This window comes from Vibrio sp. YMD68, from assembly GCF_029958905.1.
Taxonomy (GTDB): Bacteria; Pseudomonadota; Gammaproteobacteria; order Enterobacterales; family Vibrionaceae; genus Vibrio.
In genome coordinates this window covers 1,611,656-1,669,326 of sequence record NZ_CP124614.1, presented here as the reverse complement: position 1 = coordinate 1,669,326, position 57,671 = coordinate 1,611,656, and the positions used below count along the sequence as shown (strand labels likewise).

Genomic DNA, 57,671 nt, shown 5'->3' with positions numbered 1-57,671 from the left:
GAACACTTAAATAATGACAGCGCCAACAAAATAGACGTTGTTATTATGGACATTTCTATGCCTATTATGGACGGGTTGACGGCCACAAAAGAAATACGCACATTTAACAAGGCAATCCCCATCATAGCGTTAACCGCGCATGCAATGGAGAAAGACAAACAAGATTGCCTAGAAGCGGGGATGAATATGTTTGTCTCTAAACCAATAAGACGCCAAGAAATACTTCAAGCGCTCTATGAAGTTGCTCAAGATACAGATTGACAGAGCTTTCATACATAACGTTCTAAACTAATAATCACTTATTATCGTCAGATAAATAAATGATTATTAGGTACTTTATGGTAAATAGATTTATGTTGAATTGATAGATGGAGAAGAAGAGATGCAAGGAGCGAATAGACATTGACCAAGTAACACTAGGCTTCAATTTACCATAATATACATAATACGCACTGAATTATGTGCTTGTTTGGGCTGTTTCTCGCGCATTCTAAGCCTCTGGAGTTTGTTGAGGCTTAGATTTTACGTGCATACTTCCATCGCTTGTTCCATTTTTCGAATGGTCCGTAATGCAACGAAAGAAATCACAAATCTTTAGTGGAAACATGAATACGTATGTATTTTTCAGGCTCGCTCAATCGGAATTTCTTCTGCTTCTTAAGTATTTTCTTACTTTCTCTGCACATCTTGCTACTACCTGTGCCATGGACTCTTCGAACGGTCGTATAGTTTTGCTTTAACTTCATTTCTAACATCAGGTCGCAAAAATCATTGTCTTCAAATTCGAGTTTTCGAAGTTGTTTACTCAGATGCTTTTTTATCTTCTTTGCCGTTGCGTTATAATCCGTATCGTCTTGACTCCATGCAGAGCCAGATAAGAGCACCGCTAACAATATTAGTCGTACAATCATAAGTACCTCCTAAGAAGTAGCTTAACAACTGTAGCTTATAACGCCTTAAGTGAGGTTGAAATTATCGAGGCACGACCTGTCTATGTGTAATAACGTTGTTTAATAACATTGTTTAACAATGGACTAAGCTCTTCTATTGCTCGACTTATTTTTAAAACCTTGATGTGGAAAAACATTCCGTATTCTTTGCTGAACCTTTTTAGGTACGGCTTCTGAAAACACCAATTTAGGCCCGGTACGCTGTTGGTATACTTTAAAAGTACCATCGAAAGGCACAATGCTGGCTATATCTTCAACACTGGTGCGAAATTTGGCAGGAAAATGCCCTTTTACTTTCGAAATCTTCCCTGCAATAAACGTTACTTTCAGTACTGGCCGGTCAACAGCAACAAGCCAAAAGACAATGATTGCACCGATGAGAATGACATATAACATGGCTTAACCTCATATCTAGTAATTAATTGGAAAGCAGCTTACTCAGATCTTGCTTAAGATCATTCACTGTCTGGCTAGCCTTTTCACTTCTCGATGCTTCAGTAAGAAGATATTCAATCGCGTCAGACAAAGTACAACCTAGCTCATTAGCGCGATAAGAGAGTTTTTCCCAAACTCTATAATCGAGGTCGATGGATTTCTTTTTAGTGTGTATCTGCTCTGCATTGAAGTGGCGTTTGCGTTTTGCTCGTATCGCCTGCTTCATTTTGTTATCTAAATTTAAAGCCATGTGTTCTTCAATCCAGTCAAGGACTAATGTGGGCTCGTGTTCCAAACTTTGCAGAGCTTTAACCGCAGAGTCAGCTTCACTTGAATCAATATGGCGGGTTATTTCATCACCTTCTTTCCATTTTTTGATCAAATATTGCCACTTCCAACCACATTCTAAATTTTCAAGCTGTTGATACTTCATTTCTCTATCCATTGACTGTCTATGGTGACAGCGTAACTCCACTCCTGTTATATAACAATTATCTTAGTTAAAAAAATAGAGAAAGATCATTTTATCTATGCCCAAATGCCCTTTTACGTTACAATTTTCAGTCCTTAATATGTCTATGATGATAATGAATGAATCAAGAAATCTGGCGCGCGGTCACGCCTCAATACGACGCTTTTAATCAATCAATTGAAGCTATTACTTCAATCCCACCTAAAGCGTTTATGGCAACTCAAACCCGCCTTTCTGGAGCAATTGATCAATTTGTTGGACTTTCTGGCGTTTCAAGAGTCATGATGATTAATGCGCCTGACAACGCTCTATATCGAAACCTGATCTCTGAGAAAATTAAATCATGTGTCGGCGCTCCCACTTCGGTGATCTACAGCGAAACTTTAGACTCAACCAAGGTCTTTGGCCAATATAAAGCGCAAGACGGCGAGCTTAAACAGCATGTCCCTGGCCTATTAGATCAAGCAAACAATGGGTATCTGATTCTCAGCGCGACGTTCTTATTGGCGAACCCAGCTAGCTGGTTAAAATTGAAGTCCGTTGTTTTAGGACAAAGTACGTCGCCGATTAATCTGGATTCCAAGCATGAATTAGATCAGTCCATCGAAAACTATTACAACCTCAAAATTGTTATCGTCGGAGACCGAGAGCAACTCGCTGAAATAGACTATTTAGATGCCGACATCCACACAGGTTTGTGCCTATTTAGTGAGTTAGAACTTGAACTTCCGTTGTCTGATTCGACCATTGAACTTTATCTAGGTTACCTAAACTGGATCACGACAACCTACTCACTTCCTTTTATTGAACCCTCATCCATTAAACGCTTACTGCTAGCTGGTGCTCGTTACACGGAAGATCAAGGTTACGTTCCTGTCTGTTTGATGTGGCACCTGGCTCTTTTACAGGAAGCAACGCTCGTCTCAAATAATCAAAGTATTCGTTTTGAAGATTTAGATAAGGCGATTGATAACAAGAAGTACCGAGAATCCTATCTTCCAGAGCGAGCTTTATCTGATATTTTGAATGGTCAAGTCATCATTGAAACAAAGGGCGAACAAGTTGGTCAAGTTAACGCATTAACCGTTGTTGATGTTGCGGGACACCCAATTTCTTATGGCGAGCCTGCGAGAATATCGTGTGTGCTCCACTTCGGTGACGGTGATGTCTCTGACGTAGAACGAAAAGTCGACCTAGCCGGTAACCTACACGCAAAAGGCATGATGATCATGCAAGCGTTTGTCAGCAGTGCTTTAAATTTTGATGAGCCTCTCCCTTACTCTGCTTCGCTGGTATTCGAACAGTCTTATTGTGAAGTGGATGGCGACAGCGCCTCACTTGCTGAGTTGTGCTGTTTTGTCAGTGCACTGTCTGGCTACCCTATTACACAGGAAATCTCGGTAACTGGAGCGGTTGACCAATTTGGCCGAGTGCAAGCGGTTGGCGGCCTGAACGAAAAGATTGAAGGTTTCTACCACGTATGCAAACACCAAGGGTTCACAGGCAATCAAGGGGTTATTTTACCGCGTTCAAACCTGAAACACTTGGCTCTAGACAAAGCGGTGATTGAGAGCATCAAAACAGGCGAATTTCATATTTGGCCCGTATCAAACGTTGATGAAGCCGTCCCTATTTTAATTAACAAACCTTTTAGAGGTGATGACGACAGCAGTGTCGTTAGTAAAATCGCTGAACGCATTGAAAACTATGAAAGACTTGAACATCCGCCTGGGATTATTGAGCGGTTGAAAAACTGGTTCTCATAACACTGATCGGAGTTGTTTAGCGTACACCTGTTCACTAAGATGCACCTATCAGAAATTGGAGTGATTGATATAATGCAAAATAAACGTGATTCTTACGACCGTGATGATCTTCTAGCCTCTAGCCGAGGAGAACTATTTGGTCCTGGATACCCGCAGCTTCCTGCGCCAAATATGTTAATGATGGACCGTGTTACAAAGATGTCTGAAACAGAAGGCGACAACGGAAAAGGACTAGTATTAGCTGAACTTGATATTACTCCAGACCTTTGGTTCTTTGATTGCCATTTCCCTGGTGACCCTGTAATGCCTGGTTGTCTAGGCCTGGATGCCATGTGGCAACTTGTTGGTTTCTACCTTGGCTGGGTTGGCGGTAAAGGGAAAGGCCGTGCACTGGGTGTTGGTGAAGTTAAGTTTACTGGACAAGTTCTTCCTACAGCGAAAAAAGTTACTTATGAAATTCACCTAAAACGTGTCGTTAACCGACGTTTGGTCATGGGTGTTGCTGATGGCCGTGTTCTTGTAGATGGTAAAGAAATTTACGTAGCAAAAGACCTTAAAGTCGGTCTTTTCCAAGATACTTCCGCTTTTTAAGCAAGAATGTATTTATAAGCGACTCTTAGAGTCGCTTTATTTTCAACTGAACATTTAGTTATAGTGCGTTAAAAACTGCATATATAGCCCCTTTCGGGGCTAATGTTCCTTTATACATTGTATGTAGAAGGAAGTTATTTATAGAGACCCGCTTGTTTGTCATCTCTGGCATCACGCCAACCGCCTAACCAATATGATTTCGCATCCATTTGTTGATACGGGCAATTTTCGGAAGAACGTCCGTTTAGCCCAGCTTTGTAACCTTGAGATTGTGCTCTTTCTAGGCGGTCACGCTTTTGTCTCTTCATAGTGTCGTCCTCTTACATATACATGGTTTCTTAACGTACTACTATTAAATCTAAATGGAGTTTATGTGACTCCAATATTAAGATTCGATCAAAATCTGAGTTTTCTCAAGTTAAAAAAAAGCACAGCACCAAAAATGTGATGCTGTGCTCTAGATTACAATTTAACCTATTTTCTGCGGAACCCGAACAGGCCAATAAGTGCAAACATGGCCCAACCTATGCTTCCACCTTGGCGTTCAACAACCGGCTCTTCAATACCGCGCGTTACAATGTCACTGACCTTGGCGCCTTGCTTTGGTATCAGCTTAACCGCTACCGTCTTCTCGGTTTGGCTACCACCACCACAGTACGAGTTGTGGGTCGTATTATCGTAGCCCCCAACACACTTTATTGCTGTTGCTGAAATAACACCGGCATCATTGATATCTGTCGCATCGATAATACGGTATTGGTTCGCATGACCATTAGGGTTATTGTCGTTGGTTAAGTTATCAAGGTATTGGGCTTTATTACCCAAAATAGCACGTCGTTCTGCATTCGTTCCGTCAAAACTATATGGGTAGATGAATCCGCGCAAGCGACGAGGTTTACCGTCGTTCTCACGAGTATCTTCTGCATCTATCTGCCCTACAATTTCGTTGTAGTTATTGACTGCGCCCGCTTTACCACCAGCACCAGAAAAGAAAATCCCACCAGACAAGAACGTTGCGGATGGTGATGATTGCCTTGCATCGCTCACAAACAACAAATTACCTGCTGCGCCGTTTTGAGGAAAGAAACCACTTCGCTTTGCTTCACCAACCACAAGCAAGTTGTCATTAATGCCCGTCGCGACAGAATTACTATGAATCGTATCACCATTGATGCGAGATTCAGCGCCAGAGATGCGTCTTGTCGTCCAATCGCCAGCAGCAGTAAAAGAGGTATTCGCGACAAAGATAGACGCATCGACATAGTTATCATCGGTATACGTATTATAACCCACGGCATAAACGTCGGTACCCGATACCACGATATCTCTCATACTGCCCTGTGCTAAACGTTCACCATCTCTTGCTGGCACTCCAGACTGCCAATTTAACTCTACCGGTACTGCTCCGTTTGTCCAAATCGCTGCTTTTGACGTATGGTGGGAACCTTGGTCATTCGTTGCTGTTCTCGCAATACTACCAACTGAGTAGGTATTACTCGAATCTACCGCCCACGCTCTACCTTGCTTCCAATCATTCGCCGAAGCGCTACCCAATGGGGAAATCGGTGAGACAATCTGATTACGAGTTCCACCAACGATACTCTGATTTCCTACCGGTGCGGATGAATCAGTCAAGCTATTAATCACGTTATTATACTGATTATTGAAAGAGCCATTTTCTACAAAAGCGAGTGCATTCGATGTCGTGTTACCGTCAAGCTCCGCCTTCCATACATCCCATTGCTCTTTAGCCCATTTTTCACATGTAGAATACAAAAGTTCGCGATAGCAGTAAGACTCAAAGTCATCTTGATCCTGGATGTAGACAAAACTTCTGTCCATGGCAAACGGCAGCTCTTCTCGATAGCCAATGCCATCAACACTGGTTCTTGTCTCACCGGCCAGCTTATAGGTACTACTTGAACAAGCTGTACCGAAGCAGCCTAATGGATCACTATTATCTCCAGGTTGAATTGCTACACCATGCACTTCTGTATATTCACTAGCACCAATCCCTTCAGGGCTGACTTCTACAACAGTATATAACGCAGCGTGTGCGCTTGTTGCCGCTAATACAGTGGCTGCAATCGTCGATAATTTAAAAACTGTACTACTCATAAAAATTTAACTTTCCTGTTGCATAGCTTCCAGCTCTTCCCAGCGCTCGAAAGCAGATTCCAACTCTTGCTCAGTCGCAGAGAGCTTATCTAATGTGATTTGAGTTTCCTCTATAGACTTAGCGAAAAACTCTGGATCGTTCACTACTGTCTGTAGAGCTTCAATTTCTTGCTCTAATTCTTCTAATCGCAGCGGCAATGATTCCAACTCTCGTTGCAGCTTATAAGATAACTTCTTAGGTTTAGCCTTTGGCGCTGTCGTTTTGGGAGTTTCCTCAACTACTTTCTTCACTTCTGCTGGTTTTTGCGCCAACCGAGCTTTGTTCACCTGAGCGCGCTGTTGTTGCGCGTCATGATACCCACCAACAAACTCCTCAATGACACCATTCCCTTCGAATATCCAACTCGTGGTCACTGTGTTATCAACAAACTGACGATCGTGACTGACGAGAAGCAATGTACCCTGATAGTTGGCAAGCAAATCCTCCAAAAGTTCCAATGTTTCGATATCTAAATCATTGGTCGGTTCATCGAGAATCAGCAAATTGTTTTGCTTTAAGAAGATTCGAGCCAGCAACAAACGGTTCTTTTCACCGCCAGACAACGCTTTAACGGGAGTGCGGGCACGTTTAGGCGCAAACAAGAAATCTTGTAAATAACTCAGCGCATGGCGTTCTCTGCCACCGACCATCACTTCTTGCTTACCATCGGCAAGGTTATCGATAACCGACTTCTCCGGATCCAGAATTTCTCTGTATTGGTCAAAGTAGGCGACTTCAAGCTTTGTTCCACAGTGCAAACGGCCAGAATCAGGCTGAAGATCATTTAACAACAATTTAAGCAGCGTACTCTTACCACAGCCATTAGGGCCAATCAGGGCAATACGATCGCCGCGCATGATATTGAAGTTAAAGTTAGACACAATCGTCTTACCTTCAATGGAATAGTTGAGGTTTTCCGCTTCAAATACGATTTTTCCAGATCGTGCTGCACCATCGATTTGAAGGTTAACTTTGCCCTGGACTTCTCTTCTGTCACTTCGTTCTTCACGAAGCTTCTTAAGTGCACGTACACGCCCTTCATTACGGGTTCTACGCGCTTTAATCCCCTGCCTAATCCATACTTCTTCTTGAGCGAGTTTTTTGTCGAATTCTGCGTTTTGCATTTCTTCAACACGTAAGAGTTCTTCTTTCTCTACCAAGTAGTTTTCATAATCACCTGGGAATGAATTCAACTTGCCTCTATCGAGATCAACGATACGAGTCGCCATCGCTTTGATAAACGCACGGTCATGGGAAATGAAGATAATGGAACCGCGAAAATCTTTCAGATAGTTTTCTAGCCACTCGATCGTTGCAACATCCAAGTGGTTAGTAGGCTCATCAAGTAAAAGCACGTCAGGATCACAAACCAATGCCCGTGCGAGCGCAGCTTTACGTTGCCAACCACCCGATAAATCGGTCAATTTAGTCGACGCGTCTAGCTTTAGTGACGCCAGCACATTAGTAATTCGGTCTTCAAAACGCCACGCATTCGTATGATCAAGCTTATCTTGAACACGGGCCAGCTTATTGATGTTTGACTCACTTGGGTCCACAGCAATCAGATCGAGAAGATCGTGGTAGATCTTTAACGACTCGCCAACTTCGGCAAGACCGCCAGACACATAGTCAAAAACAGTCCCTTGCTCATTTCGTGGTGGATCTTGCTCTAGACGAGAAACAACAACATCTTGGGTAATCGTTAGCTTTCCATCGTCCATTATTACACTGCCCGATAGGACTTTCATCAGCGTCGACTTACCGGCACCGTTTCGCCCTACCAAACAAACTCTTTCATTCTCTTGTAACGCAAAATCAGAGTGATCCAGTAACGGGTGATCACCAAATGCGAGTAAACCATTATGAATGGTAAGTAATGCCATTTTTATCCAACCAAATTTGTAATTCTTGTGAGTTAAAAGGCCAATTTAATTCGGACTGTTCGAATTTAACCACTGGAATAGTGACCCTGTAACGTGAAAATAGAGTGTCATCAAAAGCAATATCTACAATCTCTAACTCTTGAGTTATCTCTATTGCTTTAAGCAGCTCAAGGGCCATCTCACAAAGATGGCAGCCTTCGGTACTGTATAATGTGATCACATCATTGCCTTATGTTACTGGCTATCGTGAGTAAGCAACCAGCAGTTGTGGATGTGCTTATTTCTAGAGAAGTCTAATGGCAATGTCGTAGACGAGATGTTTTTCGCCTTCAAACCCAGTTCTTTAAGCGCTTCTAAATCCATTTTAAAATGACGTTTGTTATTTGAAAATACAATCATCCCTTCTTCTCTGAGTAAACGCTTTAACTCAGTCATTAACTGAATATGATCTCGTTGAATGTCAAACGATTGCTCCATACGCTTTGAGTTAGAAAACGTCGGTGGGTCAATAAAAATCAGATCGTATTGTTTGTCTGTGTTGCTTAGCCATTTAAGACAATCCGCTTGCTCGAACTGATGCTCTCGCCCTACTTTACCATTGAGGGTCATGTTGTCTTTCGCCCAGTCTAGGTAGGTGTTGGACATATCGACTGTCGTCGTTGATTTCGCACCACCACACGCGGCGTGAACCGTCGCTGAGCCGGTGTAAGCAAACAAGTTTAAGAAATCTTTACCACTGGCCATTTCTCCAATCTTACGACGGGTGATTTTGTGATCAAGGAAAAGCCCTGTATCAAGGTAGTCATGCAGGTTAACAATTAACTTAACGCCGTACTCATGCACTTCTAAACGCTCAGACTGCTGCCCTAGCTTTTGATATTGAGAACGACCTTTCTGTTTCTCGCGAACTTTTAGCACGACTTTATTCGCTTCTGTACCCGTCACATCAATGGATGCTCGTATGATATCGGTTAAACGACGTTTCGCAGTCTCTTCTGGCACATCTTTCGGTGCAGCGTACTCTTGAATAACAAGGTTATCCAAATAAACGTCGATGGCCACGTTATACTCAGGTAAGTCAGCATCGTAGATACGGTAGCACTCTAATTGTTCTTTGCGCGCCCACTTACCAATTTTTGCCATGTTCTTTTTCAAACGATTAGAGAAGTCTGGAGCCACTACAGCGCCAGGAGAAGATTCGCCAGCAGAATCAGCGCGTCGACTTGAAATAGAGTAATTTTTTTGGTGACACGGTAACGCACCGTTATTCAATTTATACTGTTTATCCGCTCGCATGCGTAAACAGCTGAGTAATTCGTCAGAGCTTGAGAATATCGACGCGGTATTGCCACCGAACTCAGACTTTAACTGTGCACCAAACGCTGTATAGAGCGCGATTAAACCCGGGTGTGTGCCAAGTCGCTCGCCATAAGGAGGGTTCGATACAATCACGCCATGTTCAAATTCTTTAGGACATTTGAGCTGAGCCGCATCACTCACTTCAAACTGAATCAGGCTTTCGACACCCGCGCGACGGGCGTTATCTCGTGCGGTTTTTAGCACTCTTTCATCATTATCGAAGCCAAAAAACTTACAGTCAACTTTATTGACACCGCGACGAGATTGTACCGATGCTTCTGCTTTTACTTCCGTCCAAAGCTCAGATTCGAAGTCTTCAAGAGATTCAAAGCCCCACTTCTGACGTTTGATGCCAGGCGCAACATTCGCTGCCATCATAGCCGCCTCAATCACTAAGGTACCAGAGCCACACATTGGGTCTAAGAAAGGTTTTGTCGCATCCCAGCCACTTCTTAAGATGATCGCTGCTGCTAAAGTCTCACGTAACGGTGCTCTGCCCGCTTCTGGACGATAACCACGTTGGTGCAAGCCTCCGCCAACCATATCGATACCAAGAATCGCTTTATCGCGATGAAGTCGGACGTGAATACGAAGATCCGCATGATCTTTACTGATCGACGGTCTAGGTAAGCTTCTCTTGGTAAAGCAGTCAACGATAGCATCTTTTACTTTCATTGCACCGTATTGGCTATTGCGTATTTCGTTATTCGTACCGTTGAAATCCACCACAAACTTCTTAGAACTGTGGAAGTGGTTCACCCAATTCACTGCGGTGGTAGATAAATAGAGGTCCATATCATCGTTACAAGTAAATTCAGAAAGAACACGTACAAATCTAGAAGCCAAACGACTCCATAAACAGCAACGATAAATTTGCTCAGTTGATGCCTTAAACTTCACCCCTGCTTGGACTGGTTTTGGGTTCTGAATGCCAAGTTTGATCAGTTCTTCAACCAATAAGTTTTCAAGGCCGTTTGAGGTAACCGCTAGATATTGATGCATAGTGCTCTTTAAGTAATAAAAAATGACCCGCTATTATACCTGACTATCTATTTATTAAGTAAGTTGATCGGTTATTTTTCTTACTCTTCACCCATTTAAGTGCTCACTTGTTCGCCAAAGTTAAGCGGTTATTGCATTTCATCTCTTCGCCAATCTACTTGCCCCTTAAATCAACACAATGAAAGGCCTAACGCCGAAGTGAATACTTATTCGCATTGATTTTGGTATATACCAGACTACATTTTGTGGTGAAACTTTATTACATAATGAGGTAAAACGGGAATTATTGGTTGGTTTTCGCGTGTTTTTGCCCTATTTGGACAACGAGATAGAAGCAAATTAATTTAGATTAGTGGAGGGATTTCACGTTATTTGAGGCACAGTACAGCGGACAATAAAGGCGACCCATAGATTTAGAGCAAAAAAAATCGGCCATAGGCCGATAAAAACGTAAAGGAACTAAAACAGGTTTAGCTAACGAGCGCAATGGGCTGGTTTTGGAACAGGTCGTTAGCCAGTAACATTCTATCGTGCATGACCTTAATCGCCTGACCAAATACCAGTTGTTTAGTCGAAGAAAGCTCAAAAGGTTCAATATCAATTAACGCAACCAAACTGGCAGACTCTCCTACTTCCAACGTAATAAAGCAGCGGTCACTGAATTGATTGGTTAAGCGCACTAGGTCGCCTTCTTTTGGAAAGCATTCACCACGCTGACTATCAAAGAACCAACTTTTAGGCTGTACAGGCTTATGGAAACGCTTTGCGGCCACGCAATACAGTGCGAGTTCAGCCTGGCGCGGTTCACTTAATGGGAGTAAAGAGATTTGCTCTTTGAACGTTTGAAATGCTGAAGCATCGTCAACGGAGAATTCATTGATTCCAACGGCGCAGTCGACTAATAATTTTCTAGGTAGATTGGTTTTGAATACGATATCATCACCAAGGTCCAGCATCAGTGTGCTTTCCTTATCATCGTAGTACCAAGTCCATTTGTCGCTGGGTTTAAGCATTGTATCACTCTCAAATTTTTGAATTATCAAGCCATTAGGTAGAATGCTTACTTACCTTTTGCTGCTGAATAAGGTAATTCTACGAGTGCCAATGTAAAAAAAAAGAGGAAATGATTTCTCATTCCCTCTTCGATCGCTTTCAAAGAACACTCACTTAAAGCATGACAGTGTCACAAAGTGTTAGACATGGTTGTGCGATTCTAGCTCAGTTTTCTGTTATAGATTCTTAACAATATTCTGAACCAATTTAGGCCCATGATAAATAAAGCCAGAATAAACTTGAACAAGCTGAGCGCCTGCCATCAGTTTTTCTTTCGCTGATACATAAGAATCAACGCCACCAACACCAATGATTGGTAATTTGTCGCCCAGTTCCTCGTAAAGTCGACGAACCACTTCCGTGCTGCGTGCTTGAACAGGACGACCGCTTAAACCGCCTGCTTCATTGGCAAACTTCATTCCTTCAACAATAGAACGATCTAATGTTGTGTTCGTTGCGATCACACCATCGATCTTATTTTTGATCAATGATTGGCAAATTTGTGCAATCTCATGATCACTAAGATCCGGTGCGATCTTTAATGCTAACGGCACATATTTGTTGTGTTTCGCTTCAAGCTCACCTTGTTTTACTTTAAGTTCCGTGAGCAGTTCATCTAGGGCATCACCATATTGAAGGCTGCGCAGTCCCGGTGTGTTTGGAGAAGAAATGTTCACCGCAATATAGCCTGCGTATTGGTAGACCTTTTCCATACAAATGAGGTAATCTTCAGCGCCCTTTTCAATCGGTGTATCTTTGTTTTTACCAATGTTAATACCCAATACACAGCTGTAATTGGCTTTCTTAACATTTTCAATGAGGTTATCAACACCAAGGTTGTTAAAGCCCATGCGATTAATAATGCCTTCGGCTTCAACTAAGCGGAACAGTCGAGGCTTATCGTTGCCAGATTGTGGACGAGGAGTAACAGTACCTACTTCAACGAATCCAAAACCCATCGCATCGAAAGCTTCGATACATTCACCATTTTTATCAAGCCCGGCGGCTAAACCGACAGGGTTTCTAAAAGTCAGCCCCATACATTCAACAGGTCGCGCAGGTAATTGCTGACGGTAGAAAAGATCGAACGGTGTTCCCGTGAAACGTTTGAAATTTTGAATTGCAAGATCATGTGCCTTTTCGGCATCAAGTTGGAAAAAGCCAGTTCTGGCTAGACGGTAGAGCATTGTGCCTCCGAAAGAATAAAAAGCCCCGTATGAACGGGGCGTTATTATTTACTCATTTGCTGCACAATTCAAATTTAATAGCATTAATTCTCTCAAAGCGACTGAAAATTTAGCAAATTCATGAACAGAGCCGACTTTAAACTCATTCAGTATGTTTTCCCATCGATGCAATGAGACCTCATTACTCACAATCCAGTCGTCTAAAGCTTTAATGACGTCCAATTTGTCGGGATCACAACTGCAACTGAGTACCTGACCCGTTAACTGTCGTTGTTGCCAATCTAAGTCTTCTCTAAATGCTGCACGAGCAAGAGCTTGCCAGTTATTATCAACAGCTTGACCATTAATCTGTTTCAAGAACCAGTGAAGAGATAAACGATCGCCAAGGTTGTAGTATAACTTGGCCGTTTGTTCGACTGTTTTTCTCTTTTCTCGAGCCACTGTGGATATATCCAGTGCTGAGTAAAGACTTGATAATCTTGAAACGTAACTTGCTAGTTCGCTCGAAATACCTTTATCTATCCACTCTTTCGCCATCTGTTCATGTTCTTGCACTTCCTCACTCACCAACATGGAATCAAGTTGATTCGTAATGGCATGAACATCATCTTGGTAAAGCGCGATCATATCTTTCACTGAATTTTTACCTGGGCGGTTTCTTAAGATCCAGCGAGATAGTCTTCGTAATGTGCGGCGCACATAATAGATGACATCATATTGAGCGGAGGCTTCAGCTTGATTATCCAGCGCACGAGTTTGCTGCAGAACATCCCCTAACCCATAGATCTCTCTTGCTGCCGCATAAGCATTAGCAATATCGACCGTACTAGAGCCCGTTTCTTCTTGCAAACGAGTCACGAAATTACAACCCATCTCGTTCACCATTTGGTTTGCAAGAACGGTCGCAATGATTTCAGCTCGAAGTGGATGGCTATCCATATGTTCAGAATAGTTACGGCGTAACTCGTCTGGAAAATAAGACACTAGGTTCTGCGCATGAAACTCATCTTTTGCGATGTCCTCATGAACTAACTCTTCTTTAAGTGTCATTTTTCCGTAGGCAATGAGAACCGATAATTCAGGACGTGTTAACGCCATTCCTTTCTTTTCTCTTTCCAGCAGAGTTTCATCATCTGGAATGTATTCCAGTGCTCTATCCAGGTGCCCCGATTTTTCCATCGCATGAATAAAGCGTATTTGCTCTTTAACTAAAGACACGCCTTGCTGTTCAGTAATGGAGATTGATTCCGCTTGGCAATACGCGTCATCAAGAACAATGTCACCTACTTCGTCTTCCATTGATTCTAAGATCTTGTTTCTTTGCTTCACGGTAAGATCACCATGAGTCACCAAACCGTTGAGGAAGATCTTAATATTAACTTCGTTATCTGAGCAATCAACGCCACCAACATTATCAACAAAATCGGTATTCACACGTCCGCCCGCTAGCGCGAATTCAATCCGCCCTAACTGAGTCATACCAAGGTTGCCGCCTTCTCCCACCACTTTCGCTTTGAGGTCTCTACCATCGATACGCAACGTGTCGTTAGCACGATCCCCAACATCAGTATGAGTCTCGGTCGATGCTTTCACATAAGTACCAATACCACCATTCCAAAGTAGATCCACTTCCATCGATAAGATCTTTTTGATCAAATCATTGGGCGCCATAGACGCCTTTTTGGTCCCTAGCATTTTTTGAATTTCTGGCGTTAGCTCAATGGATTTTGCACGACGTGAGAAGATGCCTCCACCTTTAGAAATTAACTTTTCGTTATAGTCGTCCCAACCTGAACGTGGCAATTTGAAGAGACGATCACGCTCTTTCCAAGAACTCGCTGAATCTGGATTAGGATCGATAAAAATGTGCATATGGTTAAAGGCGGCTTTTAGGCGTATGTGCTGAGATAGCAGCATACCGTTGCCAAATACATCTCCTGCCATATCCCCCACACCGATGGCTGTAAAGTCCGTGGTTTGACAGTTAATCCCCATCTCTCTGAAATGGCGCTTAACCGATTCCCAACCGCCTTTCGCCGTGATGCCCATCGCTTTATGGTCATAACCATTCGAGCCACCCGACGCAAACGCATCACCTAGCCAGAAGTTATATTCTTCCGATACGGAGTTTGCCAGATCCGAGAACGTTGCTGTTCCTTTATCTGCGGCAACGACTAAATACGGATCATCTTCATCATGGCGAACGACATTTTTAGGCGGAATCACCTCACCATCGATAACATTGTCTGATACATCGAGTAATGCACGAATGAAACGTTTGTAACAGCGTTGGCCTTCTGCAAAAATCTCATCGCGTTCAGTGAAATTGTGCTGGCGTTTACAAACAAATCCCCCTTTTGCTCCGACAGGAACAATAACGGTATTTTTCACTTGTTGCGCTTTAACTAAACCAAGAATTTCGGTACGGAAATCTTCTTGTCTGTCAGACCAACGTAAGCCGCCCCGAGCAACCTTTCCACCACGTAAATGAACACCTTCAATATCTGGCGCATAAACAAAGATTTCAAATGCAGGTACCGGTTGAGGAATTTCAGGGATGTCACTGGGTTTCATTTTCAGAGACAGCCAAGGCTTAACCTGTTTATTTTCATCCAACTGGTAGTAGTTGGTTCTTAGTGTTGCTGTGATCATTTCCATGTAACGGCGAATAATTCGATCATCATCTAGGCTATCGACATGATCCAATTGCGCCGTTAACTTAGTAACAAGATCATTTTGCCCTTTTTGGCTTCCCTTAGATTTTGGATCAAAACGCTTCTTGAAGAGATCAACAAGACCTTTCGCGATTTGAGGATAATGACTGAGCGTTTCTTCGATATATTGTTGACTGAATGGGAACCCAACCTGACGCATGTAACGGGCATAGGCTCTTAAAATAGAAATTTCTCTACCCGATAATGACGCACCCAATACCAGTCTATTAAATCCATCACTTTCCAGTTCACCTGCCCAAATTTCGGCAAACGCTTGTTGGAAACGCTCACTGGCTTCACGAAGATCAACCGATTTGTCACTCTTATGAAGCATTGAGAAATCTAGGATCCAATAATTTTGACCATTGACCTTTCGAACTTCATAAGGCGATTCACCAATGACACGCAACCCTAGATTTTCCAGCATAGGCATCACATCAGAAAGATGAATGGGTTCATCTCTATGGTAGAGTTTCAACCGAACGGCTTTGGAATCTGCTGACTCTTCTTGTGGGCGATAAAACAGCATACCGAGTTTGTTGTCATCGCTCAGTGCTTCAAGCCTTTCAATATCCGCAACGGCGGATCCTGGCATCATGTCTTCTTTATACGAACGCGGGAATGCGCGCATATACTCTTTCGACAAAGGAAGTCCATTGCTTTCGCCAAAGTTGGCGACGATCGCATCAGAGAGTCTATCGTCCCACGTTGATGAAGCTTCCATCAAGTTATGTTCTATCGTTTTAACATCTACATCCATATTATTATTATCTACACGTACAATGTAATGGGTTCTTGCCAACGGGCTTTCTGAGAAGTAAGTCGTGAACTCGACTTCTTGCTCACAGCCAAAGTACTGTTTAAGAATACGTTGTGTCTGACGTCTCAGTTCGGTGTTATATCGTTCTTTGGTGACATAAACCATGCAGCTAAAGAAACGGCCAAATGGGTCTTTACGGACAAATAGACGCAACATATCTCTATCTTGCATTTGTACAACGCCCATTCCAACTTCAAGTAATTCATTTTCTTTGGCTTGCAGCAGCTCATCACGGGGATAGTTTTCTAATATATTGTGCAGCGCTTTGTAAGAGTATGAACCGTCACGGTAACCACTCGCATCTAGGATGCGCTCTACTTTTTCTCGGATTAAAGGAATGCTTTCGACGCTTTGATTGTAAACGGCAGAAGTATATAGACCCGTGAATCGATGCTCACCAATCACTTTGCCATTCTTGTCGAATTTTTTAATGCCGATGTAATCAGTATAGGCCGGTCGGTGAATACGAGACTGGGCATTGCCTTTCGTCACAATGAGTAAGAACGCTTTCATCGCTTCTAGTCTGGCTGAGTCAGTAAAGTCAGACAGTTTTACGGCTCGAACACGCTTCGCCTCAGAAAAAAGACCTAACCCAATATCTTTGGTTGGCGTCAGGACTTTATCGCCATCAACGTTAACCAGGTCATATTCTTTATAACCCATGAAAGTAAAGTTATGATCCCCTAACCAGCGCAGGAATTTAACCGTATCTTCATAACGATCATCCTTTAATGCGATGCTCTCTTTTTGGCTGATCACTTGATTGGTCACTTCTTCAAGCTTTTCAACCATCAACAACCAATCTCGAACAACATGTCCGGCGTCCGTCACTATGGTCAATAACTCATTTTTAAGCGACGTCATGGTTTGCTTACTGCTCAGTCTATCTACCTCGATATGGAACAGGGATTGGAACACACCATCGCCGCTATTAATTCCTATCGTTTTCCCTTTCTTATCACGTTCTATTTGGGTCGGCCCATGGAGCATAAAGTGGGAAGAGAGATCCAAACGGCTTAATGCCATTTTTACAGAATCCACTAAGAATGGGCTATCTGGAACCACCATTTCGACAATGGTATGTGTCGATTGCCAACCTTGGCGACTGACAGATGGATTAAACACACGAACCGAGATATCTTCTGGTTTCTTTTCATTAATGTGGTGCCATAAACTCACGACAGCACCGTACAAATCGGATTCGTTCCTTTCGACCAGATCTTCTTGAGCAATATTGCTAAAAAGATGCTGGGCAAGTTGAGTCACTAAGGGTTGATGGGCAAGCTCTAGTTTGTCTTGAATTAGCTTATATACCTTTTCAAGAAGAACCGGCATTAAAGTATCACGCACGGTCATAATCACGCTCCACAATTAGAATTGTCATTTTTATAGGGAATGCTGTAAGCATAGTGCTTAAAGCAGGTAATGCATGATTTTATTGTAAAAGTTTTATTAGCAAATAGTTAATGGATTTGTTCGTGTAGCAGCAGGAATGTTTGATAATGTGATAGGCGTTCTGTTTAAACCGCTAACAAATCAGTTGTTCATAGCATTTCTAACTTTAAAAACTTGTTGTTTTGGTCGGTTGTTAGTCTAAACCGCCCTTTCACGCCAATTTGACTGAGAAAGCCGCGAAACTTTACAGCCGGTAATTGAAGTCTTAAACCGGTATCAGTGACCACATGTACGACACTAGCCGCACCGGAATAGTGATCCAAAAATGCTTGGTATGTTATGTTTAAGGAAAAGGTATAGTGTTTCATCGGTAATGGTTCTAAATACTTAATCGTTAACCTTAGGTGTTAAAGTAGGTATTAAAATAAGTTGAAGTGGCGATGTCCACCACTTCAACTTAAAAATCAGCCTAAAGATATTAGCAGTCTAATGCTTTGGTGACTTTTTCATACAGATCTTTGGCTAAGTTGTCTAAAGACTGTAAAGAAAGTAGCTGTTCTTTTATCAGAGCTTGTCTTTGTTGATCGTACTTTTTAAATTTAAGCAGTGGATCAATGAGACGCGAGGCCACTTGTGGATTACTGCTGTTTAACTCTGCAATGATCTCTCCTGCAAATTGGTAACCTAATCCAGATTTATCGTGGAACTGTACCGGGTTATTATTTAAGAATGCGCCGATTAAACTGCGTGTTCGGTTAGGGTTCTTAATGCTAAATGCCGCATGTTCCATGGTTTCCTTGATCACTTCAAGCGCATTGGAAGAAGGGTTGGTCCCTTGCAATGCAAACCATTTATCCATCACTAAGCCGTCATGGCTCCATTTCTCACTGTAATCTGACATCAATCTCTCGCGGCAAGCTAGCTGCGCATTATTGGCACAAGTCATGGCGGCAATGGTATCGGTCATATTATCGGAATCTTGGTACTGAGCGATAACAAGTTGCTCACCAATATCCGTGTGGGATAAATAGCTTAAACATGTGTTACGAAGCGCGCGTTGCCCAATGGCACTATGAGCAATGGTGTAAGTCTTTTGAGCCATCGCATGATACATCGCACTGAACTCATCTTTTAACTCGTCAGCCAAAATTGCTTTAATGTGCTTCAACACAAGAGCAATCGCATCAACGTTGACTTGCTCATACCAACCCGATATTTCGTTGTGACTTGGCAAAACGAGCATTTCAGCAATGAAAGCAGGGTCTAACGTTTTACTCAGCAATACACCACGGAATGCATCAATAACGGGCATATCAATGGCCACTTTTTGATTTTGTTCTACGTGAACCACATTACTCTTGATGTATTTTGCCAACAACATCTGCCCGGCATCCCAACGTGCAAACTCATTACGTGCGTGACTCATCAGGAAAATAAGTTCTTGGTCTGTGTACTCATAGTTAAGAATAACAGGGGCAGAAAACTCGCGAAGCAATGATGGTATCGGCTGAGAATCTACATGATCAAACACAAAAGTTTGCTTGGTTTCTGTCACATTAAGTACGTTTGGCACACTAGCACCATTCGACTGCAAAGGTATGACGTCACCATTTTGATCGTACAGTTCAATATCAAACGGAATGTGCAGCGCTTGTTTCTCTGTTTGATCCGTTGTCGCTGGGGTGTTTTGTTCGACCGTTAACGCATATGTCTTAGCCTGTTGGTCAAAATGACTGGTCACACTGAGTGTTGGTGTTCCCGACTGGCTATACCACAGACGGAATTGTTTGAGGTCAACGCCGGAAGCGTCTTCCATCGCTGACACAAAGTCTTCACACGTTGCAGCCGTACCGTCATGGCGTTCGAAATACAAAGCCATACCTTGTTGGAACGCCTTCTCACCGAGTAATGTATGCATCATTCGAATAACTTCACTGCCTTTTTCATACACGGTTAGCGTATAAAAGTTATTCATTTCAATCACTTTGTCGGGGCGAATAGGATGAGACATTGGGCTTGCGTCTTCCGCAAATTGCGGGCCACGGATAATACGGACGTTATTGATACGATTAACGGAGCGAGTCCCTAAATCAGACGAGAATTCTTGATCGCGGAAAACCGTTAAGCCTTCTTTCAAGCTGAGTTGAAACCAATCTCTACAAGTAACGCGGTTGCCTGTCCAGTTGTGAAAATACTCATGGCCAATCACCGCTTCAATGCCAAGATAGTCTGTGTCCGTTGCAGTTTGATCGTTCGCCAAGACGTACTTAGAGTTAAAGACGTTAAGCCCTTTATTCTCCATTGCACCCATATTGAAAAAATCGACGGCAACAATCATATAGATGTCTAGGTCGTACTCAAGGTTGAATCGCTCTTCGTCCCATTTCATTGAGTTAATAAGCGAAACCATCGCATGAGTGGCTCTGTTCAGATTCCCCTTATCCACAAAGATTTCTAATTCTACGTTTCGACCCGATTGTGTCGTGTAATTATCGCGTAGAACATCAAAATCTCCGGCCACCAAAGCAAAGAGATAGGCGGGTTTAGGATGCGGGTCTTGCCATTTAACCCAGTGACGGCCATTCGCGCTATTACCTTGATCGCTATTACCTTGAGGAACGTCACCTTGAGTACAGTCACCTTGATCAATACGGTTACCATTGCTCAATAGGAACGGATATTGTGCTTTATCAGCGATCACTGTGGTCGTAAATTTCGCGAGAACGTCCGGTCTATCTAGATAATAGGTAATGCGACGGAACCCTTCTGCTTCACACTGAGTGCAAAATGCGCCTCCCGACTTGTACAGACCTTCAAGAGCCGTATTCTCTTCAGGGTTCAATTGAGTCACTATCATCAGTTCGCAATCGCTAGTAATAGAGTGAATCGTTAACCCTGTGTCATTTTGCTCAAAGTCGTTCCAAGTTTTACCGTCTATCTTGATTTCTTTCAGCGTTAACCCTTCACCATCTAGATAAAGACTGGTGCTGTCTGACAGTTTTTTCAACGATGACGTTGCGGTCACAACGGTTTGAGTGTCGAATAAATCGAAAGTAAGGTCTAGATCGCTGATCGTGAAAGAAGGTGACTGGTAATCTTTACGGTATTTGGCTTGAGGAGTATGCGCCATTGTCTTTGTCCTTATGACTGAAAACATCTGCTCTATTTCTACGATGTGTCGCCACGAGTTACAACCCCTATTGAAAAAAAACGAGGTATTTAATTTAAATACCTCGTTTAAGTGCCGATTTATACCGCACATTTGTTAGATAACGCTACTGAATTTAACTTTAGTGACATACTTATCTAGACTATTGGATCTCATTCAGTAGAAACCGTTAGCGTATTCTCTTATTCCTATCAACGTATCCTATTGAGCACGGCATACATACCACCTTCTTCTGCTTCAAGCGTTAACCTGTCGTTCTTAAGTGTGTAGCGCGTTTCATGTTCACCCTTTTCATACAGAAGAACCAATTGATCACCCTCTGTGTAGTAGACACCTTGATGCACTGTTTCCATGCCTTCAAGGTTGCTTGCTTTAAACATGAACACGAAATCAGGCTGCAACACCAGGTCCATCTTGCTTACATTACTCGCCAGTAAATCATCCCCTGCAAGTTGTTCACTCGACCACATTCCCGCAAGCGCGTTAGACAAACCTTTTGTAAACATGACGCCATTCATGCTTAGCAGGTTGTGGTTACCCGAGTACTTGTAAACTTGAGGGTCGGAGGTATTGAGACCGAGAATAATCGTATCGTCATTGGCCGCATAAAGACCTTCCCAATGGTCGACGCTGTAATCTTTCTTTTGAATATCGATCTGGAATGAGTAATTTGAATCAAGCGAAAGTTTTATTGCCATGAAGTTATCGTTGCCGTTTTCTGGGTCTGAGTTGATTAAGTACCAGTCCCCTAATAAAAAGGGCTGGTCAAACTGTGTGAGATCAGAACCTTGATTGTTATCTTGGCTAAATACAGAAAAACTCACACACATTGCTAAACCGATTATCCATCTCATAATACGCCCCCTTACTTTTATTAAAGCTTAGGCACACATCACAAAAATCGCCATTATTTTGATTCACATCACATAAAAATATCAACATGTACTGAGTGAAAAGTAATTTAAGCAAAAAAAACGAGCACTTAATGTACTCGTTTTTTGTATTTTTAACGCTAAGCAATAGACTGATTAACGCAACATGTCGACCATAATAGCGACCGATTCATCAAGGTAAGCATCTGGCAGCTCATAATCTTTAGGTATATCGTCTAAGGTAGCAAAGAGCTCTTCACCACTTGCTTTTTGGCGCAGATTAACGCGGGCTAAACGAAGATCGTCATTTTTATCACTTTCTTCTTGCCTTACTTTTTCATTCAAAGAAATCGTATTGTCGTCTTTCTCAGCCAAATATCTTTCAATATCCTCAGCAATAAATTGAAATTCCATGTCTTTCGCGATGCGTACATCATGCTTGGCGGTTAACTTACCAATCAATGCGGCGTTATCCTGCAAAGAATCAAATTTCACTGGATCAATCTGATCCCAAGGTAATGCATTATCTTCAACACTCTCACCTGTTTCTGCAGGATCAATTGGCGTCGGATAAGAAATGTCGGGAATCACACCTTTATTCTGAGTACTTCCACCGTTAATTCGGTAAAATTTTTGAATGGTGTATTGGACATAACCCAGCTCCTTCTCAAATAAATCATAAATATGATTCAAAGAACGATGTTGCTGCACTGTGCCTTTACCAAATGAGTTTTCACCCAAAATGATCGCGCGACCATAATCTTGAAGTGCCGCAGCAAAAATTTCTGATGCAGAAGCGCTGTATCGGTTCACTAAGACGGTTAGTGGCCCTTGATAGCTTATCTTTCCATCGGTATCACTGTTGACATTCACGCGGCCATAACTATCACGAACCTGAACGACCGGGCCACTCTCAATAAATAAACCCGATAGTGCAGTCGCTTCTGTTAACGCGCCCCCGCCATTGTTACGTAAATCAACGATGATACCATCGACACCGTCAGCCACTAGCTCAGAGATAAGTTTATCGGTATCTTTAGAAAGGCCGACGTAGAAGCTTGGGACTTCTAGTACACCAATTTTCTTACCGTCCTTTTCGATTACCTCAGATTTAACCGCTCTATCTTCAAGGCGAATCGTATCTCGAACAATTGTTACAACGTGACTTTTTGCATCCTTACCTTCGGGTAAAATTTGCAGGTTAACCTTAGTACCCTTAGGTCCTTTGATCAGTTGTACGACGTCATCAAGTCGCCATCCAATAACATCGACGATGTCTTTGCCATCTTGACCCACCCCAACAATTCGATCACCTTCACCCAACTGCTTGCTATTAGAAGCTGGTCCACCCGCGACTAAAGAGCGAATAACGGTATAGTCATCGGTCATTTGAAGAACCGCGCCTATCCCTTCTAATGAAAGGTTCATTTCAGATTGGAATTGTTCAGCGTTACGTGGAGAAAGGTAACTGGTATGAGGATCAACTTCTCTGGCAAATGCATTCATGTATAGCTGAAAGGCATCTTCGTTGTTGGTTTGACTCAAACGTTTAATCGCGTTGTTATAACGTTTACCCAACACTTCTTTAATTTCAGGCCACTCTTTATCCGTCATTTTAAGATTAAGGGCATCGTATTTAACACGTTTTCGCCACAGCTCTTTCACTTCGGCTTCATCTACCGGCCAAGCAGCATCTGAACGATCAAGCTCGATAAATTCATCGACATCGAACTTCATTTCCGTATCAAGAAGGGTGAGCGCGTATTGAAACAGTTCATAACGTTTCTTCAACGAAATATTATAGACATCAAACGCTATCTGATTGTTGCCCGCTTTTAACTGCTCATCAAGACCCGCAGACCAGTGATTAAAAGAGTTTATATCTGACTGCGTGAAAATATTTCGATTGTAATCGAGCATTTCAATGTAACGAGCGAATATCGCTTGGGAGAACTGATCGTCTAAAATGAAGTGATTATAATGAGAACGAGTAAAGCGTGAAGTGACGCGCTTGCTAGCGGTTTCATGCTGAACTTCAGGAGCGAGAACAGGTAAGTCCTCTTTGCTTAATTTGGCTTCAAGAGCCTGAGCTGATGACACTGCTAGCCAAAGGCCAGCAGCAATCAGAGTCAATTTTGAACGGCATTTCATGCGTAGGAGTATCTCCTTTATGCGCGCAAGTGCTCCGCTTTCACAACCATTTGCAGGCCGTTTGCTAGTTGAACTCGCACGTCTTCCTTATTAATTTCAACAATGGTCGCTGCCATGTTTCCTTTACCCATATTTACGTTCACATTGTTACCAACGATCATATCATCAGCGACCAAAGCGCGCGTTTCTACAGGCTTACTTTCTGTTTTTTGTGCTTTAGGTGCAGGACGACGAGCTTGAGGCTTCTTCGCTTTTGGCTTAGCCGCTTTACCTTCTTCACGCGCTTTCTGCGCTTGTTCTTTACGACGTGCTTGAACTCGAGCTTTGCTTTCTGCTAATGCCGTTTTCGCGTGCTCTACATGTTCTTCTTCTAACTCACCACATGCGTTGCCATCTAGGTCAACACGCGTAGCGCCTGTTTTTGCTCCGTGTAAATAGCGCCAAGAAGACGTGTACTGTCTTAATGCTGCACGAAGCTGAGTCTTGCTTACTTTTTCATCTTCATTCAAGCGTTCTGCAAGATCTTGAAAAATACCAATTTTCAAAGGTTTTGCTTCACCTTCTAAAGTAAAGCACTTAGGGAAACATTCAGCAATATATGCGATAACTTCTTTGCTGTTTTTTAACTTTTCAGTATTTTCCATGAGGGTTCCTGGTTATTGCGGTCTTTCCGCAAGCAATAAGGTAAATATGGGTGGTATTATAGTGACCTAAAAAGGAAAAACCACACCAGATAGATAATTTATGCTTTGTTAGCGTGCGAATTGAGCAGGTTTTCCACTTCTTGCATTAAAAAAGTTAATCCTTGTTCATCGATTTCACTAAAGCGGCCAATACTTGGGCTATCAATATCAAGTATTCCGACTATTTTCCCATTTATCGAAAATGGAATGACCAGTTCTGAGTTACTGGCGGCGTCGCAAGCAATGTGACCTTCAAATTGGTGCACATCGTAAATACGTTGGACACTGTTTGTTGCCACCGAAGTGCCACACACACCCTTACCGATTGGAATTCTTACACAAGCTGGGTTACCTTGAAATGGCCCCAACACCAATTCATCACCTTTTAATAGGTAGAATCCAACCCAATTTATGTCAGCCAATTCCATGTTCAATAAAGCACTAAGATTCGCTAAATTTGCGACGAGATCGGTTTCTGACTCTAAAAGTGATACTGCTTGTTTGGTTAGTCGGTGGTAATGTTCTATTTTCATTAATGGTTCCAATTGGAAATCTGAGCATGAACTCAACAAAATACGCTAGGTTTTCAATACAGCTAGGTTTTCAATACAGCTTGGTTTTAAATAGTGCGAGTTTTTCAATACTGAAATAGGGATATTTCGACTCTATGACAACATCAAACGATACTATTAGCCGCTCTTGGCTGTTAATTCAAGTAAAAAAACATAAGTCCTTGCTCATCTTTGCAAATTCGATTGCTATCGTCGCAGCGCTAATTAGCGTCCCTATCCCTTTGTTAATGCCACTGATGGTTGATGAAGTGCTGCTTGATCAACCGGGTTCTGGCTTAGCCATAATGAATCAGTTTTTACCGACAGAGTTTCAAACGCCCACTGGTTACATCGTTCTGACTCTACTGGCGGTAATCGTGATGCGTACCCTAAGTCAGGCATTAAATATTTTGCAAAGCCGTCAGTTTACGTTGGCCTCAAAAACCATCACATATAACATCCGGACTCGGATGATCGATAAACTGGGCCGGATAAGTATCCAACAATATGAAACCAAAGGAAGCGGTGGGATAAATTCCCATTTGGTGACAGATATAGAGACCATCGATAAATTTATTGGTGGCACCCTAAGTAAGTTTATTGTCAGCCTGCTCACCGTTCTGGGAACCGCGCTTGTTTTACTCTGGTTAGAATGGCGTTTGGGTCTGTTTATTCTGTTAGTTAACCCTATTGTTATCTATTTTTCTCGTAAACTGGGTAACCGAGTTAAACATTTAAAGAAATATGAGAACCAATCGTTTGAACGGTTTCAAAATCGGCTGATTGAAACGCTCGATGGTATTTATCAATTACGCGCGGCCAACAAAGAGAAGTTGTTCTTAGAGGAGCTGAAGAAAGACGCCAATCAAATTCGTATCGACGCAGACAAGTACGCTTGGCAGTCTGAAGCGGCAGGTCGTTTCTCGTTCTTGTTGTTCTTACTTGGGTTTGAGCTGTTTAGAGCCATGGCAATGTTAATGGTGCTGTTTAGTGACCTCACTATTGGACAGATATTTGCCGTCTTTTCTTATCTCTGGTTTATGCTTGGGCCAGTGCAAGAGCTGCTGAGTATTCAGTTTTCCTGGTACAGTGCTAAAGCAGCGTTGATTAGAATCAATGCATTACTTTCATTGGAAGAAGAAGACAGGCCGCAAAGTAAAATCGATCCGTTCACGACTGACCGTGAGGTAGACGTCGAAATAAGCAACATCAATTTCTCGTATAACGATGAAAACCAAGTACTTAATAACTTGTCTCTTTCCATACCAGCAGGAAAGAAGGTGGCGTTGGTGGGTGCAAGTGGCGGTGGTAAGTCAACATTGATTCAATTGCTGATTGGAGCATATCAGCAATCATCGGGAATCATTCGGTTCAACGGCGCCTCTTCTACCGATATCAGTTATGAGATCATCCGCGAACATATTGCTGTTGTTTTACAACAACCTATACTCTTTAATGACACGTTGAGGCATAATCTGACTCTTGGCAGTGATGTTGATGATTTATCTTTGTGGCGGGCGCTCGACGTTGCTCAGCTACAAGATGTCATAGAGACACTTGATCAAGGGCTCGATACACAAGTGGGCCGTAACGGTATTCGTCTTTCAGGGGGACAACGCCAACGGCTCGCTATTGCGCGCATGGTATTGAGTAACCCTAAGTTTGTTATTTTAGACGAAGCAACATCGGCTCTTGATACGGCAACCGAGGCGGCCTTACATAAAGCGCTCAATACATTTTTGGCTGGTCGCACGACACTGATCGTCGCTCACAGGCTCTCTGCCGTGAAGCAAGCCGACTTAATTTACGTACTTGAGGATGGTCAAGTCAGTCAAACCGGCACTCACGGTGAGCTTTTATCACAACAAGGGTTGTATCAAACACTGTATGGTACAGCGCAAACCCACGCCACTTTGTGACGGCGTCACTAGTTGTTGGGCATTACGAACAAGAGAAATAGCAATCAAGGAAATGATGATTAAGGAAATAGGCACAAAGTGGCATCGCTGACTGGACACCCTTCAGAACAAACGGACATTCGCCTCTGTCCAGGCTGTGAGCTGCCTGTCGACATTATCCCTGTTAAACAAGGAAGCTCCGCTTATTGCCCAAGATGCGGTACCCGACTCTATCGGGGCGGAACCCCTTCGCTATCGGGCAATTTCGCCTTAGCGGTCACTTGTCTATTGTTGTTCATCCCTTCCCACTTTTTCGACTATATCAGCATTAGACTCGTTGGCGTCATGATTCCAGCGACCCTGCCTTCTGGTATTTTCCTTTTATTTGATGAAGGCTTTCCTCTGTTAGGGCTGTTAATTTTCTTTTGCAGTTCATTAGCGCCCCTTGCCGTCTGCCTATCCGTCGTTATGGCGCATGCAGCGACAACATTTCGACTGTTTGGATTACTGAAGTTTTCGCTTTCCGTGATTCAAGGATTAAAGCATTGGGTTATGATCGATGTGTTTCTCTTTAGCGTCGCAGTGTCATGTTTTAAGCTTCAAGACTATTCGGATATTCATGTGGGCCCTGGCCTTTTTGCTTTAATCTTACTGCAGCTTTTTACTGTGCTACTTTTGAGTAGAGTCAGTGTTAGACGCTACTGGGAGATATGGAAACAAGAAAAAACGTATGATTTTGCCGAGAAGACCATGCATTGCCACCATTGCCATTTGTCACAAGATGAATCAGAACAATGCATCCGATGTCATAAGCCGATTTATCACCGCAAGCCCAAATCCATTCAAAAAACTTGGGCGTATTTGATCGCGGCCACCATCGCCCTGTTTCCTGCTAATTTGGTCCCTATTTCCATTGTTATCACCAATGGATTGCTCAAAGAAGACACTATCATGTCAGGCGTTATTTCTTTGGTTGAGAGCGATATGTGGGGCATTGCTGCTATCATTTTTATCGCCAGTATCGTGGTTCCGATCGCAAAGATATTAGGTATCGCGTATTTATTATTGGCCATTCATTTCAAACGACGCATCTTTCACCGACAACGTATGGTGATTTATTTTGCCGTAAAATGGATTGGCAAATGGTCGGTTCTCGATTTGTTCGTTATCTCCATCATGTTAACCTTGGTGGACAGAGGACAAATACTTAATTTCACCCCAGGATTCGGTGCTGTTGCTTTTGGTTTGGTTGTTGTCATGACGATGCTCGCAGCAGAAAGCTTAGACCCCAGATTAATATGGGACAATTTCCCAGAGTCAAAACGAAAAGAGTCAAATAATGAGTAATGGTTCAACACAACCCTCGTTTTCACCCAATGTTAAACGTAACAAAGGAATCTCTCCCCTTTGGCTACTGCCAATTCTAACGTTTGCTTTGGCGGGCTGGCTTGTCTTTAAATCCGTTCAGGACGCAGGGCAACGCATTCAAATCTATTTTTCTGATGCGCAAGGGTTGGTTTCCGGGCGAACAACGATCCGCTATCAAGGGCTTGAAGTCGGTATGGTGAGGGACATCAATCTCACAGAGGATTTAGAAAGCATTTATGTGGATGCCGATATCTACCCAGAAGCGACTAAGTTGTTGTCGAAAGAGACACGTTTTTGGCTCGTTAAACCTACAGCTAGCCTAACCGGTGTGTCTGGTTTGGATGCGCTGGTATCGGGGAACTACATCTCTATATATCCAAGTGAAGCCTCAAATGAAGAGGAGACAACGTTCACCGCTCTTGATCGCCCCCCCTCAGACCTAATGACTCACACTGGACTCAATATCCGACTCAAAGCCAGAGACTTAGGTGGAATTTCAATTGGCTCTCAAATTGTGTATAAAAAAATACCCATTGGTGAAGTCTACAATTATCAACTCGATGAAGCCTCTAAAAACGTCATCATCAAAGCGTCTATCCAAGATAATTACAGGCACATCATTACCAATGAAAGCCGTTTCTGGAATGTAAGTGGTGTAGGTGCCAATATCGGCTTTCAAGGGGTCGATGTGAGACTGGAAAGCTTCAGTGCCCTACTCTCAGGTTCCATCGCTGTAGACTCACCGGATGGAGGGGAACCCATCACTGAAACGACGGAGTTTAAGCTTTATCGAGATCTGAAAACCGCGGGCCGCGGCATACCCATTAAAATTGAATTACCCGATAACAGCGACATCAGTGCTTCTGGTGCGCCTATTATGTATCGCGGTCTCGAAGTTGGGCAAATTACTAGCCTGCAACTGAGTGATGGGAGAGAAAAAATCATCGCATCAGCCGCTATTCAACCTGCTTTTAGTGATATGTTGACCACGAATACCGCATTCCTATTAGAAGAAGCTAAGGTTTCTTTAAGTGGTGTACAGAACATTGCCAACTTAGTGAAAGGGAACTACCTCTCTGTTGTGCCTGAAGAAGGCAACCGAGCACGTAGCTTTACGGCAGTACGTAAAAACGAGTTTAATAAGCTTCAATCCCGTTCTGTCGCAATCAACCTTATTGCCGACCAATCTTTTGGGCTCGATGTGGGTGCCGGTATACTCTATAGAGGCATTGAAGTCGGTTCAATAACCCATGTTCAACTGGTGAACGACCGTGTCCACCTTGGTGCATTAATCGACAACAATTATGCTCACCTGATTCGCGCTAATAACCGTTTTTATGTCACAGGTAGTGCGACGGCAGAGCTAACCGAATCGGGGCTTAATATTTCAGTCCCCCCTGCCAAGCAACTATTAACCGGATCCATTAGCTTTGTCAGTGAAGGAAAGAGCAGAGCGAACAAAAATTACACCTTGTACGCAAGCCAATCACTCGCAGAACTTGCCAAATATAATTTGTCCGGCTCTAAAAGTATTACTCTGTTTGCAGAAGAGCTACCGCCTATTTCAAAAGGCAGTCCACTCCTCTATCGAAATCTACAAGTTGGTAAAATCGACGATTTCACGCTCATAGAGAGCGGCATTAAAATTCAAGCCACTATTGAAAACCAATACGAGCACTTGCTAACTCAGGAAACCGTATTTTGGAATCGTTCCGGTGTTGAAATCGACGCTTCCCTCAGTGGTATTAACGTTAAGGCGGCCCCTTTAAAAACATTGATTCAAGGTGGCATCGCTTTTGATAACTTACCAGGTATAGAAAACAAGGTGAGTGACCACTGGAAACTCTACTCAGACTTTAACCAAGCACGAAAATTTGGTCATGTGATCACGTTAAAGACTGACGATTCTAATATCGTCAGCCAAGGGACAAGCCTAAAATATAATGGGATAAAAGTCGGTGAAGTCACTCAAGTCACTCCAGACTTTAACAACAAACAGATCGAGTTAAAGGCGCGAATATTACCTGAATACTCACAGTATATTGCCAGAAATGGCAGTTATTTTTGGGTAGCTAAACCTAAAATCAGCTTGTCTGGTGTTGAAAACATTGAAAGCATTTTAACGCCAACTATCCTAGTTCAGCCGGGGCAAGGGGACAAAACCAACCATTTTGAGCTCCAACCAACGCCAAAAGATCAGCCCGGGGCTATTTTTATTCTTCAAAGTGAAAAGCGTGGTTCAGTTTCCGTTGGAACGCCAGTGCTCTATCGCGAGATGCCAGTTGGGCAAGTAATTGACGTCCAACTTGGCGAGTTTGCTGACCGTATCATTTCGACAATACGAATTGATAGCCAATACGCTTACCTTGTTCGATCAAACAGTGTGTTCTGGAACACGTCAGGTATGGATGTTTCTATCGGTCTCTCCGGTGCCAATATTAAATCTGGCACCCTAGACAGCATATTGAATGGAGGCATCACGTTTGCAACGCCTGAAGGGAAGCAACTAGAACCTATCGCATCAAAAGAGCAGTCTTTCTTCTTATACCCTAGCCCAGAAGATAAATGGCCTCGTTGGAGAACGCCAATCCCTAAGCCCTAAGTTTTAAGTTTTAAGCTCTTGGCTCTTGGCAATAGATAATAGGCAATAGCCGTCAATCATTCACTCTTTAAAAAAGCAGCGACATCGCTGCTTTTTCTATTTTTAAAAGGCGTAATTTAGTTATAATTCCGGCAACATTTTTATCCGAGCAATCTCTGTGCATTCTAATATTCAACTACCTGATGAGTTTCTACGCGAAATTGAGTCTATTCTTCCTTCATCACTTAACATGCAGGACTTTATTGACGCATGCAAACGTCCCTTACGTAAAAGTATTCGAGTCAATACACTGAAGGTAACCGTTTCAGAATTTAAGGAGCGAGCCGCCATCAAAGGTTGGGGCTTGGAGCCAGTGCCTTGGTGTGAAGAAGGTTTTTGGATCACAGCCGACGAGTCTAACGTGCCTCTGGGTAACTCGGCTGAGCATATGGCTGGTCTTTTCTATATCCAAGAAGCCAGCTCAATGATGCCCGTGACCGCTCTGTTCGACAACGCAAATGTTGAATATCAATCCGTTCTCGACATGGCCGCAGCCCCTGGTTCAAAAACGACCCAAATTGCTGCGTTAATGAATAATAGCGGCATCTTAGTGGCCAATGAATATTCGGCAAGCCGAGTCAAAGTTCTGCATGCCAACATTGAGCGGTGTGGAATAAAGAATACCGCCTTAAGTAATTTTGACGGCAAGGTGTTTGGTGGCTGGCTACCTGAGCAATTTGATGCGGTTCTCATTGATGCCCCCTGCTCTGGCGAAGGAACCATTCGCAAAGATGCAGACGCGATGAAAAACTGGAGTTTAGCATCGGTAAAAAGCATTGCCGACACACAAAAAGAACTCATCGAAAGTGCTTTCCACGCCTTAAAGCCGAACGGCGTTCTTGTCTATTCAACCTGTACTCTAAGTACTTACAAAAACCAACAGGTTTGCCATCATTTAAAAGACACATTTGGCGATCTGGTCGAGTTTGAACACTTAAATGCATTGTTCCCTAATGCCGAGCTTGCGACCACTGAAGAAGGCTTTTTGCATATATTCCCACAGGTTTACGACTGTGAAGGTTTTTTCGTCGCTCGCATCCGAAAAACCGGCCGTTCAGTACCACCACAAGTCAAAAAACGCATGGGTAAATTTCCGTTTGAAAAAGCGACTGAAAAAGTACAAATTGAGATTCAAAAAGAGCTTGAGGCATCCCTAAACATTGCACTGCCTACTGATAGTTCAGTATGGCTCAGAGACAAAGATGTCTGGTTATTTCCAAATGCCTTAGAACCGATGATTGGTGAACTCCGCTTTTCTAGAATGGGCATCAAAATCGCAGAATCTCACAAAAAGGGCTACCGCTGGCAGCATCAAGTCGCAACAACGCTCGCCTTAGGCACGGAGGCAAACAGTGTAGTTCTTTCGACTGAGGAAGCTCGTGAATGGTTTATGGGTCGAGACGTTCGACCAGATACGCCAGCAGGAAAAGGCGAAGTTATCGTGAAATTAGGTAACGATGTGATTGGATTAGGAAAATGGGTAGGAAATCGAGTCAAAAATGGGCTTCCCCGTGAGCTCGTTCGAGATAAGAATCTCTTTTAGAACCAAAAAACTCTTTGAGAGCCTAGTAAAATAGTATGAAATTCTAATGCACACGCATTTTATTGCTATCTTGTACTATAATTTTCGTAAGTGATGAAACATGACGACCCTGTAAATTGAGTCGCTATGACTATCGAAAATAGGCCGTTATCGAGTGAACGTCGCTATTGAGAAAAAGAGTTACTGAGTAAAAGAGTTAATTTGTAAAAGAGTTACTGAGTAAAATAGCGACTGAGTATAAATGATTAGAGTAGGCTCTGTATTAGAGTCTTTCCCCTAGGCCCAGAACAGGACGTTTTGGGCCCTTTTTTTGCGTTGGGTCTCGCTACTATTTTACGAGTCGGATACCATCGCTATCGATCGTAATTTTACCTTGTTTGTACAAACCACCGATCGTTTTCTTAAACGTACCTTTGCTGGTTCTAAATGTGGTAAATATCGCGTCAGGAGATGACTTGTCATTGAGCGGTAAAAAGCCTTCCTTTTTCTCAAGTAAGTCCATCACTTTCTGGCTCAGCTCATCCATTTTCGCCACTCCAATTTTTTGCAGCGACACATTTATCTTTCCATCATCTCTTACTGATTTAATGTAGCCTTTCAACTGCTTACCAACAAACAGTTTACCGAACACATCCGATGGAAAAATCATTCCCCAATGCTCACCGTTGATGATCGCTTTATAACCAAGATCACTGCGTTCTGCGATCAGCAAGTTAACTTGCTCATTAACGGTGTAACTTGCCGGTGTCTTATCCAGCAATTTATTGAACTTGGTTGTACCAACAATTCGACCCGATGCTTTATCTGAATAAACATACACCAAGATCTTAGACCCTTCACGCAATTTCCCGCGCTGTTCACTGTATGGCACGAGCAAATCTTTCGCTGTCACACCCCAATTGACAAAAGCCCCCGTACTGTTCACGCCAACAACATCCATAAGACCCCATTCGCCAACTTGTGCGATCGGTGTTTCGGTGGTCGCCGCTAATTGATTTTCAGAATCGAAATACAAAAATACATCGAGGTACTGGCCAACTTCTACCCCTTCAGGGAGGTGTTTTTTAGGTAATAGAGTCGTACCAAAATCATCAGCGTCTAAAAATACGCCAAAATCGGCCTTCCTTACTACTTCTAATCGGTTCACTTGACCAACATTAATCATTTTATCTGTCTCTTTTTAAATTTACGGAGATTATAACTAAACTCTGTTATCCTTTCCCTAGTTCTATTCATTAATTTTTCGATAAATTTCAGGAGCGCTATTTGGTCACCGTCGATAAACATGACGCTATTACTCTCAAAATCTCTCACGCCATGGCATTGACCAAGAAATCAGATCTCGATATCTACCTATTTGTGCCCGGTGAGCTCGGCTTATCGCCAGAAGTACTTAGCGAGTCTGCCTACTATTACAGCTCGATTAATCAGAAAAGAACCTACTTTAGTGATAAAACACTGCTTCCTTTAGTGCATAGCCGACTCGCAAAACGGGGGCGATTGTCCACAACCCAATATCGAGTCAGTCTAAGTTTGTTTGCGTATCAGTATGTAATAGCGCTGGATAAAGCCGTGGGTGAGCTCAACAAGCACAATGTTGAAACCGTCAATGCCGATGATGTTGACGAAGTCATTGAGCTGGCTTTAGATATCCTTAAGCGGCTTCGAAGAGCCATACCGTTTGAAGAGAGTTTAAAACGGTACTACGCCAATATCGATAATTACCTTTCTTGGTATACAGGGCAAAAATTCATGTCACTTGTCGCTCATATGCCGCGCGATGGGGACTATAAAACGGTGAAAGAGCGTCTGATCACGATTGTGGAAAAAGAAACCGCACATCGAAAGCTCAACAACTATAACTCTAAGAAAGTTCGAGAAGATGCCACTCGAATGAGTAACAAGATGCGTCTTCTACGGCGCCTTATCGAGCACCCTATCGTTCTGAAAGAGAAAGTCACCTCGCTTGGAAAAAACATGAAGCGCGCAGTTAAAGGCATCGCCACTGGGCTCGTGATGGTCTTCGTTACCATTACTGCGATTGTTGCTCGTGATTACTGGGGTGAAATTACGGCTTCATTTATTGTGGCCATGTCTTTTATCTACGCACTGAGAGAAATATTTAAAGACGACTTAAGAGACGTTCTTTGGCGCATCATTCGCAAAGGTAAAGCCAAGTGGCGTCGAAAATATATCGATCCCACCACGAATAAAGCCGTTGGACAAAAACATGAGTGGCTTGACTATACTGCCATGAACAAAATACCGGATCGCATCTCTCAGATACGTAAGAAGCGGGTTGTTCAACGTGAAGAGCAAATCCTTCATTATCGTTCCGAAACCGAAATGTCGACGTCACGCTTTATGAGTGGATATGAAGAGACCCGTGAAACGCTGCAACTCAGTATGCGCAACTTAACGCGGTTAATGGATAAAGGGTCGAATAAGCTTTACCAACTCAATAGTGGTCAGGTAACAAAAGAATCGGTTGAGAAAAGGCATTTACTCAATTTGATCGTCAAAGAAGACAATCATAACGATGAAGTACGTTATTATCGATGGAAAATCATTCTTAACCGAAGCAAAATCGTCGCCATTGAATCTATAGAACTTGACGACAAAGCCCCTAGCTAGCGACGTTTTAGAGACAGCGTGAGATAAAAAATAGCCATTGGTTCATCCCCATGTAAGGTTGGACAAGTGGCTGTGATCTTCACTTCTTGATTAACTCGTTCACCACTGGAAATCGTTTCATCCAGCATTTTATCGATCAGTTCACCATCGTCACAATAAAAATGCACATCCGCTTCTGGGCGTTTTAAAAACTCGCCTTTGACCGATTTAAACGCGAGTGAAACCTTTTCGCCTCTTGCTTGCGCTTTGCTCATCGCCATGAAGCCACCGGCAACATCTGCCCCAACACACAAAACGCCAAAGTACATGCTGTTAAGGTGGTTTTTGCTTCGTCGCTTTGTCGGGATTTTGACCTCAACGCAATCGTCATCCAATTTCAAAATCTTCGGCCGTGATAACCAAATAAAAGGAACTTTGAAAAAGCCAAATAACGATAGATAGATGTTTGCCTTTTGAATTTTTGATAGCACAGTCATTTCCTTATAACCAGTCATCTGACCAGTTCACCTAGATCGCATTGATTTGTCAATGCTGGTGGCTCAATAAGTAGACAGTTAACAATAAATCAACAAAAAAAGACGCCAGGTTCATAAGAACTTGGCGTCTTTTCAATCGACTTAAACGCTGTGAATCACATATCTCAGTGATTCACAGGTGGAGAACCAAAATAGAGAGTTACCCGGTAACAATAATCTCTAATGCGTTGTTCTCTAATAAGTAATGATGAAGCTTTTTGTTTTCATCAATAGCGTGAGCAACAACAAGCAGAGGTTTCTTTGAGTTAGAAGCCGCTTTCACCATCATATCAACCAGTTGAATAACAGCTTCATTATCGACATCAAAGCTGTTTTGTAACTTTTCTGATGTTCTATCAATACCCAGAGTAAACTGTGCCAAATTCTCCAAATGAATGGCGGCACCATCGAAGTAATGCAGTAATCGCTCAGCAAGTAACACAGAAGAAGGAACATCGACGCTAAATAATACTTTCAAGCCATTTAAGCCTCTTGGGAGACCTTGTTCTGCCAATTTGTCTATGATAGTTGCAGCGTCAGCCAACGTTCGAACAAAAGGCACAATAATTTCTACATCAATGTCCTTTTCGCGTAATGATTTGATCACCTGGCACTCTAATGCAAACGCAGAGGCATAAAAAGAGGAAGCAAAACGGATAACACCACGGGCTCCAAGAGCAGGGTTCGCTTCCTTTTCTTCAATTTTTCCAGCAATTAGCGAACGAAAAGCATCACTGTCTCCACCACTCAAGCAAATGCGTACATTATTATGAGTTTCTTTAATCGCACTTTCTACCTGCGTACACAGGCTGGAAACAAAATGGTTTTGAACACTTTCCCCAGCCAATATCGCATCAAGGGAAGTCTGCTCAATATCCGATAATGCATTATTACCATCGACTAACGAGGGGTGGTAAAACACCTTGTCCATGATGAGTTCTGTAAGGGATATATAAATATGCTGTCCATTCGTCTGTATTTGTGAAGATGGAAATGCATCCCCTAGTGTTAGACCAGAAACTAAACTGTTGTTATTTGGAAGACTCATTACTGCTCCATGTCCTTTAACCGCTATTTTTTATCGAAAATACCTATTGCGTAACGGTAATACAAGGAAAACATGAATTCGATTTTATAATCGAGAATGGTTAACCCGCTGGCCGATCAAAAATGCTTGTTGCGGATAAAACCCTATATATAAGAAAGAATAATGCGAAACGGTTTATTCCTAGAGCCAATTCCGTTATCTTTACCGCTTCGCAATTGAAGGGACAGGCAAGTACATGCCATTAAAAACAGATGAATTAAGAACCCAAGCATTGGGTCCAATGCCGACACCGGCAGAGCTTGGAAGCGCTCATCCCATTACAGAAGACGTTGCTAGCAAAATCGCTCATTCTCGTCGCCAGATAGAGAATATATTGACGGGCCAAGATGATCGTTTACTGGTTATTGTTGGGCCTTGCTCGGTACATGATACTGAAGCCGCACTAGACTATGCAGAAAAGCTAGCAAATATTCAGCAACAATACAGCAATGAACTGTTTATTGTTATGCGCACCTATTTTGAAAAGCCTAGAACCGTCGTCGGCTGGAAAGGTCTTATTACCGATCCTAACCTTGACGGTTCATACGCGTTGGAAGCAGGTTTAAACAAGGCGCGTAAGCTACTGTTAGATATCAATAAGCTGGGCTTAGCAACCGCGACTGAGTTTCTAGACATGATAACTGGTCAGTACATTGCTGACTTGATTTCCTGGGGAGCGATTGGCGCTCGTACCACTGAGTCTCAAATACACAGAGAAATGGCCTCTGCGCTCTCTTGCCCAGTTGGATTCAAAAATGGTACCAACGGTAATGTAAAAATTGCCATTGATGCGATCCGCGCATCCAGTGCCTCTCACTATTTCTATTCACCAGACAAAAATGGCCGAATGACGGTGTATCGCACCAGTGGAAATCCATTTGGACATGTCATTTTACGTGGTGGCGACCAAGGCCCTAACTTTGATGCGCAGTCCGTAGAAAATGCGTGCGAACAGTTAGATGAATTCTCTTTACCGACCCGTTTGGTGGTTGACTTCAGTCATGCCAACTGTGAAAAACAGCACAGAAAGCAGCTGGATGTAGCCAAAGATATTTGTGCTCAAATCCAATCGGGTAAAAACCGTATCGCTGGTATTATGGCAGAGAGCTTCATTATTGAAGGCAATCAGCCAATGAAGGATTTGGATAACTTGACCTATGGTCAATCAATTACAGACCCTTGCCTAAGCTGGAACGACACTGAAACCATGCTTGATATGTTAGCCAGTGCGGTTAAAAAACGTTAAAAAATTCACATAAGGACAGAAACATGCCTTCTTTTGATATTATTTCCGAAATCGATACGGTTGAATTAAAAAATGCCGTAGATAACGCATCTAGAGAGCTAACTACTCGCTTTGACTTTCGTAACGTTACTGCCAGTTTTGAGTTGCTAAAAGATGAAAACGTCAAGCTTTCTACAGAGAGCGACTTTCAACTAAAGCAAATGCGCGACATCCTGCGTGGGCAACTGACCAAGCGTGGCATTGATCCCAGTGCTATGGAATCTCTAACGGCTGAGCAAACGGGTAAAAGTTGGCATCAGAATGTCTCTTTCAAGCAAGGCATCGATACCCCTGTAGCGAAGAAAATCGTTAAGGCCGTGAAGGATTCAAAAATAAAAGTACAAGTTTCAATTCAAGGTGACAAAGTTCGTGTTAACGGCAAAAAACGCGATGATCTACAAGCTGTTATGGCCTTGGTTAAGAACGGCGAACTTGGCCAACCGTTCCAATTTGAAAACTTCCGCGACTAAACGTTGTTCAAAGTGCTCTTAAAAGAAAGAGCTCTTAAAAGAAAGAGCTCTTAAAAGAGTAGCGCAGCGTTAAAGACAAAAGCACGATGAAGACTGAACATGTTGTCTTCATCGTGCTTTTTTTAAAATGCATTTTTAAGTGTTTTTTAAACCGTTTTTTCAGTAACCGGCTTCCACTCCGCAAGCGTGATTTCGTGCTAACAGGATTTAGCGCTACCAGGAAGCAAAAATGGATCATTTTTCATCAGTAAAGCATATTCATGACTGTTGTCGGAAATAAACACACACACTCGTTTACCCTGCTCTCTCGCAGCTTGCAGTTCATCGGCTAAGTCGATAGGAGACTGAAAGCTAACTCGCTCAGCATCTCGTCGTGATAAATCGATAAAATCAAACGGGCAGTCCTGATGATGCAAGACCAACTCAGATTGCTGCATATAGCGCATCGCTTTTAGTGTCAGCATCTCAACGTCATCGCCGTAACATATCCAAAAACAAAACCCATTGTCATTGGTGCCTGACTCTAACTGCTCAATATAATGATGCTCTAACTGCTCTCGAGTCTTTGCCTCATTAACGGTAGAAGAGTTGAGAAACTGTTCCCAGAACTTTCTTCTTTGATCGACGGTCGGAAGGTATTCTTTTATTGAATTTCGTTTTGAGGCAGCAAAGTCGGCTACGAGCGCTAAGTTGTGGGGTAAAACCGTTTCTAAAGTTTCTCTGATATTACGGATCAATACGGGTGATGCGCCTCCGCTTGATATGGCTATCTGAATACGTCCTCGATTGACCATAGAAGGCGTTATAAAATCACAATAGGGAAGATCATCGACCACGTTAACCATGATCCCTTGACGCTTAGCATCCTTATGCACTTGGTGATTGAGCTCTGGGTTATCCGTTGTTGCCCATACTTGAACATACTCTTTTCGAATGCAGTCAGATGAATAAAAATGCTGAAACCATTGGCATTTTTTATCCGTCACAAGCGCCTGAAGATAGTCGTCTATTTTAGGCGAGGTAATCGTAACGAGAGCCCCTGCCCTCAGTAGTGAATCAACTTTTCGGCAAGCGACTTCACCACCACCGACAACCAAAACTGGTTTGTTATTTAAGTCCATAAAAAGTGGAAAATACTGCATTTCAATCCCTGAACTGGTTATTTCTCTGTTAGGTACATCCTACCAGAATTGGGGCAACAATTTCATTATTTACCGTCTACGTATTTATTTTTAACCGAATTTAATGCGTTATGCAGTTTGTAATTCCGATCTTGGAGAAATATACATTTTTTTACACTTTGTTTACAGTTTACTTAACGGCGTTCGTTCTGTTGCTTTTATAGGGTGCGCTGTTGCACTATTTACAAGCTAGTAACATTTCGTCATTCTAACAACTGTTCGGTATTGTGATTCTCGTCAAATATCTTTTCACTATAAATATTTGAGAAAATACAAAACCTTACCTACGCTTAAAAATAGTTGATATGAGTAGAACGAAAATTGCTATTTTTCAACTAAAAAATCAATAACAACATTTTTAGCACGTTGTATCAGGTGTCACCTGGTTTAACATGGATCATACAGGAAGGATACAAATGACAAATAAACTAACACTTCTTGCTTCTGTAGTAGCTGCATCGACTGCCCTAATGTCGACAACAGCTGCAGCTGCAGACAGCACTCTTGATAAAGTTACTAAACAAGGTTTTCTAACTTGTGGTGTCAGTACTGGTCTACCAGGGTTTTCTAACCCAAACTCGAAAGGTGAGTGGGAAGGGATTGATGTAGAATATTGTCAAGGACTTGCAGCAGCAGTTCTGGGCGACAAAACTAAAGTCAAGTATGTACCGCTAACGGCTAAAGAACGTTTCACCGCTCTTCAATCTGGTGAAATCGATGTTCTATCACGTAACACAACATGGACACTTCACCGCGATACCGCGCTGGGTTTGAACTTTGTCGGTGTTAACTACTACGATGGTCAAGGTTTCATGGTTAAGAAAGACCTAGGTCTTACTAGCGCAAAAGAACTTGATGGCGCATCAGTATGTGTTCAATCAGGTACGACGACTGAGCTAAACCTAGCGGATTACTTCCGTAACCAAGGTATGGCTTACAAGCCAGTTGTATTTGATACAGCGGCTCAAACATCAAAAGGCTTCGACGCAGGCCGTTGTGATGTTCTCACAACCGACCAATCTGGTCTTTACGCGCTTCGTTTGAACCTTCAGGATCCTTCTTCAGCGATGGTACTTCCTGAAATCATCTCTAAAGAGCCACTAGGCCCAGTTGTTCGTCAAGATGACGACAAATGGTTTAACGTTGCTAAGTGGACTCTAAACGCAATGATTAACGCGGAAGAGTACGGCATTACCTCTCAAAATGCTGAGCAAATGCTTAAATCTACCGATCCAAACATCAAGCGTATTCTTGGTGTAGACGGCCCTAAAGGTAAAGCTCTTGGGATTCCTGATGATTGGGGTTACCAAGTCATTAAGCAAGTAGGTAACTACGGTGAGAGTTTTGAACGTACTGTTGGTACAGGCTCACCACTACAGATTTCTCGAGGTGTTAACGCACTTTGGAACGCTGGCGGCTTTATGTACGCTCCACCAATCCGTTAATAACTATACAAAATGGGCGGTTTAGGCCGCCCTTTTGCTATTTAAAGTTTAACGTATAAAACAATTATGAAAATCAGTAAGTTTTATAATAAAAATGGATTTTGAGGTTATTGTTGTATGAAACCCAATCAAAGTACTGCGCCTTCCCCGCAGGGAAAGAGTGCTAGCCTGCTCTACAATCCCACTTTTCGATCTGTCGTCTTCCAGATAGTTGCCGTATTGGCTTTGTTCTTTTTCGTCTATACCATTGTCAACAATGCTCTCACTAACCTTGATGCTCGTGGCATTGCCACTGGTTTTGGGTTTCTAGAGCAAGAAGCGGGCTTCGGTATAGGTTTAACACTTATTGAATATGATGAAACGTTCTCATATGGTAGAACTTTCTTTGTTGGTTTACTTAACACGGCACTTGTGTCTGTTCTTGGTATCATCCTAGCAACGGTTATCGGTTTTACGATGGGTGTAGCAAGGCTCTCCTCTAACTGGTTAGTGAGCCGCTTTGCTGCTGTGTATATCGAGATATTCCGAAACATCCCCCTTCTTTTACAGATCTTTTTTTGGTATTTCGCTGTTCTTCAAGCTTTACCTTCTGCTCGACAAAGCATGAGTTTAGGCGAAGCTATCTTTTTGAATGTTCGTGGATTGTATTTTCCTGCGCCGATCTTTGAGCAAGGCAGTAATATTGTTATCGCAGCCTTTATCATTGGTATTATCGCGACATTTGCGATTAATATTTGGGCTAAAAACAGACAAAAGTTAACCGGCCAACAAACACCAATGGGGCGCATTGCTGCAGGACTGATCATTGGTATACCGCTGATTGTGTATGTTTTGATGGGCATGCCAATTTCTGCAGAGTACCCAGAGCTAAAAGGTTTTAACTTTAAAGGTGGCATCAGTATCATTCCTGAACTTGCCGCTCTAATGCTCGCATTAAGTATCTATACAGCCTCTTTCATTGCAGAAATTGTTCGATCGGGTATCAATGCCGTGAGCCACGGTCAAACTGAAGCCGCAATGTCACTTGGAATCCCACGAGCTAGAACTCTTAAGCTTGTTGTTATCCCACAAGCTTTGAGAATTATCATTCCACCGCTAACTAGCCAGTACTTAAACCTGACTAAAAACTCATCACTAGCTATGGCTATTGGTTACCCAGATCTAGTCTCCGTTTTTGCGGGTACTACGCTAAACCAGACAGGCCAGGCCATTGAAGTTATCGCAATGACAATGGGCGTTTACTTGACCTTAAGCTTGTTAACGTCGGCTTTGATGAACATATACAACCGCAAAGTTGCGTTGGTGGAGAGATAAGATGAGCATACATCAATTTCAACCTGACCTTCCGCCTCCAGGCAATACTGTTGGGCCGGTCGGTTGGTTAAGAAAAAACCTTTTTAATGGGCCGATAAACAGTGTTATCACGCTTGTCCTTGCCTATTTCTCTTTCTCACTTCTGTGGGTAATTGCAGACTGGGCAATCCTAAGTGCAGACTGGATCGGAACCACGCGTGATGCGTGTACCAGTGAAGGAGCTTGCTGGGTATTCATTAGTGTCCGTTGGGACCAGTTTATGTATGGCTTCTATCCAGAGGCAGAACTATGGCGCCCTCGCCTTTTCTACATCACGCTGGCAATCTTCGTCGGTCTACTTGCTTACGAAAAAACGCCTAAGCGAACGTGGATTTGGCTGTTCTTTGTCAATGTCTACCCGTTTCTGATCGCAGGCCTACTTTACGGTGGTGTGTTTGGATTAGAAGTTGTCGATACACACAAATGGGGCGGATTGCTGGTTACACTGATCATTGCACTGGTTGGTATTGTCGTATCGTTGCCTATTGGTGTCGCTTTAGCCTTAGGCCGCCGATCTGAAATGCCTATCATCCGCAGTATGTGTACGGTTTACATTGAAATATGGCGTGGTGTACCACTGATTACCGTCTTATTCATGGCATCAGTCATGTTACCGCTTTTTCTATCCGAAGGGATGGAAACGGATAAACTCATCCGCGCGCTAGTCGGTGTGGTCTTGTTCAGTTCCGCCTATATGGCCGAAGTTATACGTGGTGGATTACAAGCGATACCTAAAGGTCAATACGAAGCAGCCGATGCATTGGGGTTAAGTTACTGGAAAAAAACAGGTTTAATTATCCTTCCCCAAGCACTGAAAATCACGATTCCTTCAATCGTGAACACCTTCATTGGCTTATTTAAAGATACCAGTCTCGTTCTCATCATTGGTATGTTTGATGTATTGGGTATAGGGCAAGCAGCGAATACCGACCCTGAGTGGCTCGGATATTCAACAGAAAGTTATGTATTTGTCGCGTTAGTGTTCTGGGTGTTCTGTTTTGGCATGTCGAGATATTCGATATGGTTAGAAAACAAGCTTCACACCGGTCACAAACGATAATTAAGAAGATCAAGGACGTATTATGACGCAGCAATCAGACAACAACTCACAAGGTCTTATGATCGAGTTAAAAGACATGAACAAGTGGTACGGTGAGTTCCACGTTCTTAAAAACATTAATCTAGAAGTTAAAAAAGGCGAAAAAATTGTCATCTGTGGGCCATCAGGTTCAGGAAAATCAACAATGATTCGTTGTATTAACCGCTTAGAAGAGCACCAAAAAGGTCATATCTTTGTTTCTGGTAATGAATTGACTGAAGACCTAAAAAACATTGAAGCAGTGCGCCGTGATGTTGGCATGTGTTTTCAGCACTTCAACTTATTCCCACATTTGACCGTGCTAGAAAATTGCACATTAGCGCCAATTTGGGTTAAAAAAATGCCCAAAGATGAAGCAGAAGCCATTGCGATGAAGTTTCTTGAGCGTGTAAAAATACCAGAACAAGCCGATAAATACCCAGGACAGTTGTCTGGTGGACAACAGCAACGTGTCGCTATTGCCCGATCTTTGTGTATGAATCCACAAGTTATGCTGTTTGATGAACCAACATCTGCACTGGATCCAGAAATGGTTCGCGAGGTACTGGATGTTATGGTTGAGCTCGCAGAAGAAGGAATGACCATGCTTTGTGTAACCCATGAAATGGGCTTCGCCAAAGAAGTGGCAGACCGAGTGATATTCATGGATGCAGGCGAAATCATTGAAGAAAACAACCCTGTAGATTTCTTTGAGAATCCGCAATCCGATCGAACTCAAAACTTCCTGGCTCAGATTTTACATCATTAAAAGCACTGATTTCCGTGCATTATAGATGCAGTGTGTGCAAATCCATGTATTAGGTTTGCACACACTCAGAGAAAGAGGTGATCATAGTCACCTCTTTTTTTAGTTATATTGTGTTACATCTTTTGAAGTACACAATTCGCTATTTTCCATTATTATTTTATTTAACGTTAGTTACATCATGGGTTGATTTTTTACACCAACGACCCCATAAATAGACTTATCAAGATAAACTCTTCACGAGGAAGATTATGAACAGTCCTATGTTTACCCGCACTTCAACTCAGGAAAGTGCCCTACAAACGAATAAAGTTTTGCGTAATACCTACGCACTGCTTTCCATGACTTTATTATGGTCTGCGGTTGTTGCAGGCGCATCTATGGCAATGAACCTTCCACACCCTGGTTTTATTATCATGTTAGTCGCATTTTATGGCCTTCTATTCATGATTGAAAAGAACCGTAACAATGGTTTGGGTCTAGGTCTAACATTCGTTTTTACTGGTTTCCTTGGTTACACCACAGGACCAATCTTAAACATGTACTTAGGTGCTGGAATGGGTGACGTTATCGTTACTGCACTAGGCGGTACAGCATTATCGTTTATTGCTGCTTCCGCATACGCATTAACGACTAAGCGCGACTTATCAATGATGGGTGGTCTAATGCTATCGTTGTTTGTTGTACTGGTAGTTGGCGTAGTTGCTAGCATCTTCATCCAGTCAACGATTTTAAGCCTTGCATTGAGCAGCCTATTCATCGTGTTCTCTACCATGGCGATATTAATGACAACTCAAAGCATCATTCGTGGTGGTGAGACAAACTATATCTCAGCAACGATTACTTTGTATGTCTCGATCTACAACATCTTTATCAGCCTACTCAGCATCCTAGGCATTATGAACAATAATGACTAACGTGCTTTGATATTCACATCTATGTGAATTGAGAGTGTTAAACATTGAAACCCAAGGACATCGTTCTTGGGTTTTTTCGTGTAATCAGCCATTTTTCATTGAGGCGAACAAGGTACTTGAGTTTATCCAGCAAGCTAAGGTACCCTAGCCTCGTTTCCTAATCACTGTATACAATTCACTTCTAAGTAAGTACGTCTTATGTTTATATTTAACGATAAAGAAATTCAAACCGATGCCCAAGGGTACCTGCTTAATCATTCAGATTGGGAAGAAGGCATGATCGCTATCCTTGCAAAAGAAGAAGGCATTGACATCACGGATGCTCACTTAGAAGTCATCCATTTTGTTCGAGATTTTTACATAGAGTTCAATACCTCTCCAGCGGTACGAATGTTGGTTAAAGCGATGGAAAAAGCACACGGTCCAGAGAAAGGGAACAGCAAGTACCTCTTTAAGCTCTTCAAAAAAGGCCCAGCAAAACAAGCCACGAAACTGGCTGGACTACCAAAACCAGCGAAGTGTCTGTAAAATTAAAGCTTGGTTCACCGAATAGTCGATTAGCTGATTCTAAAGTCATGGCAAGGAGGAGCAATCGCTGCCTCCATTTTTACCTCAGAAACATTCGACAAACGTGGCCCTTTCCTTAACCAAGCACTCAATTCATTCAGCTTTTTATCACTGCCTATCGCGACGACTTCAACCTCTCCATTCGCCATATTTCTTACGTAACCCATTATGTTCAACTCTTTGGCTTTCATGGCCGTAAAATACCGAAAGCCAACGCCCTGAACCGTGCCAGATACTGTGAACCTATAGCAATTTTCAATCATATCTATGCGCCCATAATGTCAAAAATGTTATATTCGTCATGTCTATTTATTCCAATTATCAATAGTGAGAATTGGGTCTGTTCTATTTGGATATTACTATTATGAAAGAAACTGCTTTTCGATGGATCGATAAATATCTCATCCACTTAAAAATTCAAGAAAAATTCTATCTCCTTTTGATTCTCCCGTTACTTGCTCTTGGTATCCTAACGCTTGTTTTAGACAATGCTTCAGACACAATGCTCGATAACCTTTATCAGGAAGAGCTTGTTTTGATGAAAAGTTTCATCGAAGAAGGAAACCTGTCGAAGCAACAAATAAGTCAAATCATAGCAAGCTCAGATAGTATTTCATTGGGTTCAGGTGAAGGCTCCATTCGTGTTCTAAACGGCGCCTATTCTCTCATTGCGTCACATGATGTAAATATTTGGAACTCAATGAGCACCTTACAAATCGGACTTATTGCCCTGACCATACTCGTCATGGCCATCGGTGTTTACTACATCATGACGTTCATCGGCGGTGCTATGTTCACAATGAATAAAGCACTATCGACGCTGGCAGATGGCGATCTCACTCAACGTATGAATTTTTTCCTGGTACGAGATGAGTTCAGTACCATCGCGATCACCATAGACAAATTGGCGGATCGAGAGCAAAAAATGGTGGCATCCATTCAAGAGTCAATGGCATTGATGCAACAAATCAGCTCAGATTTAAACCAGTCCACTCAGCAAAGCTCAGAACTATCGAATATTCAGCAAGAACACTTAAACTCTTTGGCGAGCGCTACCGAAGAAATGGCGTGTTCTATTCGAGAGGTGGCAAGCTTAGCTCACGATTCGAGTAACCAGACGGAAGAAGCTCAAAGTGTCGCGCAGCAAGGACAAGGGAAGGTTTCCAATACCCTTAACTCTATTTCTAACCTCGCCAACGAAGTTCGCTCAGCCTCTGAAGCCGTCGAAGAGTTAGATTCCAATGCGGCTAAAATCGACGAAGTGGTCATGGCCATCAACGGTATTTCTGAACAAACCAACCTTCTTGCTCTGAATGCCGCCATTGAAGCCGCTCGCGCTGGTGAACAAGGCCGAGGCTTTGCGGTAGTGGCTGATGAAGTGCGAGCGTTAGCAGGACGCACTCAACAAGCGACAGTTGAGATCCAATCGATGATAGAAGCTTTGCAAAAAAACAGCCAGTCATTGACTAAGTTAATGAACGTCACCGTGCACAATGCAGAAGAAGGCCAAAGCCTGATGGCTGAAGTCAATCAAGAAATTGGGGATCTTGCCGACCGAAACCAGTCGATCTCTAATTCCAGTGTTCAAATAGCCACAGCCGCAGAGCAACAAGGCGCAGTCGCCGATAATATTGCTTCAAGCGTTGAGGAAGTTAGAACTCAAGCCGATAACGTTTGTAAACTGATCAGCTCTGCGACAGGTAATATCGAACAGCTACGTCAACAAAGTAACAATATGGAGAACCTTCTTACTGGACTAAAAGCTTAAGCCCAGCATAAACTCGTTGGCTAGGCGAGTCGCCTGACTCGCCTAGCCATATTTATGACATAGCTTGCTGTATTGGAAGCGACTGCCATTTACCAACCTTTGTATTTGTCCAAAACTAATGGCGTTAGTAAAACTAGACCTCTCCTACAAAATGAGCGAAAGGGAAAAGTTTGATCCTATTTTTCATACTACTGGCAGCTCGAGTAAGTACGATGCACCTACTGCCAACCAAACAAAGGAGCCCAAGAGGATTAAAACTACGACTCAGAAAATACTGTGTGGCCTGTTCGAAAGATTATAGCCATTCGTTGATTAGTAAGCGGCTTTTGACGCCTCTAATTTGCAAATTCATAGCCTCAAAGACTTCTTCGAAATCACGGCATTGCGGCGAAACATTAGGCAAAGATAAGCATGCTTCTTGGAAAAAACGATCCTCACTCTCCGTTCCCAACCAAGCCATTGTCCACCACTCTACAATTCGAGTCTTCGAATCCTGCAAACGCTGTTGGCTAGGAACACGATTGCTCTTTTTGTTGTTTTCTGCCGCTGTAGAAGGCAACAAATTCCATCTATCGTTATTGGGCCAATATACAAAAGGTAAACAGTGATCGATTTGATACGTTGACTGCAACTTTTGACCACTCCAAACACTCTCGACTCTGCCTTGTTGCTGAGTAATTTGGTCTACTCGTTTGCGAACAGCACGAGTATCGTGATCTTTCTCTACCCAAACTAAATAATCATAGTAAGTCTGCAAAGAAATATTACGTGCTTGATTGCGACTATACTTTTGCATCTCTATCACCCACTGGTTAACCACTAGAGGTTCTATCCACGAATGGAATAAACGCAAGCACTCCCATAAACTTTCATCAAGAATAAAATAACCATAGCTTTCAAAGAAACCTCGGTCTAACACAATGTTTTTCTTCTTACGTTTTGTCTTACGAGTAACGGAAAATACACAATTCTGTTTATCACCGATATAAGTAAATTTCACAGGATTTTGGATGATGGTATCGAGTGTATCTTTAAACGTTTCTTGAAGCGCTTTAGCTTCATCACCGACGAAAATGGAACCTACTGATAAATCGTCAACGCCAATATGTTTTAGCTTGTGCCAACCATCTGGCTTTATGAAACCTAACCCCTTATTTGGATTGCTGTTTTGTTGGATATCACCAATATCGATTAAGCGCTTAAACTGGCGGATCCAGTACAACGCCACGAGACCGAGTGGGATTGCCACTTTCCCATCGGTTCTGTCGACCACAGAACCAGAGTGAGCATCGGCAATCCGCAACAGGGTGCGAAGTAGCGCGAGTTTGTAGGTTGCCGCTTTATTGTCATTAACCACAATATGTCGAATTTTAGTCAGATCGCCTGAGCCATCATCAGGCAAGCTCATCACCACCGTTTGCCACGTTACATCGTCTCGATTCAATGAGTCTGAATTCATCGATGATACATGTCGAACAATTAAAGCAGAGTCTTTTGCCAGTTGCTCTAGTTCTTCTCCACTAACTTTATATGATTGGCGGGTGTCATTAAAATCACCATGCCTTAGTGAAATGACTAGCCGACCATTCGGTGCCAACAAATTCGAAAGTTTTCGAAAAGCACGTTCACGATGCGAAGGCGCGATGTGCATCCACACTGCGCTCACTAGAATAAGGTCAAAGCGAAAACCCAAGTTAATCACTTTGCTCAGCGAAGGGAGTGAATCATCGATCCATGTAACATGGGTCCCAGTATGCTTTTGCCCTATCTTGCGCATCGCTTCTGCGGGCTCAACAGCAAAAACATCGCAATGTTGCTCTGCCATCCAAAGAGCATCTCGGCCAGTTCCAGCGCCAACATCCAAGACTCTATCTTTCGACAACGGCCAAAATGCTTTCCACGAACCATGCACAGCCTCGAAATTCGTCGCAGTGTATTGCTCGAAGCACTGCTGTGCATTGTTGTCATAAAAAGAGATTGTTATAGACATATATCCAACCAAGAAAGAAACTTACCTTGATGATATATGGCTTGGTTGCATAGTGCGAGAAAGCATTAGATTTGAATGACCTTGTGAGAGGTGGGTCATGCTAAATGATAGCCAATTTGATGCGTTCAATTTGCTCTAGGCGGTACTTTTCCCAAACTCTTAATTACTCTAACATTTTGGCGCTTAGTTCTAAACTTGGGTGGCCTCCGCCGTAATTTCAATATGTTTTTCAACGCTAACTGGAAACTCTTCAGTGCTGAAAACGACTAACTTTTGCCCAGCCCTAGTCATTGCTACATAAAGTTTACGCATTGATTCTTGCAATACTTCTTCTCTTTCCGAATCACTCAACTCTAGATTCTTAGGCTGGTTAATTATTTGACCACAACCGAGAACAAACACCGTCCCAGACTCCATGCCTGTACAGCTATTGATATTAAGTAGCCTAATTTTACTGCCTACGTTATCCGCTAACTCTTTAGAGTTATTGTAGTTAATGACCTTATTTAAACCAATACGTTTTTCAATATCTTGCTTTAGCGCCCATGGTTTATACTCTGGGCTGCATAAAACCATGATCTGATGAAGAGCGACTGTTCCCGATTGCACCAGTACTACTAGTTCATTCAAGAACCTTTTTTTCTCATCTTGAGCATTTCGAGAATATATGATTTGAGGTTTGTGTCCTCTGGCCATTTTTTCATAGTCAGGCTTCACGTAATCTTCAGGGCTACCTTCGAGGTCATCAAGTAGAGCGTTCGCAGCGACCATTATTTCATAAGTCGTTCTGTAAGAATGATTCAAACGCTTAGTGCGCCCACGAACATTCAAACCTACGCTCTTCCAACTTAAACGGCTTTTTAAGAAACCTTGGTTAGGATCAGCACAAATAAATAATTGTCCCCCCGGCGTCAATGAGCGTTTAATTAACTGTAACCAAGATGGCGCGAAGAATTGAGCCTCATCAAGCAGTATGTGATCAAACTGTTCAAGAGGTTTGTCTGATAACGCAACTTCCTTAATATATAAACTCGGTAGGTATTTCTTAACCGACGACAACTGAGCAGAAAAAGCAACATATAGATGCCAAATATGTTCTCGCTGACTTTTTTGTAGTGCAAACCCACGACCTTGTCGATCGAATTCCAAGTACTCTTCTTTATCTTTAATTAAATAGTCATTGATGTACTCTAGCTCGGACCAAATCTGCTCATCTGTTAACGATAGTTGCGTGTAAGCTTCATTTTTATCACTTAAAACGGTCTTTTTTTCTCCTTTCATATTCGCATCGCCAAATACCGGCTTAACACGCTGATGGCTTTTACTGTACTGCTTTAGTGCAAATGAATGAAAGGTAGCAATTTCAAGGTTATCTGGTTTACCTTTAAGCCAGGTTTCGAACCTGTATTTAATATCTTCCGTCACTGGCTTGTTGTGTATCGCAAGAAGTGCTTTTTTTTCCGGGTATTTCTTACAATACAGAACTGCACGATTAATCAAAATCAGAGTTTTCCCACTCCCAGCCACCCCATTTATCAACCTTACTGAAATGTCTTCCTGACCTTCTTCTTCAGAATCGACAGACTCAACCATATCTAGCCTAGTAGCCAATTCTTGATCGTAATCTAAAAAAAATGGGAGCAGCTTTGCGGTATTGTCTACGGAGGCCTTTCCTCGACGAGTACTACACTGTGCGGGAATAACCGACTCTGGAAAAAACGTGCGCTTGATTCGTGAATGTGAGTCGATTGTGAACTCGGTTAATGCGGCGTGGATTAGTTTTTCACCGCGCTCAATAAACGTTTTGTTCTCAATTATTTGTACATAATCAGAGAAAGAACTATTAACTTGGAGAGAACCGTCAATTTGGAAAGTACTTTCTTCTTCCACAATCATATTATCGACGACAGCTAGATACTGAATAGGCTTTAAACCTAACGTCAACATCGAGTCATTAAACTTCAACAATTTAGAAAGACTAATACTATCTGGTTTCTCTGAATGGACTCCAACAAACACCCAACTATTGCAAGGCCCCTCAATAATACAAGGAGCAACTTGTAAAGACTCTAATAATGACTCACGAATAAAAAATTCGTCATTAAGTTTATTGAATACCTTTTTGAAATGACGTCGATGCTTGCGGTCTAAGCCTGTAATCGTATCTATATGTGCCATTAATCTACTTCCACCTTATAACAGTGACGAACCAGAGATTTATAATCTTTAATGTTTTGTCGCACCTTAGGATCATCCACCTGTTGCAGCATGCCTTCTGTGATTTCGGGACCTACAATCACCAACTTAGTCTGGGGTCTAGTAATGGCGACATTGAGACGTTCCGCTTGGAAAAAGAATTCAGCGATAGCGCTAATGTATTGCGGATCTGAGGAGCAGAATGAAACTACAATCATTTCCCGCTCTTGGCCTTGCATCCTTTCAACGGTATCCGTTACCACTAATTTTGATCCAAATATCCCCAACTTATCCTGAAGGCAAGACTTTAAAGCTTTGGCATGACCCCGGAACGGTGTAACGACACCTATCTCTTCAGCAGATAGACCCGCTTCAACAGCCGCGGTTATCAAATCGGCCACTAACGCCGCTTCTTTTCTATTTACACTTCGGGCATTGACCCCTGGAGTTTTGATAAATACAGAAGGTCGATCGCTAGAGAGGACGTCGGAATACTTGTAAGGTTTTTTAGGTAAAGAAAATGATGACAGCGTTGGTTGTCTTTTCGATTCTAATTCGCCCTTGTAATAACAGTTACTAGGCCATTCAGTTAGGGCTGGAGACATCCGATAAGTTTGGCTTAACAAGACCGAAACCTTTTCATTGCCAAGAATCATCTTAGAGAAAGCCGAACTGTCCTCAAGAACGGATTGAGAAAGTATCACAGGAGGAAGCTGCTTATGATCTCCAACGAATACAAATCGACACCCTTTTCTCATTGCCATTAACGCCAATGGAACGGTTATTTGGCTGCCTTCGTCAAAAATAATGGTGTCAAATGTAAAGCTTTCAAGCCGCTCACTACAGGTAGCAAAAGGTGTTGCTCCAATCACATACCCGGTATCCGGTATATCTTCCCATTTTGATGCGTATTCAAAATGCTTTACCTTGTCACTCAGTGATTTCTTTCCGCCACTCGCACAAATTTTTGCAACAGGAACCCCTTCCTCTACAATTTTGTTGAGTGCATTATTAATCGCCATATGGGTATGAGAAGTCATGAAAACTCTCTGTCCTGCTTCGACAAGAAGCTTGGCGATAATACTAATAACTTTTGTTTTTCCCGTTCCAGGAGGGCCTTGAATACACGCTAAGTATTTAGATGCAACACCAATCCCGACGGCATCACTCTGCTTTTCATTTAACCCCCGAGATTCGGCATAATCAGCAGCTTCATCAAAGTCTTCATCATAAATCGCTTCTGTATTCAATTGGCCGGAAAGCATAGGAAGCAGTACGTCTCTGCCGACTTTCGATGTTGCTACATCAGCCAAAGCTTTATCATAAAACGGTTTCAAATCCATGCCTGCGGGGTCGGCATAACAGCCTTCACTTAGTTGTGGAAGTAAGCTTTGATCTACCTTGACTTTGAGCAGCCACTCTCCCTCGCTTTCAGCCTCAATCGTTACTTGGTCAAAAATCTTATGATTACTTGGTTCACCAAGGTGCAAGCAAATCATGTCGCCTTCTCTAAAGCGTGATTCGTTATCACCTAATACGACTTCCAGATGATTAGAGCCGGAATACCTTACTGACTCTATTCGTTGAGTTTCGCCTTTTAATAGTTTCTCTTTTAAAGGTTTCTTCCAAGTTTCTAGAAGATTTTCTATGCCAGCGTCATGTTCTGCATACACAAAAGCTTGCAGTTCTTTTAATACAGGAGTGAGTTCCATCTAGCCTACCAACGTGAATTTGTACTCAAAAATGAGAATATTCATCAATATGAATAATATAACCTTATTTTTTGAACGGTCATCACGTCAACTACCCATTTCCCAAACTGTTAGTTACATCTCTTACTAGACGCAGATCATCACTTAAATTTACTGTATTTCACTGTACAACTGTGCAAAAAGGCTATTTATCATTTAGCAATACGGTGGCTATTCAATGTATTACAACAATACGCATCTACATTGTGCAGCCCCTTATTTATAATTATTTAACATTCCTCGATAAATCAGAATTTCAAGTTCTCTATGCCGCTGTCCTAAGCAACTATGCCACTGCATCCGAATCTCTGAAGTAACCTAGAAGCTGCTCAATTTTAAAAGACTATTTTAGAGATGACTTTAAACGGTGGATTTTCCAACACATCACGGGATCTCTTGGGACCAAGAAGTGGTTAAGACTATGATAAAACAAGGAATTACAGGCACAAAAAAGCCCACACTAGGTGGGCTTTCTTTTGAATTTGGTGCCGCTACTGGACTCTACTATCACACCTATCTTTCTGATTAAAATCATAATTACAAAAGTAGAGCTTTAAGATGTTACTTCTGGTGTTACTTCAGAGAAAACTAGTCTCGCTGCTTAAGTGCCTTTTCAATAATTGAGTCGCTTGTGATAGCTCCAAAACCCTTACTAAAGTTTGCTAAAGTACTTTGTACCTCACTCTTACTTTCTTCAATAGAAGTAAACCACTCACTTAGTTCTACTTGTTTTTCTAGGCTAGGTAAAGAAACTTCCACTTCATATAACTGATTGATAGAAAAAAATTTTTGTGCGGTACCTGTTGCCAAATTGTTCAAGTCGAAGCTTTTTAAAACATGAGCTAGGTAAGGTAAATACACCCTAGTCGTATCCAATAGTTCCAAGCTTATCGCGTTGCTAGTTAACCAATATGGTTTAGATGAAAAGTGTATGTTTCCGCAGTGTGCGCCTACCTTTCCAATTATGATTGAGTCTCCAGGTCTATTGGGATCCAGATAATATCCTATTATCCCATTTCCCCCATACACCGGAAATTCTCCCTTGTTTTCGACGTCATCTTTATTGAGATTCTTTCCGCTTCTAAGTTTACACACATCTTTTAACATTGCATGATGTATGTACTCTAACTCGAAATTTCGAGACATATTATCAAAGTGCTTTTCAATGGATGTCATCAAAGCTGATTGCTCACTTTTCAATGAAGCAATCATTTTCTGTTTGTCGAACTTCAACCCCGTTTCTTTCGTAGGCAAAGAAAATGAGAGGTTAAGTGACTTATCTTTTAGTAAAGACTCCTTGTTTACTAGACAAGAACGTTCACTAACTTCTCTACGTTCGTACAATGACGTAAAGTCCTCAAAATCAGAGTCAGTAATTGAGTTTAACTTATTCAAAGGTTTATCCGAGCTTAGCTCATAGTACCAAATGTCTTTTTTTGACTCGATGTTATCAAAAAATAAGACACTCACGTTCACGCCTGAATATGGTGCTAACGTACCTTTGGGAAGGCTCAGAACGGTGTGCAGGTTAAATTGCGTTAGCAGCTTTCGCTTTAGCTTATCTAGATGCGTTGCACTACCGAATAAGATGCCGTCCGGAATGATTATCGCAGCTCGCCCACCCTTTGCCAGCTTATCCATCGTGTGCTTAAGAAACATTGCTTCGAGACTTCCGCTATAGCCATGATAATCGTATTCGTACTTACTTAACTCACTAGCCTTGCCGAAAGGTAATCCCGATATAACAAATTCGTACTCCTGATCATGTCTGTCTAGCAATGAATCGGTTATCGACACTCCACTAATGTCGATATCGTTGAGAAGTAAGTTCAACGTTCCTATCAAATGCGCGAATGGACTGAGATCATTGCCAACAAATTTTAAACTATTAAAGCTGATGTCATCTTTCATGTGTTTTTTGACCTCAACAAAAGCCCCGCCTGTTCCCATAGCAGGATCATAAACAGTAGCTAGTGGCTCAGGGTTTAAAACACTGACCATTGCCTTAATCAACGGTCTTGGAGAATAATATGCACCTGATGAACCAGAGTCTTTAACCATGTTAAGCAATAGATAGTCAAAATCGACTTCAATACCTTCTAATAGATCCAGCTCTTCCAATCTATGTACAACCAAATATAATATTTTATTTGATCTTATTCTAAAAGGTATCTGTTCAAGAATGTTTTCAATTTTTTTCCAGTTATGGCGAGAGAAAACGCTATGAGATAATTGACTTTCACTAAAACTAATATTAGTCGCAATCTGACTTAATCTGTCTCTTAACGTATAAAAGTCAATTACCGAACCATCCTTTGTAAAATCACCCAGTTCGCAAAATAAGCCCTGAGGCGAACCAATATGATTTTCATTTAGTAATTCTACTGAGACAGCCTTATCGAGATACTTAATTAACAGTAGCAGTGACAATTGCTCAACGGCATCAATAGCATTGTTTATTCCGGTATCCTTTTTTAAGATCTCAATGATATTTATCAATCTATTATTGTTCATTAGTTTTCACCAAATAATTGTACATATCTACAATGTCTTCACTGATTTCTTCTTTAGGTATTCGGTTAACAAAATCTTGTGTCTTATTAGGACAAAAACCAACCTCAACTTTGACATAAGGATCGATTATATCTTTAATCAAGATAGATTCAATTGATGCTAACTTATCGTTATATTTTCCACTAGTATCGTAATCACCCGTTTTTCCTTCAGATAGCCTCGTTCTAGCACCTAAATCAAACCTATCATTAAGATCGTCAACAGTGTTCGCAAGTGCTGTTGGGCTAACCAAGTAATGCTTGATTTCTCTTCTTTTCCAAGAAAGCAAATGAGACGTCAGTTTGTTCTTATTGAATTTTTGAGTACCATTGTTTTGAACTAACAGGTTACATTTTTCAGTACCAATATTATTCAAAAGGTACTCATCCCTATCACATATTAGATACACGTTCTTTGTATTGTGTAAATGCCCTTCCAAATAGCCTACAAAATTATCAAGTCTTTTTATCTTTGCATGACCAAATGCTTGAGCATCTTTTTCAAAACCCGATTCTTGCTTTATAACTATGAACTTATTAAGAAAAGAACTCATTTGGGTTATTTGTTCTTCTGTTTCAGCTAATTTTCTTATAGCTAATTGCTTGAAAATAATCCAATCATCTTCATCATCCATAAAAACAATATTTTCTGCGATCGACATTGCTTTAAGTTGTGTATTATTGATTTCTGATAATTCTTTAAGTCGAGATGCAAGGTAGCTTATTTTTTCTCCCGATTTTATTTCACCTTTCTCAACAACCTTAAGCTTATCTATGCCAGATTTAGATATTGAATCTATTAAGTGAGTGGTGGTCAGAGCTCTACCACTTATTTTATTGAATGTGGCCCATAAATGGTCGATATTTTTATAATGGAGATGAGAATCTGCTTCATCAAACAAAAACAAAGTATTTTCTCTGTCAAAAAGATCAACTAAAGCATACAGAAAAAGTAGTTGGTATTCACCATCGCTCAAATCCTCCAAGCGTAATGGCTTACTTTCTTCGTCTGAGGAACCGTTCACTTTCAAAAATTCAAAGTTGAAACTTTTTTAACAACAAAGTAATCGTTATCAGCGGCTTGTGTAAAGAACATGATTTTTGAATCAAAAGAGGTATGCTCATCAGTCTCAAAAGACACCTTGGATAACTCACTTTGAGATAACTGAATCGTTTTCAGATCTAGAGGTTGACTAAAATCATAACTATCATCCACTAAAGTGTTAATAAAGTTGCTTAGAGTTAGATGATAAGCCTTGTTGGTAATAACATCACTGTTGCCATTATCTTCTTCTTTTTGAGCTTGCTCTACCAAGCTCACATATGCTTTATCAACTTTAATATCAAAAGAAATTTTTGTTGAATCATCTTCTTCAAATTCACTTTCAGTAACATAACCGTTATGTCGTAAGAATTTGCGGACCAAGCCATTTTGATCACCAGTAGTAGATAAAA

The 57,671-nt window shown here is 42.1% G+C and carries 45 protein-coding genes (2 of these 45 running past the window's edge); 17 read left to right on the top strand and 28 right to left on the bottom strand.

What is annotated here, in order from left to right; genetic code table 11:
• Positions 1–261 carry the 3' portion of a response regulator gene (locus QF117_RS13660; protein WP_282389426.1) on the top strand. Its footprint begins 1,467 nt before the window's first position, so 261 of the gene's 1,728 nt are visible here — the last part of the coding sequence; the start codon falls outside the window, past its left edge; its stop codon occupies positions 259–261.
• 323 nt (positions 262–584) lie between these two features.
• Here the strand turns inward: QF117_RS13660 and QF117_RS13655 are convergent, their stop codons facing one another.
• The 3 genes from QF117_RS13655 to matP form a co-directional block, all read right to left on the bottom strand.
• Entirely contained in the window at positions 585–911 is a 327-nt protein-coding gene (locus QF117_RS13655) for a hypothetical protein (RefSeq protein WP_282389425.1), read from the bottom strand.
• Between the two features lie 123 nt (positions 912–1,034).
• Complete coding sequence (locus QF117_RS13650) at positions 1,035–1,346, bottom strand: DUF3634 family protein (protein ID WP_282389424.1); 312 nt, start codon at positions 1,344–1,346, stop codon at positions 1,035–1,037.
• Positions 1,347–1,368: 22 nt separating this feature from the next.
• Positions 1,369–1,818: a macrodomain Ter protein MatP gene (gene matP, locus QF117_RS13645; protein WP_017034261.1), complete on the bottom strand. Its 450-nt coding sequence runs from the start codon at positions 1,816–1,818 to the stop codon at positions 1,369–1,371.
• A 158-nt stretch (positions 1,819–1,976) separates the two neighbouring features.
• On the opposite strand from matP, the gene QF117_RS13640 reads away from it, so the two are divergent.
• Both QF117_RS13640 and fabA read left to right on the top strand, forming a co-directional pair.
• The gene (locus QF117_RS13640) at positions 1,977–3,623 is read left to right on the top strand and encodes a Lon protease family protein (protein WP_282389423.1); all 1,647 of its coding nucleotides are present in this window, start codon (positions 1,977–1,979) and stop codon (positions 3,621–3,623) included.
• A 72-nt stretch (positions 3,624–3,695) separates the two neighbouring features.
• Positions 3,696–4,214 carry a bifunctional 3-hydroxydecanoyl-ACP dehydratase/trans-2-decenoyl-ACP isomerase gene (gene fabA, locus QF117_RS13635; RefSeq protein ID WP_026026719.1) on the top strand — a complete coding sequence of 173 codons (519 nt, stop codon included), beginning with the start codon at positions 3,696–3,698 and terminating at the stop codon, positions 4,212–4,214.
• A 134-nt stretch (positions 4,215–4,348) separates the two neighbouring features.
• Here fabA and rmf read toward each other — a convergent pair whose 3' ends face one another.
• The 14 genes from rmf to QF117_RS13565 form a co-directional block, all read right to left on the bottom strand.
• Positions 4,349–4,522, bottom strand: a complete 174-nt coding sequence (gene rmf / locus QF117_RS13630; protein WP_017034258.1) for a ribosome modulation factor — start codon at positions 4,520–4,522, stop codon at positions 4,349–4,351.
• Between the two features lie 166 nt (positions 4,523–4,688).
• Entirely contained in the window at positions 4,689–6,332 is a 1,644-nt protein-coding gene (locus tag QF117_RS13625) for a DUF3466 family protein (RefSeq protein WP_282389422.1), read from the bottom strand.
• Positions 6,333–6,338: 6 nt separating this feature from the next.
• Positions 6,339–8,255, bottom strand: coding sequence for an ABC transporter ATP-binding protein (locus QF117_RS13620; RefSeq protein WP_282389421.1), 1,917 nt, complete (start codon positions 8,253–8,255; stop codon positions 6,339–6,341).
• Positions 8,233–8,475, bottom strand: coding sequence for a glutaredoxin family protein (locus QF117_RS13615; RefSeq protein ID WP_282389420.1), 243 nt, complete (start codon positions 8,473–8,475; stop codon positions 8,233–8,235). The genes QF117_RS13620 and QF117_RS13615 overlap by 23 nt, the downstream gene beginning before the upstream one ends.
• Positions 8,476–8,489: 14 nt before the next feature.
• Positions 8,490–10,616: a bifunctional 23S rRNA (guanine(2069)-N(7))-methyltransferase RlmK/23S rRNA (guanine(2445)-N(2))-methyltransferase RlmL gene (gene rlmKL, locus QF117_RS13610; protein ID WP_282389419.1), complete on the bottom strand. Its 2,127-nt coding sequence runs from the start codon at positions 10,614–10,616 to the stop codon at positions 8,490–8,492.
• A 470-nt stretch (positions 10,617–11,086) separates the two neighbouring features.
• Complete coding sequence (locus tag QF117_RS13605; RefSeq protein WP_282389418.1) at positions 11,087–11,629, bottom strand: cell division protein ZapC; 543 nt, start codon at positions 11,627–11,629, stop codon at positions 11,087–11,089.
• Between the two features lie 216 nt (positions 11,630–11,845).
• The gene (gene pyrD / locus QF117_RS13600) at positions 11,846–12,856 is read right to left on the bottom strand and encodes a quinone-dependent dihydroorotate dehydrogenase (protein WP_282389417.1); all 1,011 of its coding nucleotides are present in this window, start codon (positions 12,854–12,856) and stop codon (positions 11,846–11,848) included.
• Positions 12,857–12,904: 48 nt separating this feature from the next.
• Positions 12,905–17,746: an NAD-glutamate dehydrogenase gene (locus QF117_RS13595; protein WP_282389416.1), complete on the bottom strand. Its 4,842-nt coding sequence runs from the start codon at positions 17,744–17,746 to the stop codon at positions 12,905–12,907.
• A gap of 188 nt (positions 17,747–17,934) precedes the next feature.
• Positions 17,935–18,153: a DUF2835 domain-containing protein gene (locus QF117_RS13590; protein WP_017034250.1), complete on the bottom strand. Its 219-nt coding sequence runs from the start codon at positions 18,151–18,153 to the stop codon at positions 17,935–17,937.
• A 110-nt stretch (positions 18,154–18,263) separates the two neighbouring features.
• A complete protein-coding gene (pepN, locus tag QF117_RS13585) occupies positions 18,264–20,915 on the bottom strand; it encodes an aminopeptidase N (protein ID WP_282389415.1) in 2,652 nt (883 codons plus the stop codon).
• A 230-nt stretch (positions 20,916–21,145) separates the two neighbouring features.
• Positions 21,146–21,808, bottom strand: coding sequence for a hypothetical protein (locus QF117_RS13580; RefSeq protein WP_282389414.1), 663 nt, complete (start codon positions 21,806–21,808; stop codon positions 21,146–21,148).
• A gap of 174 nt (positions 21,809–21,982) precedes the next feature.
• A complete protein-coding gene (gene prc, locus QF117_RS13575) occupies positions 21,983–23,977 on the bottom strand; it encodes a carboxy terminal-processing peptidase (RefSeq protein ID WP_282389413.1) in 1,995 nt (664 codons plus the stop codon).
• Positions 23,978–23,994: 17 nt separating this feature from the next.
• Positions 23,995–24,621: an RNA chaperone ProQ gene (gene proQ, locus QF117_RS13570; RefSeq protein WP_017034246.1), complete on the bottom strand. Its 627-nt coding sequence runs from the start codon at positions 24,619–24,621 to the stop codon at positions 23,995–23,997.
• 98 nt (positions 24,622–24,719) lie between these two features.
• Positions 24,720–25,193 (bottom strand): GAF domain-containing protein, encoded by a 474-nt coding sequence (locus QF117_RS13565; protein ID WP_282389412.1) that lies wholly within the window; start codon positions 25,191–25,193, stop codon positions 24,720–24,722.
• Positions 25,194–25,327: 134 nt separating this feature from the next.
• Here QF117_RS13565 and QF117_RS13560 point away from each other — a divergent pair, with 134 nt between their 5' ends.
• From QF117_RS13560 to rsmF, 4 genes are all read left to right on the top strand, one after another.
• A complete protein-coding gene (locus tag QF117_RS13560; RefSeq protein ID WP_282389411.1) occupies positions 25,328–27,130 on the top strand; it encodes an ABC transporter ATP-binding protein in 1,803 nt (600 codons plus the stop codon).
• 78 nt (positions 27,131–27,208) lie between these two features.
• Complete coding sequence (locus QF117_RS13555; RefSeq protein WP_282389410.1) at positions 27,209–28,456, top strand: paraquat-inducible protein A; 1,248 nt, start codon at positions 27,209–27,211, stop codon at positions 28,454–28,456.
• Complete coding sequence (locus tag QF117_RS13550) at positions 28,449–31,079, top strand: MlaD family protein (RefSeq protein WP_282389409.1); 2,631 nt, start codon at positions 28,449–28,451, stop codon at positions 31,077–31,079. The genes QF117_RS13555 and QF117_RS13550 overlap by 8 nt, the downstream gene beginning before the upstream one ends.
• Before the next feature lie 157 nt (positions 31,080–31,236).
• Entirely contained in the window at positions 31,237–32,661 is a 1,425-nt protein-coding gene (gene rsmF, locus QF117_RS13545; protein WP_282389408.1) for a 16S rRNA (cytosine(1407)-C(5))-methyltransferase RsmF, read from the top strand.
• Positions 32,662–32,989: 328 nt separating this feature from the next.
• Here the strand turns inward: rsmF and QF117_RS13540 are convergent, their stop codons facing one another.
• The gene (locus tag QF117_RS13540; RefSeq protein WP_282389407.1) at positions 32,990–33,826 is read right to left on the bottom strand and encodes a S1-like domain-containing RNA-binding protein; all 837 of its coding nucleotides are present in this window, start codon (positions 33,824–33,826) and stop codon (positions 32,990–32,992) included.
• Positions 33,827–33,927: 101 nt separating this feature from the next.
• Between QF117_RS13540 and QF117_RS13535 the strand changes: the two genes are divergently transcribed.
• Positions 33,928–35,295: a hypothetical protein gene (locus tag QF117_RS13535; RefSeq protein ID WP_282389406.1), complete on the top strand. Its 1,368-nt coding sequence runs from the start codon at positions 33,928–33,930 to the stop codon at positions 35,293–35,295.
• On the opposite strand, the gene QF117_RS13530 is transcribed toward QF117_RS13535, so the two are convergent.
• Positions 35,292–35,765, bottom strand: a complete 474-nt coding sequence (locus QF117_RS13530) for a DUF4442 domain-containing protein (RefSeq protein ID WP_282389405.1) — start codon at positions 35,763–35,765, stop codon at positions 35,292–35,294. The two genes, QF117_RS13535 and QF117_RS13530, sit on opposite strands and share 4 nt — an antisense overlap.
• A gap of 205 nt (positions 35,766–35,970) precedes the next feature.
• The gene (locus QF117_RS13525; protein WP_282389404.1) at positions 35,971–36,858 is read right to left on the bottom strand and encodes a putative PEP-binding protein; all 888 of its coding nucleotides are present in this window, start codon (positions 36,856–36,858) and stop codon (positions 35,971–35,973) included.
• Positions 36,859–37,093: 235 nt separating this feature from the next.
• On the opposite strand from QF117_RS13525, the gene QF117_RS13520 reads away from it, so the two are divergent.
• Complete coding sequence (locus QF117_RS13520; RefSeq protein ID WP_282389403.1) at positions 37,094–38,143, top strand: 3-deoxy-7-phosphoheptulonate synthase; 1,050 nt, start codon at positions 37,094–37,096, stop codon at positions 38,141–38,143.
• A gap of 23 nt (positions 38,144–38,166) precedes the next feature.
• On the top strand, positions 38,167–38,652 hold the full coding sequence (locus QF117_RS13515; protein ID WP_017034234.1) for a YajQ family cyclic di-GMP-binding protein: 486 nt from the start codon (positions 38,167–38,169) through the stop codon (positions 38,650–38,652).
• Positions 38,653–38,849: 197 nt separating this feature from the next.
• Here the strand turns inward: QF117_RS13515 and QF117_RS13510 are convergent, their stop codons facing one another.
• Positions 38,850–39,794, bottom strand: coding sequence for an NAD(P)-dependent oxidoreductase (locus QF117_RS13510; RefSeq protein WP_282389402.1), 945 nt, complete (start codon positions 39,792–39,794; stop codon positions 38,850–38,852).
• Between the two features lie 455 nt (positions 39,795–40,249).
• Between QF117_RS13510 and QF117_RS13505 the strand changes: the two genes are divergently transcribed.
• From QF117_RS13505 to QF117_RS13480, 6 genes are all read left to right on the top strand, one after another.
• On the top strand, positions 40,250–41,278 hold the full coding sequence (locus tag QF117_RS13505; RefSeq protein WP_017034232.1) for an amino acid ABC transporter substrate-binding protein: 1,029 nt from the start codon (positions 40,250–40,252) through the stop codon (positions 41,276–41,278).
• 117 nt (positions 41,279–41,395) lie between these two features.
• Entirely contained in the window at positions 41,396–42,592 is a 1,197-nt protein-coding gene (locus QF117_RS13500; RefSeq protein ID WP_282389401.1) for an amino acid ABC transporter permease, read from the top strand.
• 1 nt (position 42,593) lies between these two features.
• The gene (locus QF117_RS13495) at positions 42,594–43,691 is read left to right on the top strand and encodes an amino acid ABC transporter permease (protein WP_017034230.1); all 1,098 of its coding nucleotides are present in this window, start codon (positions 42,594–42,596) and stop codon (positions 43,689–43,691) included.
• A gap of 22 nt (positions 43,692–43,713) precedes the next feature.
• A complete protein-coding gene (locus QF117_RS13490; RefSeq protein ID WP_017034229.1) occupies positions 43,714–44,478 on the top strand; it encodes an amino acid ABC transporter ATP-binding protein in 765 nt (254 codons plus the stop codon).
• Positions 44,479–44,726: 248 nt separating this feature from the next.
• On the top strand, positions 44,727–45,392 hold the full coding sequence (locus QF117_RS13485; protein ID WP_282389400.1) for a Bax inhibitor-1/YccA family protein: 666 nt from the start codon (positions 44,727–44,729) through the stop codon (positions 45,390–45,392).
• Between the two features lie 198 nt (positions 45,393–45,590).
• Positions 45,591–45,920 (top strand): TusE/DsrC/DsvC family sulfur relay protein, encoded by a 330-nt coding sequence (locus QF117_RS13480; protein ID WP_282389399.1) that lies wholly within the window; start codon positions 45,591–45,593, stop codon positions 45,918–45,920.
• A gap of 29 nt (positions 45,921–45,949) precedes the next feature.
• Here QF117_RS13480 and yccX read toward each other — a convergent pair whose 3' ends face one another.
• The gene (yccX, locus tag QF117_RS13475) at positions 45,950–46,222 is read right to left on the bottom strand and encodes an acylphosphatase (protein WP_282389398.1); all 273 of its coding nucleotides are present in this window, start codon (positions 46,220–46,222) and stop codon (positions 45,950–45,952) included.
• A 101-nt stretch (positions 46,223–46,323) separates the two neighbouring features.
• Between yccX and QF117_RS13470 the strand changes: the two genes are divergently transcribed.
• Entirely contained in the window at positions 46,324–47,727 is a 1,404-nt protein-coding gene (locus QF117_RS13470) for a methyl-accepting chemotaxis protein (protein ID WP_282389397.1), read from the top strand.
• 295 nt (positions 47,728–48,022) lie between these two features.
• Here the strand turns inward: QF117_RS13470 and QF117_RS13465 are convergent, their stop codons facing one another.
• From QF117_RS13465 to QF117_RS13440, 6 genes are all read right to left on the bottom strand, one after another.
• Complete coding sequence (locus QF117_RS13465) at positions 48,023–49,717, bottom strand: class I SAM-dependent methyltransferase (protein ID WP_282389396.1); 1,695 nt, start codon at positions 49,715–49,717, stop codon at positions 48,023–48,025.
• 189 nt (positions 49,718–49,906) lie between these two features.
• Positions 49,907–51,895: a UvrD-helicase domain-containing protein gene (locus tag QF117_RS13460; RefSeq protein ID WP_282389395.1), complete on the bottom strand. Its 1,989-nt coding sequence runs from the start codon at positions 51,893–51,895 to the stop codon at positions 49,907–49,909.
• Complete coding sequence (locus tag QF117_RS13455) at positions 51,895–53,625, bottom strand: AAA domain-containing protein (protein WP_282389394.1); 1,731 nt, start codon at positions 53,623–53,625, stop codon at positions 51,895–51,897. The genes QF117_RS13460 and QF117_RS13455 overlap by 1 nt, the downstream gene beginning before the upstream one ends.
• A gap of 627 nt (positions 53,626–54,252) precedes the next feature.
• Entirely contained in the window at positions 54,253–56,178 is a 1,926-nt protein-coding gene (locus QF117_RS13450) for an N-6 DNA methylase (RefSeq protein WP_282389393.1), read from the bottom strand.
• Complete coding sequence (locus QF117_RS13445; RefSeq protein ID WP_282389392.1) at positions 56,168–57,241, bottom strand: AAA family ATPase; 1,074 nt, start codon at positions 57,239–57,241, stop codon at positions 56,168–56,170. The genes QF117_RS13450 and QF117_RS13445 overlap by 11 nt, the downstream gene beginning before the upstream one ends.
• Before the next feature lie 2 nt (positions 57,242–57,243).
• Positions 57,244–57,671: the 3' portion of a hypothetical protein gene (locus QF117_RS13440; RefSeq protein WP_282389391.1), read on the bottom strand. 310 nt of this gene lie beyond the right edge of the window; 428 of the gene's 738 nt are visible here — the last part of the coding sequence; its start codon lies off the right edge, out of view; the stop codon is at positions 57,244–57,246.

Coding starts and splice junctions, on each gene's coding strand:
- QF117_RS13655 (WP_282389425.1), bottom strand. CDS start 911: ATGATTGTACGACTAATATTGTTAGCGGTGCTCTTATCTGGCTCTGCA.
- QF117_RS13650 (WP_282389424.1), bottom strand. CDS start 1,346: ATGTTATATGTCATTCTCATCGGTGCAATCATTGTCTTTTGGCTTGTT.
- matP (WP_017034261.1), bottom strand. CDS start 1,818: ATGAAGTATCAACAGCTTGAAAATTTAGAATGTGGTTGGAAGTGGCAA.
- QF117_RS13640 (WP_282389423.1), top strand. CDS start 1,977: ATGAATCAAGAAATCTGGCGCGCGGTCACGCCTCAATACGACGCTTTT.
- fabA (WP_026026719.1), top strand. CDS start 3,696: ATGCAAAATAAACGTGATTCTTACGACCGTGATGATCTTCTAGCCTCT.
- rmf (WP_017034258.1), bottom strand. CDS start 4,522: ATGAAGAGACAAAAGCGTGACCGCCTAGAAAGAGCACAATCTCAAGGT.
- QF117_RS13625 (WP_282389422.1), bottom strand. CDS start 6,332: ATGAGTAGTACAGTTTTTAAATTATCGACGATTGCAGCCACTGTATTA.
- QF117_RS13620 (WP_282389421.1), bottom strand. CDS start 8,255: ATGGCATTACTTACCATTCATAATGGTTTACTCGCATTTGGTGATCAC.
- rlmKL (WP_282389419.1), bottom strand. CDS start 10,616: ATGCATCAATATCTAGCGGTTACCTCAAACGGCCTTGAAAACTTATTG.
- QF117_RS13605 (WP_282389418.1), bottom strand. CDS start 11,629: ATGCTTAAACCCAGCGACAAATGGACTTGGTACTACGATGATAAGGAA.
- pyrD (WP_282389417.1), bottom strand. CDS start 12,856: ATGCTCTACCGTCTAGCCAGAACTGGCTTTTTCCAACTTGATGCCGAA.
- QF117_RS13595 (WP_282389416.1), bottom strand. CDS start 17,746: ATGACCGTGCGTGATACTTTAATGCCGGTTCTTCTTGAAAAGGTATAT.
- QF117_RS13590 (WP_017034250.1), bottom strand. CDS start 18,153: ATGAAACACTATACCTTTTCCTTAAACATAACATACCAAGCATTTTTG.
- pepN (WP_282389415.1), bottom strand. CDS start 20,915: ATGGCGCATACTCCTCAAGCCAAATACCGTAAAGATTACCAGTCACCT.
- QF117_RS13580 (WP_282389414.1), bottom strand. CDS start 21,808: ATGAGATGGATAATCGGTTTAGCAATGTGTGTGAGTTTTTCTGTATTT.
- prc (WP_282389413.1), bottom strand. CDS start 23,977: ATGAAATGCCGTTCAAAATTGACTCTGATTGCTGCTGGCCTTTGGCTA.
- proQ (WP_017034246.1), bottom strand. CDS start 24,621: ATGGAAAATACTGAAAAGTTAAAAAACAGCAAAGAAGTTATCGCATAT.
- QF117_RS13565 (WP_282389412.1), bottom strand. CDS start 25,193: ATGAAAATAGAACATTACCACCGACTAACCAAACAAGCAGTATCACTT.
- QF117_RS13560 (WP_282389411.1), top strand. CDS start 25,328: ATGACAACATCAAACGATACTATTAGCCGCTCTTGGCTGTTAATTCAA.
- QF117_RS13550 (WP_282389409.1), top strand. CDS start 28,449: ATGAGTAATGGTTCAACACAACCCTCGTTTTCACCCAATGTTAAACGT.
- QF117_RS13540 (WP_282389407.1), bottom strand. CDS start 33,826: ATGATTAATGTTGGTCAAGTGAACCGATTAGAAGTAGTAAGGAAGGCC.
- QF117_RS13525 (WP_282389404.1), bottom strand. CDS start 36,858: ATGAGTCTTCCAAATAACAACAGTTTAGTTTCTGGTCTAACACTAGGG.
- QF117_RS13520 (WP_282389403.1), top strand. CDS start 37,094: ATGCCATTAAAAACAGATGAATTAAGAACCCAAGCATTGGGTCCAATG.
- QF117_RS13515 (WP_017034234.1), top strand. CDS start 38,167: ATGCCTTCTTTTGATATTATTTCCGAAATCGATACGGTTGAATTAAAA.
- QF117_RS13510 (WP_282389402.1), bottom strand. CDS start 39,794: ATGCAGTATTTTCCACTTTTTATGGACTTAAATAACAAACCAGTTTTG.
- QF117_RS13505 (WP_017034232.1), top strand. CDS start 40,250: ATGACAAATAAACTAACACTTCTTGCTTCTGTAGTAGCTGCATCGACT.
- QF117_RS13500 (WP_282389401.1), top strand. CDS start 41,396: ATGAAACCCAATCAAAGTACTGCGCCTTCCCCGCAGGGAAAGAGTGCT.
- QF117_RS13495 (WP_017034230.1), top strand. CDS start 42,594: ATGAGCATACATCAATTTCAACCTGACCTTCCGCCTCCAGGCAATACT.
- QF117_RS13490 (WP_017034229.1), top strand. CDS start 43,714: ATGACGCAGCAATCAGACAACAACTCACAAGGTCTTATGATCGAGTTA.
- QF117_RS13485 (WP_282389400.1), top strand. CDS start 44,727: ATGAACAGTCCTATGTTTACCCGCACTTCAACTCAGGAAAGTGCCCTA.
- QF117_RS13480 (WP_282389399.1), top strand. CDS start 45,591: ATGTTTATATTTAACGATAAAGAAATTCAAACCGATGCCCAAGGGTAC.
- yccX (WP_282389398.1), bottom strand. CDS start 46,222: ATGATTGAAAATTGCTATAGGTTCACAGTATCTGGCACGGTTCAGGGC.
- QF117_RS13470 (WP_282389397.1), top strand. CDS start 46,324: ATGAAAGAAACTGCTTTTCGATGGATCGATAAATATCTCATCCACTTA.
- QF117_RS13465 (WP_282389396.1), bottom strand. CDS start 49,717: ATGTCTATAACAATCTCTTTTTATGACAACAATGCACAGCAGTGCTTC.
- QF117_RS13460 (WP_282389395.1), bottom strand. CDS start 51,895: ATGGCACATATAGATACGATTACAGGCTTAGACCGCAAGCATCGACGT.
- QF117_RS13455 (WP_282389394.1), bottom strand. CDS start 53,625: ATGGAACTCACTCCTGTATTAAAAGAACTGCAAGCTTTTGTGTATGCA.
- QF117_RS13450 (WP_282389393.1), bottom strand. CDS start 56,178: ATGAACAATAATAGATTGATAAATATCATTGAGATCTTAAAAAAGGAT.